This window comes from Nitrosomonas ureae (genome assembly GCF_900108305.1).
Lineage (GTDB): Bacteria > Pseudomonadota > Gammaproteobacteria > Burkholderiales > Nitrosomonadaceae > Nitrosomonas > Nitrosomonas ureae_B.
Genome location: NZ_FNUX01000025.1, coordinates 1 through 44,056, shown reverse-complemented (window position 1 = coordinate 44,056; position 44,056 = coordinate 1). Strand labels below are relative to the sequence as shown.

The 44,056-nt window shown below is 51.6% G+C and carries 33 protein-coding genes and 4 pseudogenes; 21 read left to right on the top strand and 16 right to left on the bottom strand.

Translation table 11 applies throughout. The features are described 5' to 3' along the window. Positions 1-178 precede the first annotated feature (178 nt). The 12 genes from C4S39_RS12250 to C4S39_RS12195 all read right to left on the bottom strand — a co-directional run bounded on the left by C4S39_RS12250 (position 179) and on the right by C4S39_RS12195 (position 22,162). On the bottom strand, positions 179-2,056 hold the full coding sequence (locus C4S39_RS12250; RefSeq protein WP_103967263.1) for a hypothetical protein: 1,878 nt from the start codon (positions 2,054-2,056) through the stop codon (positions 179-181). Positions 2,057-2,059: 3 nt separating this feature from the next. Then, complete coding sequence (locus C4S39_RS12245; RefSeq protein WP_103967262.1) at positions 2,060-7,780, bottom strand: hypothetical protein; 5,721 nt, start codon at positions 7,778-7,780, stop codon at positions 2,060-2,062. Positions 7,781-7,831: 51 nt separating this feature from the next. Then, the gene (locus tag C4S39_RS12240; RefSeq protein WP_103967261.1) at positions 7,832-11,179 is read right to left on the bottom strand and encodes a hypothetical protein; all 3,348 of its coding nucleotides are present in this window, start codon (positions 11,177-11,179) and stop codon (positions 7,832-7,834) included. A 40-nt stretch (positions 11,180-11,219) separates the two neighbouring features. Next, positions 11,220-14,696 carry a DUF6603 domain-containing protein gene (locus C4S39_RS12235; protein ID WP_103967260.1) on the bottom strand — a complete coding sequence of 1,159 codons (3,477 nt, stop codon included), beginning with the start codon at positions 14,694-14,696 and terminating at the stop codon, positions 11,220-11,222. Positions 14,697-14,737: 41 nt separating this feature from the next. After that, positions 14,738-16,033 carry a tyrosinase family protein gene (locus C4S39_RS12230; protein WP_103967259.1) on the bottom strand — a complete coding sequence of 432 codons (1,296 nt, stop codon included), beginning with the start codon at positions 16,031-16,033 and terminating at the stop codon, positions 14,738-14,740. Further along, complete coding sequence (locus tag C4S39_RS12225) at positions 15,999-16,355, bottom strand: hypothetical protein (protein ID WP_103967258.1); 357 nt, start codon at positions 16,353-16,355, stop codon at positions 15,999-16,001. The genes C4S39_RS12230 and C4S39_RS12225 overlap by 35 nt, the downstream gene beginning before the upstream one ends. A gap of 191 nt (positions 16,356-16,546) precedes the next feature. After that, complete coding sequence (locus C4S39_RS12220; protein ID WP_103967257.1) at positions 16,547-16,819, bottom strand: hypothetical protein; 273 nt, start codon at positions 16,817-16,819, stop codon at positions 16,547-16,549. 216 nt (positions 16,820-17,035) lie between these two features. Then, a protein-coding gene (locus C4S39_RS12215) for an IS3 family transposase (protein WP_374953035.1) occupies positions 17,036-18,228 on the bottom strand; the annotation gives its coding sequence in 2 pieces (ribosomal slippage) (positions 17,036-17,958 and positions 17,958-18,228; 1,194 coding nt in all). 297 nt (positions 18,229-18,525) lie between these two features. After that, the gene (locus C4S39_RS12210; RefSeq protein WP_181023821.1) at positions 18,526-19,728 is read right to left on the bottom strand and encodes a hemopexin repeat-containing protein; all 1,203 of its coding nucleotides are present in this window, start codon (positions 19,726-19,728) and stop codon (positions 18,526-18,528) included. A gap of 110 nt (positions 19,729-19,838) precedes the next feature. Next, positions 19,839-20,753 carry a hypothetical protein gene (locus C4S39_RS12205; protein WP_103967254.1) on the bottom strand — a complete coding sequence of 305 codons (915 nt, stop codon included), beginning with the start codon at positions 20,751-20,753 and terminating at the stop codon, positions 19,839-19,841. 727 nt (positions 20,754-21,480) lie between these two features. Then, complete coding sequence (locus C4S39_RS12200) at positions 21,481-21,795, bottom strand: helix-turn-helix domain-containing protein (RefSeq protein ID WP_090541825.1); 315 nt, start codon at positions 21,793-21,795, stop codon at positions 21,481-21,483. Beyond that, positions 21,782-22,162 (bottom strand): type II toxin-antitoxin system RelE/ParE family toxin, encoded by a 381-nt coding sequence (locus C4S39_RS12195; protein ID WP_103967253.1) that lies wholly within the window; start codon positions 22,160-22,162, stop codon positions 21,782-21,784. Before C4S39_RS12195 ends, C4S39_RS12200 begins: the two co-directional genes overlap by 14 nt. Positions 22,163-22,532: 370 nt before the next feature. On the opposite strand from C4S39_RS12195, the gene C4S39_RS12190 reads away from it, so the two are divergent. The 6 genes from C4S39_RS12190 (at position 22,533) to istB (ending at position 25,767) form a co-directional block, all read left to right on the top strand. Then, on the top strand, positions 22,533-22,970 hold the full coding sequence (locus C4S39_RS12190) for an Arm DNA-binding domain-containing protein (RefSeq protein WP_103967252.1): 438 nt from the start codon (positions 22,533-22,535) through the stop codon (positions 22,968-22,970). Next, complete coding sequence (locus tag C4S39_RS12185) at positions 22,916-23,401, top strand: tyrosine-type recombinase/integrase (protein WP_103967251.1); 486 nt, start codon at positions 22,916-22,918, stop codon at positions 23,399-23,401. Before C4S39_RS12190 ends, C4S39_RS12185 begins: the two co-directional genes overlap by 55 nt. 118 nt (positions 23,402-23,519) lie before the next feature. Continuing rightward, the gene (locus tag C4S39_RS15565; protein ID WP_219817960.1) at positions 23,520-23,903 is read left to right on the top strand and encodes a hypothetical protein; all 384 of its coding nucleotides are present in this window, start codon (positions 23,520-23,522) and stop codon (positions 23,901-23,903) included. Then, positions 23,875-24,555: an IS21 family transposase gene (istA, locus tag C4S39_RS15560; protein ID WP_219817959.1), complete on the top strand. Its 681-nt coding sequence runs from the start codon at positions 23,875-23,877 to the stop codon at positions 24,553-24,555. Before C4S39_RS15565 ends, istA begins: the two co-directional genes overlap by 29 nt. Beyond that, positions 24,546-25,031 (top strand): Mu transposase domain-containing protein, encoded by a 486-nt coding sequence (locus C4S39_RS15555; protein ID WP_219817958.1) that lies wholly within the window; start codon positions 24,546-24,548, stop codon positions 25,029-25,031. Before istA ends, C4S39_RS15555 begins: the two co-directional genes overlap by 10 nt. After that, a complete protein-coding gene (gene istB, locus C4S39_RS12175; RefSeq protein ID WP_103967250.1) occupies positions 25,021-25,767 on the top strand; it encodes an IS21-like element helper ATPase IstB in 747 nt (248 codons plus the stop codon). Before C4S39_RS15555 ends, istB begins: the two co-directional genes overlap by 11 nt. Positions 25,768-25,828: 61 nt before the next feature. On the opposite strand, the pseudogene C4S39_RS12170 reads toward istB, so the two are convergent. Next, positions 25,829-25,942, bottom strand: a pseudogene (locus tag C4S39_RS12170) (transposase); the annotation flags it as partial. A 67-nt stretch (positions 25,943-26,009) separates the two neighbouring features. Between C4S39_RS12170 and C4S39_RS15895 the strand changes: the two are divergent. Both C4S39_RS15895 and C4S39_RS12160 read left to right on the top strand, forming a co-directional pair. Then, positions 26,010-26,177: pseudogene (locus C4S39_RS15895) on the top strand (IS110 family transposase); the annotation flags it as partial. A 16-nt stretch (positions 26,178-26,193) separates the two neighbouring features. After that, positions 26,194-26,535: pseudogene (locus C4S39_RS12160) on the top strand (transposase); the annotation flags it as partial. A 153-nt stretch (positions 26,536-26,688) separates the two neighbouring features. On the opposite strand, the gene C4S39_RS12155 reads toward C4S39_RS12160, so the two are convergent. Then, positions 26,689-27,123 (bottom strand): CBS domain-containing protein, encoded by a 435-nt coding sequence (locus C4S39_RS12155; RefSeq protein WP_103967249.1) that lies wholly within the window; start codon positions 27,121-27,123, stop codon positions 26,689-26,691. 566 nt (positions 27,124-27,689) lie between these two features. On the opposite strand from C4S39_RS12155, the gene C4S39_RS12150 reads away from it, so the two are divergent. From C4S39_RS12150 to C4S39_RS12090, 13 genes are all read left to right on the top strand, one after another. After that, positions 27,690-28,076 carry an NADH-quinone oxidoreductase subunit A gene (locus tag C4S39_RS12150; protein ID WP_103967248.1) on the top strand — a complete coding sequence of 129 codons (387 nt, stop codon included), beginning with the start codon at positions 27,690-27,692 and terminating at the stop codon, positions 28,074-28,076. Further along, on the top strand, positions 28,043-28,540 hold the full coding sequence (locus C4S39_RS12145) for an NADH-quinone oxidoreductase subunit B (RefSeq protein WP_103967247.1): 498 nt from the start codon (positions 28,043-28,045) through the stop codon (positions 28,538-28,540). The genes C4S39_RS12150 and C4S39_RS12145 overlap by 34 nt, the downstream gene beginning before the upstream one ends. Positions 28,541-28,543: 3 nt before the next feature. Beyond that, positions 28,544-30,262: an NADH dehydrogenase (quinone) subunit D gene (gene nuoD, locus C4S39_RS12140; RefSeq protein WP_219817957.1), complete on the top strand. Its 1,719-nt coding sequence runs from the start codon at positions 28,544-28,546 to the stop codon at positions 30,260-30,262. Between the two features lie 10 nt (positions 30,263-30,272). Further along, entirely contained in the window at positions 30,273-30,758 is a 486-nt protein-coding gene (locus tag C4S39_RS12135) for an NADH-quinone oxidoreductase subunit NuoE family protein (protein ID WP_219817956.1), read from the top strand. Positions 30,759-30,762: 4 nt separating this feature from the next. Continuing rightward, a complete protein-coding gene (locus C4S39_RS12130; protein WP_103967246.1) occupies positions 30,763-32,043 on the top strand; it encodes a complex I 51 kDa subunit family protein in 1,281 nt (426 codons plus the stop codon). Positions 32,044-32,045: 2 nt separating this feature from the next. Next, on the top strand, positions 32,046-34,355 hold the full coding sequence (nuoG, locus tag C4S39_RS12125; RefSeq protein WP_103967245.1) for an NADH-quinone oxidoreductase subunit NuoG: 2,310 nt from the start codon (positions 32,046-32,048) through the stop codon (positions 34,353-34,355). Continuing rightward, positions 34,352-35,314: an NADH-quinone oxidoreductase subunit NuoH gene (gene nuoH / locus C4S39_RS12120; protein WP_103967244.1), complete on the top strand. Its 963-nt coding sequence runs from the start codon at positions 34,352-34,354 to the stop codon at positions 35,312-35,314. Before nuoG ends, nuoH begins: the two co-directional genes overlap by 4 nt. A 3-nt stretch (positions 35,315-35,317) precedes the next feature. After that, positions 35,318-35,875 (top strand): NADH-quinone oxidoreductase subunit NuoI, encoded by a 558-nt coding sequence (gene nuoI, locus C4S39_RS12115; RefSeq protein ID WP_445641274.1) that lies wholly within the window; start codon positions 35,318-35,320, stop codon positions 35,873-35,875. An 80-nt stretch (positions 35,876-35,955) separates the two neighbouring features. Beyond that, entirely contained in the window at positions 35,956-36,447 is a 492-nt protein-coding gene (locus C4S39_RS12110; RefSeq protein ID WP_103967243.1) for an NADH-quinone oxidoreductase subunit J family protein, read from the top strand. Then, positions 36,444-36,767 carry an NADH-quinone oxidoreductase subunit NuoK gene (gene nuoK / locus C4S39_RS12105; RefSeq protein ID WP_181023820.1) on the top strand — a complete coding sequence of 108 codons (324 nt, stop codon included), beginning with the start codon at positions 36,444-36,446 and terminating at the stop codon, positions 36,765-36,767. Before C4S39_RS12110 ends, nuoK begins: the two co-directional genes overlap by 4 nt. After that, complete coding sequence (gene nuoL, locus C4S39_RS12100) at positions 36,764-38,701, top strand: NADH-quinone oxidoreductase subunit L (protein WP_103967241.1); 1,938 nt, start codon at positions 36,764-36,766, stop codon at positions 38,699-38,701. The genes nuoK and nuoL overlap by 4 nt, the downstream gene beginning before the upstream one ends. A 7-nt stretch (positions 38,702-38,708) precedes the next feature. Next, positions 38,709-40,184 carry a complex I subunit 4 family protein gene (locus C4S39_RS12095; RefSeq protein WP_103967240.1) on the top strand — a complete coding sequence of 492 codons (1,476 nt, stop codon included), beginning with the start codon at positions 38,709-38,711 and terminating at the stop codon, positions 40,182-40,184. A 12-nt stretch (positions 40,185-40,196) separates the two neighbouring features. Next, complete coding sequence (locus C4S39_RS12090; RefSeq protein ID WP_103967239.1) at positions 40,197-41,600, top strand: NADH-quinone oxidoreductase subunit N; 1,404 nt, start codon at positions 40,197-40,199, stop codon at positions 41,598-41,600. An 858-nt stretch (positions 41,601-42,458) separates the two neighbouring features. On the opposite strand, the gene C4S39_RS12080 is transcribed toward C4S39_RS12090, so the two are convergent. After that, positions 42,459-43,559 carry a J domain-containing protein gene (locus tag C4S39_RS12080; protein ID WP_258039432.1) on the bottom strand — a complete coding sequence of 367 codons (1,101 nt, stop codon included), beginning with the start codon at positions 43,557-43,559 and terminating at the stop codon, positions 42,459-42,461. Positions 43,560-43,635: 76 nt separating this feature from the next. Beyond that, a pseudogene (locus C4S39_RS12075) lies at positions 43,636-44,056 on the bottom strand (IS5 family transposase); the annotation flags it as partial.

Here is a 44,056-nt window from a genome sequence, read left to right as displayed (position 1 = left end):
GTCGCTCCCGTGATGTCATCGGCTAACCTCCGTGAAAATATTCGAGGATAGCCAGATCTATTTCTAATTTTTAGATGGTCGGGTTGGACGCTTACTATTAGTCTCTATTCAATCGACATTGATTGACTGAATTCGACCCAAAGCTGTCCTTGGTAATTTTAAAAGCAGACTTTCACAATTATGAGTCTTTCGAACTCGTACTGACAATTTGATCATACGCCAGCCCGCTATGGCCTTCTCCGCGACCGGTGGCTTTTTTGGCGCCAATCCAGATAAAGACTTGGCCATTGTTCCAGCGGGTACGCTGAAAAGTTTGACTGACATGCACACCTGATCGAGGAACTTCTTCTTCGTAAATGAAAAAAGGTTGGTTGGCGTCCAGGCCTTGGCACAATAGCACGGTCCGTGGCCTGACGCGCTCATAATCGGGATTGGGATCGTTTTCCAACAGCCTCGGCATGGCGGCGCGGCGCAGCTGAATCTGCCGCTTATCGTCCGAAATATGCTGCGGCACAAACGGTATCCAGTTTTCCGGTACCGTGGTCATCAGCTCGTAACGGAAAGAAGCTTTCCATTCTATGGGCGCCGGCGTCGGACCGATGACCGCCAGATCGTGCAGCATTTGCAAATGTTGGTGATATTCCGCTGCGGCGATATTGCCGGCGCGAGTCCAACCACTTGCAGTCAGAATCGTGTTTTCGATACCCCAAACCATGTTCGCGATTTCGTCGCGTATTAAAGCAATGCGTTCCAAAGGCGGGCTTTCTTGAATTTTTGGAACAGTCGGCAACACTAACAAGGTTAAATCCGCCGATTCATCGGTCTGACCCTTGATATTTAACGAATACATAGCCCAGCGTTGCCAAGCCTGATCGGAGCCGCTACCGGCCGGTTCGATCCAGAAACGTTCACCAAACGTATTGGTGACTGACAGGCCCTTGATATTTAGTACTGAACCGCTGGGCACGGTATACGGCAAGATAAACCAGTCGTTAGCATACACTAAGCCGAATTCGATCAGCAGTAATTTTGCCAGATCGGTGGTGCCGGGTTTGATGTCACCGAAATTGGTCTTGCCGTCTTCGAACGCCCACCAGCGGGTGTCGGGCATGCCATTGAAGCGCACCGGGGTGGGAATGAAACTTTGGGTGGTGTATTTTTTTTCGACCGGTTTCGGCGGGGTATCCTGATCGCCGGCATCCAAACCGGGCCGGCTTTTATCCCAATCGAAATTGTACCAATCCAGCCGCCCCTGATAGTATTCCTCGGCGCTTAACACCTTCTCGCCGTCGCCGCCGTCCGGCACCGCGCAACTAAATTGATATTCTAGCCGTGGCGATTGCCAGGCATCGCCTTGCCCGGCTTGCGGCTGCAAATACAGTTTTTCGAACCAGGCCACGAACTTCGGCCCTTCAAGATCGACAGCCTGTTGTTCGCTGACGCTCAGTCCGGCGATGCCATCGGAGGCCGAATGACCGGGATCAGCCTTCAAATACAGATACAGCGCAGCGCCATCCATCGCCCGCCCGGCGACGGCCTGGAATTGTTGCCGGACTTCCGCATGCGCACAGATCGCTGCCTGATCCTTATTGCTCGGATCGGGCGACGTTATCGGATATTTAGCCTTGAATTTATCACGAGCGCCAACCGGTATCGTCTTTAACCAGTGTCTGCCCAGCTGTAAGCGCAAATCCAAGGAAACCGGCACACCGCCGATGGTCCAGGGAATGGCACGGCGTTCCACGGTGGCTTCCAGCGGGGTGTCGTGATCGAACTTTTGTACGCTGCCGCCCAAGGGCTGGTATTTGGTGATGCGCTGCCCTTCGACATGAATTTTTGCCGCCACTGGACTGCCGGCGTCATCGCCAAGAAACTCGCCCATCTGCCATTGTTTGCAGAGCATCCACAAAGCATCGCGCACCTCGGCGCGCATCGCCCGCTGGAAGTTGTCGGTGCGCGGCCGGCTTTCCAGGCGATTGTAACGGGTCAGGGTTGGAAACAACAGTTCGCTGTTGAACACGGCGGTGATATTGCGGATGGTGAGTTTATCGCTCATGGCTCAGGGTGCCGCTTTGTTAATAAAGTTATTGACGATAGCCAGATCGGCGCCCATGGTAATCGGCTGCCAGGTGGTAGCCAAAATTGTCGCCGGCAAAAACACCGATAGCTCGGTTTTGTCCAGCTGTTGCGGCTCCACCCCGCGAATCCGCGCCCTATCCAAAGTGCTGTGCAAGGTATTCACCAAATCCTGCCACTGCCAGGCACCGTTGAATTGAGTCGGTGTCGCCAGCAGGATGGTTTGCGGCGGTTCGGCGTTAGGTTTATCAAAGTGAAAGGTAATGCCGGTGGTTTCGGTTTGGGCCGGGATGACTTCGGTCCATTCATCCAAAAGCAGACCGCTTTGCGTATCGGCCTGATTGAAGTCGCCTGCATACAAGGCGGTATACAACAAATTCTCGCGATTGAGTTTGTCGAGTGCCGTTTCGGGAAACTCCAGCGCCAGCCAGGGCGTATCGACATCGAACGGCAGCTGGATCGGCCGCAGCTCCGGCAGGCTGGTCTGGAAAGCCTCAGTCAGGAACAGCAGATTTTCCAAATGGTGCATTTTTTCCCGGACTCGCGCGGTACCATATAACCAGTCGTCAATCGGAAAGGCGTTGCCGATTACGGTTTTCTGGTGATCCAGCAAACCGGCCCGGTCGGCATAGGCGTTCGCCCATTCATCACCTGATTTTGCCGACACCGAGAACCAGGGTACGAGAACAAATTCATCGCCGAACACGGTCTTAGCAGCATCGGTCAACAATTGCAGCCGTTTATCGGCGTCCGCTTCGCCGTCATATTCGGTCAGCTTGCTGTCGACAGTAGCCAGGCGTTTTGGTAAATCGGCGGCCAGCTGTTTCAGGCGGTTATAGATGTCTTCGGCCATCACCACGATGGCTTTCTCGACATCCGCCGCTGACAACGGCTGAATATCAAAATTGGTGTAGGGCGGAGCGGCAACCAGCAAAGTATTGAAATCATTTAAGGCCTGACTGAGCTGGGTTTCGATGGTTTTGCTGAAAGCTTCAAACAATGCTTTTTTGCTATCGAACAGCACTTTTTTAGCCGCTACTTCCGCTTGAATCTGCGCCACGGTTTTTCCGGTCGGATCCAGCAGTGCGATGGCGATCAAGCGCTCGGCTTTGGCGAGCACAGCGATGCGTTCCGGGTCGCCGGGTTGCGCCGGCAGACTGGCGATCAGTGCATCATAATCGTCTGCTTTAGTCTGCCAACGCCGATTTACATCCGCAGCCAGTTGTCGCAAACTGTTAAAGATGGCACCTTTAGTTTCCAGCAAGATGCCAAAGCCGGTTTGCTGCAAGCCATATAACGCCAAGGTTTTGCAGAGTTCAATCATGGCTTGGATATAACTATCGATATTAACCAAAATTGTCGCGGTCAGCGGGCCGACAGTTGGAAACACCGCAGTTAATTGCGCCAATAACGGTTGTAAAGATGCGGTATCGAATGTAGCCAGATCGGTTTTCAAAAACGCTACCCGGCTCTTGTCCAGTTGCATAGCACCGGCACTATCCGAGCTGGCTTCGCTGGGCAACGCGATATCGGTGGCTCGTAACGGTCTGGAACGCAGCAACAATACCCTTAAACTGCGAATCAGCGGCGCCACCTCAAAAAAGCTGAACTGAGTGGTGTCGGCTTGCGCATAACTGATTTCCAGCACCGCGTCGGGCAGCGGCGTCGGCACGGCGCTTTGCATCACATAATGTCTGACCCGGTCTTCCAGTTCCGAACGGACCTCCAGATTATCCGGATTCACCACATACAGCATGTCCAGTGGCTGCAAGACCAGCTGAGCTTGAGTAACAAATAGTGCTTCCGGTAAACCGGTGGTTGGATGGGGATACGTCACTTTGCAGGCTATCCGGTTGGCGGTTGGCAATCGCGCCGCCAGCCAGTGGTTCATCGCTGGCTCGGCTTTGATTCGGGGATTGTCGGTGTCCGCAACGGCAACGTTGCTATCGAAATGTACCGCCACGCGATGGGTCAGGCCGATACCGCTACGCGGCGTCTGCACCACGTCGGGTATCGGCGGGAAGGTAGCCTGGCCATAGGCATCCAGGGTCGCCGCGGCCCTATCGTAATTACCCATCACCACTTGATGAACGCCTTCGGCAATCGCCAGATCGGCTACCGCGTCATACAGATCCAGCAACCGGCCGACTTCTGAGTTAATCACCAGTTGCTGCGCAGCGTCGGCGAAAGGCAATTTATCCAGACCGAAACCGAAAGGATAAACTTTGTCGGCAGCGGCGGCATTTTTGATATGGCGAATGAAAGTCATGGCGTTGATGACGTTGCGAGCTTCCACGGCTTCGATCGACACGCCATCGGGCAAATCTTCCTTGCGGGTAACCAGTGGAAACTGCTTGCGTAACGGGTAAATGAATTGATCGGCTTCCGCAAAGCTATAGCGATCGTGCAAGCCTCTTTCGAATTGGTAGCCCAGCAGAGCGGCAAGATTCTGGGCGTTGCGGATGCCATCGATAATATTCAACGCCAATCTCACCCGTTCCGAGGCCAGGTTCACTTTCAGCAAATCGGCTTGCTCATCGTCGGCGTTGGCGATAAAACCGTTGCGTAACACCGCGGCAGTCACCGCATGATTGATCGACGGTGCGTGTATATAGCCCTGATTGGTGCTATCGCTTACCAGCGGAGTTTTTTGATGGTCGGGAATTTGTTGATTGAAAATTTCATCCAGTTGTGGATCCTTCAAACTGACGAGATCGAGCTCCTTATTCTCCGAACGTACATTTTCCAGCCAGCCGTAAGCGCCCATATACAGGCCTTTCCGGTAGCTGACGCCCTCTTCGACGCCGACATCGTCGCCGCGCCGGGCAAAGCGCATCGAGGACAGCTGAAAATTGATCAAACCCGTCATCCAGGCATCTAGTCGGTAACTGCAACAATCAAGGTGCTCGGCCAGCAACCGTTCCAGCCGCGCGGTGGGTGTCTTTTGCAGATGGTTTAATGCCCGTAATTGCTCATCCAAATAGCGCGTGGCAAACAGTTTGCCCAAATTCGCGGTCAAATAATCGACCAGTGATTTTTGCGGATCGCCGGTGATGCGTTCGGAAGGCGTATACAGCAATTCGTAACGGCTTTTGTCCTGGAGCGACGTGTTTGCGGTGGCCGTTTTAAGCTGGGCAGTTGCAGCTTTGATATGGAAAAAATGCGGCTCGCTGCGTAGGGCAAGTCGGCTCTGATTGTCCAGTAATTGCGCATCGTCCATCGCCCGCACGCCGGCATCGTAATAGCCCAGTTCCAATGCGTGCTTCAGCAAGATGTACAACAGTGCATTAGGGCTTTTGTTGTCTTTGAAACCGTCCTGTACCCTGACGGTGTCGAACGACAGCCGCGCCCATTCGTAAAGCCATTGAATGTAATTACGGTTGTTGTCGGTGGCGATGCGCAAGGGATCGCTCTCGGATAACGGTCCTTCCTGAATCACCGGACCCAGCAGCTTATTGGGCAATACCTTCCAGAACAAATCGAATAACTGCGGCGGGGTTAAACCTTCGTATCCCAATAGCCGCAATCTGTCGAAAGCCTGATTGTGCAGTTCGTTGGCCGGCAAGGTTTGCCAGGAAATGAATTTATGCCAGATTAAGGCGATATTGTGTTCCTGTTTTTTGGTGTTGGCATAGCGCTGATAAAACTCCACCGAGGCAGGATGCAAACCGACGATATCCAGCAAAGTCTGATGCGGATCTTTATCCGGGCTGGGCTGCGCTTCGACACGCGCGACCTGTGCCGACAAACCAGTCCAGGTCGCGGCCAGATTGTCTAGGATGCCCTTGAATTTCCACAACCAGTCCTTGAATTCAGTACCCCGCTGTTCCTGGAAACGACCGACATAATCCAGATAAGATACGGTCTCGTCGCCAAACACCCAACCGATGCGATCGAAGGCCGAAGTCGGCAAAATCCCATAAGGCTGCCGGCCGATACGAATCGCCGGCAACATGCCCCGCCCGCTGACAAAACGGTTGAAGAACCAGCGAGTATAGTAAATTTCGTCATCGTTAAATACCGGCTGTAACAGGGTATCCATGAAATAGCCCAGCGTCGCCGGCCATAGCGCGGCATTCATGACCCGGGCTTCGCACTGATCGCGGCCGCCAGCATTCGGAATTTGTTTCAGCCAATCGGTATCCAACCCTAGACTCTCGGCAAACCACTGGCCGTCGCTTTTATCCAGCCAATCCTCGGTTTCGCTGAATTCGGCTTGGCCCTTAAAGTAAAAGTCAAAACTCTGGTCGGCATCGTCCTGCCGGGTATAGGCCGAGTTGCCGTCTTCGGTATTATTGGTCGGCGAACCCTGCGGCAAGAAAGCAAAGCCGCTTCGGCTGAAATAATGATTTTTGAACAGCGTTTCCAGTTCGGTTTTGCTCTGCTCGGCGTCGGAACCCAAACGCACGCCCAGAACAAACAGGCGATCGAATCCCTGGATTTGTTCTGAACTTAGATTGACGCGAAAGCCCATCCCGCGTTTGACCGCTTCATCGAAATCCATCATCCAGCGCAATTCGTCGCCGATAATCAGATTGCCGTGCTCATCGAACTTGAATTGCGACTCGGTGTCGGCCATCGGGTTGGGGCTAACCGAGAACGGGCCGTCGAGCGGATTGCCGAGCTGATTGAGTATCTCCTGCCACTGCTCGCCGTTTTTACGGTAGCCCAGCAATACCAGCCGCTCCGGCAACAAATTAGCCTGGGCCGGCTTCGTCCACGACTGGGATTTGCTCTGAATCTCGCTCTGGTCGGGCAGATAGGCAAACGCCACGCTGACGTTGGCGGTCGCATACGTGTATCCGGCGGAGGGTTTTTCCGACAGGTTATAAGGCTGGTATTGTTCCACCAGCGTGGCGACCCGATCCGCACCCACCGCGGCTATCAACGCATTGAACGCTGTAGTCTGCAAATCCTGGTCGTTTTGCGCTCGCCAAATGGCTACCCAATATGTTTGCAATTCAGTTTGTTCAGCGAGAGTCAAATTGCTATTGGCAGTAACCACCAGAATCAAATCCCCGGTCGCTTTAGATTGGGGCTTGATCGGCAGCGTCGCATCGCCCTCACTATCGGTGGGCGAGAGCGGATTCGCCGGCCGAAAATGCTTGATGATCCAGCCTGCCCGACCGGCACCATGGCTGGCTACCAAAGTCCGCCAAGCCGCGCGCTCCTCCTTTTCCAAACCCGCCGCACGAAAATATTCCCGCCAGAATATGCCGGCGCTTTTCAGCTCGGTTTGCGACAAGGTTTCTTCAAAGGTATCAACCAGACAATCGTCGGGATAGACGCGTACCCACAGCTGTTGTCCCTGCCCATCGCGGCCGCCGACAGTTTTGAAACGAGTTTCCAAACGCAACGGAAACAGCATCACCGGAAAGTCGTCGTTCATTTTTTCGATATGCTTGCGCGGATCGGTCCATTCCTCCCAGAACTGCGGATAGAGATCGGCTAATTGACTTTGCAGATGATCTACAGCCGCCTGGTTTTCCTGTTTTTGATCTTGCAGGTTTTTTTGCGCCTCCATCAGTCGTGCGCGGGCTTGTAAATGCTCGGGATTGTTGGAGTTAAACCAACGCTCGATCTGCGCCAATTCCTTGGCGTTCTGTTTGAGCTGTTCATCCACGCGAAACAGCACCCCGGCCGCAGTATCGTGCTTGGTTCGGGCGGCAAACAATGCTTTTTGTATCTCGTGAAAATCAGGCATCGCAATTCCTTTTTTGTTGCAAGCTAGTCATTTGTCCACCCTCCCACGCCGTCACTTCAACATTTCGCTGGCATGTACCGCCACCATCACCGGCACTTGATAGAGTATGTAAGCCAAGTCCGCGGCATCGGCATCCTTGCTCCAGGCAATAACGTTGTCTTCTTTGTATTGTTCCAGTTCACCGACGAACTCGGCCTGCAAAGTATCCGTCGGTTCCGTAAGACGGATGGTCGCCGTGGCGTTAGTGATGCTTAGAAAATCGCCATCCGCCAAACCGGGTGCCGCATCTTCCCAGGTTAGATCGCTCCAGGTATGTCTTTCGGTATCCTTGGTCGGTCCGCCGATATCCAAACCGAAACGCGGTTCCCCCGGGCGCTCCTTGATCACGAAATACCAGCCGGGCTTAGTTTCGTCGCCCGGCTGAGTACCATCACTGCCTTTGGCTTCTTCTGACTTCAGATCAAAACCGAAAAAATAAATATCCGGCTCGACTTTGGCGCTGTAGAGCGGAGTTTTCAGAATATCGCGTGGCGGATTGTCTTCCTGCCCAGCCGGTATGTCGACCAGCAGCCGTTCCTTGGTGTTATCGATGCCGCCGCTACCATCCGGTTTTTTAGTTTGCCACTTGGCTTTGTGTGCGTAGATGACAGCGGTGGGGTACTTTTTTAGCAATTCACCACGAATTACCAGTACCACATCTTCCCCCTTCGCGCGCATTTGTTTGCCTAATGCTGAGGTTTCGGAAGTCAGAGGCCAGTGGTGCAATTCCGGGATGTCCTTGAGCTTCTCTTTTAAGGCACTAAGATTCTCGCCCGTTTGCGGCAAATAAGCGCTGACATCCCAGAATTGGCGGAAATAACTGCCGCGCTGGTCAGTCGGATACTCTCGCCACAGGAGTTCGCGCGACATCTCGTGATTGAGGCCAACCATATAGGCTTCGATGAACTTCGAATTGGGTTCCAGTAGAGTAATGCTGTTTTGCTCGATGAGGTTGATGTTAGGCAGAAAATATTCGGTGGATAGATCGGCCAGCGGCTTGTACATAGGGATGTCGAATTCCGGATAATTCATCACCTCGTCGAACAATTCCGGGACAAATTTAATCCGGAAACGCTCCGGCAAAAGGATCCTGTCCAATACCAATCGGGGTATAGTGCGGTAAGGGTGCAAATTGGCTACCAACGTCGCCGTGAGCATCGACATATCCAGAACCTGTTTGGGCGCTTCGAATGCCGCCTGGCGGGCGGCGAGATCCGCGGTATACATGTCCTTCAGTGCCGCTTTGAAGTTTATCGCCGTCTGGCTATCGACATTACCGGCGCGGGGATGAAAGGTATCACCAGGTTCGGCAAGCTGGAAATCCGGACTTTTCGGCGCGACATCCACCGCCGCCGGCGTTTGGCCCTGATCGGTGAAGATTTGCGGCTCGGCCAATTGGCGCAGGATGTCGCGCATGGTCCGGTACAAGTAAAACAACCCGCCAGCCAGTGCAAAAATTAACAGAGACAAACCGATGGCCGGAGCAAATAAAATCGCCAACAATGCCAACGATACGGCTAAGACCAAGGTGACAGTCGCCAACCAGGGATAGCGGCCCAGTAAATCGGCCAGCCATTTCGGCCGCGGCACCGGTTGAACTTGCTCGGCCAGCACTTGCTCGGTTCCGATACCGGCTGGTATAACCTTGGGTGGCGCCGGCATAACTTCTTGCCGGTTCAAGCGACCGAATAATGCACTTGGCTCTATGCCACGAGCTGCGAAAGGCAGTTTGCTGATCAGCCGCGAACGCGGCCGCAGCACTTTGCGCATCTGCGCCGATACCGCGACCGGCGGCACGACACTGGTCTTGATCTGGTGAAATGCTGTGGCGTTTTGCACCATGATCCGCTTCTGCACCGGCGCGCTTAACAACATCAGTTTATCCGGCTGTTTCGAGAGCAGCGGTTGAAACTGCAAGGTATGCCATTGCCAGCTGGTTTCGCTGCTGAGTTGCGCAAAACGGATAAAACGATTGGCCTTGAGCACGTCACCAACCTGTTGCCAGGCGGCATTCATATAATCTTCCTGTTTATTCTGGATGATTTTGGTACCGAAGCCGGCAGGTACTCTAAAGCGCGGATCAAGATTCAGTTCATGGATCCAGTTTCTATTGTTAGGTAAGTCATTACCGGCGGCATTGGTCAACAACCGATCGACCGCGGCATGCCAACGTCCGTATAATGGCGGCGTGATCAGCGGATCGGGGTCGACGGCGTTGCCCGGATCGGGGATGATTTCCGGATTGACACCAGGCTTTTGATAATCGTCCGCTGCATTCAGGAAGCGGGCGATACCTTTTTGAATCGGCTGCGGATAACCGTCTTTCGCCCAATTCTCGTATTTGTTAAATTCAACCGGATCCTTAATCACTTCCAAAGGAACCCGAAGCGCTCCGCCCAGTTTGAGGATGCCGGCCAATTCCCCGTCGGGATCAATACCGGGGATGTTCCAGCCGGGTTGTTGCACATCGATATCCCGTCGTCCGATGTGTTCGTCGGCGGGTTTGGCTTTCAGCAGCCGCACCAGATACTCAAAATCGCCTACGGTGCCGGTGCGAAAATACCAGCGATGATAATAGGGAAACTCTCCTTGATCGGCCTTTTGACCCCAGGCGTACTGACTGGCAAAGTCCGGATTGGCCTCCAATCCCAATCCGGCCTGCCGGCCGCTTTCGTAAGACGGGATCAGAAAAGCATGGTAGGCGGCGTTGGCCTTGAGTTTGCGCGGGCAAACTATTCGGCAATAGGCGTGATCCTGGTTTTCATGCAAAACATTATTCAATTTAGGCAACACGACATTCATGTCGGTGGAGAGGATTTCCGCATCACTGGCGGCCAAATCCTGATTGACGTGAACGTGCGCCCAGGCCCAAAGCTGCTCCGGCGGCGGAAAGCTTGCCGCGGCATTGACAACCTGAATAAACGGCAACGGCCGGTCTTTTATATTGGTGCCGTCGCTAAATTCGCTTTCCTCCAATACCACCAAAGCCAGCCAGGGTCGCAGTCTATGTTTGGCGTCATCGGGCCGATTTGGGGTATAGCGCCAGGCAAAATCCTCGTCGTAGAAATCGATATAGGGCAGATAGTTGGGCTCGAAATTGGTAATCCAATTCAGCGGCTCGGTTTTGAAGGTGGTCCGGCTATCGATGCCGACAATATCACCTGGCCCGTAAAGTTGCACCGCTCTATCGATTTCCTGCGTCAGAACCGCACCGCCGGCGACCGGCGTGCCCTCCACATTCAGCTTCAACTGAAACGACGCGCGCAGTTTTACCGGATCCTGATCGAGCTGTTGGATTTTATTGGCCAGCCCGGTGCGTAGGTAAGGCAGAAAGGAATAGGTACCGATTGGTTTAGCCATACATCAATCCTTCTCCGAACAAAGGTTACAAACCTGCATGTTAGGCCTCGACGGTCATTTCATGTTGCGGAATCACATGCAGGGTTTCATGCAATTCGGGGCGTAGGGACACTTGCTCTTGTATGTATTGTTGAGCCAAGATCTCACTGGAAAAATTCATCGCTTGTGTGCTATAGGCGTGGTTGTTTTCCGCTAATGCCACAGTAAATCCGCCGTCTTTTACTTGCAGTTTTTCCGAAAAAGGATCGAGCTGCGACCGGTAGTTTTTGGACAATGCCGATTTGCTTATCGCCGAACCCTGCAGAAAATGCATGAAAAAGCCGAAGCTAAACAATTTGAAGCGCAGGGGAAAGCGCTTGAAGTTACTGTCGATAATGATCTGTTCGTAACGAACTTTGCGCTTGGCCAATTTGGCCGAACCCAAGGTCTGCGCACCCGACGCCAGCTTCACACCGCCATGCAACGGATCGAAAGCGCGTTGCGACAATTTGTCGGCATCGCTCATATTAATGAACTGAGCCTTGGCAAACTGCTCGTCGGCATCGCTGACCTTGACCAGATCGCCTGTAGGTACCAGTTTGAACTGATTGGCATCCGCCGGTTTTTGACTACCGACCTTGTCGATCCTAATATCCAGCGGCGCCGCGCGCTGGCTGACTCGCAACGTGCCTAGCGGATGCAAGACTTGCGAGCTTTCCGTCTCGGACAGCTTGCGCAACGACACCAGCAGATTATTCCCGGTCGGCAATTCGGCAATCCAGTTTTGTTGTTTCTCCAGTTCGGCCTTGAGTAACGGCATCACCGGAATCGGCGGTAAGGTCGTATCCTGACTGTCTCCCCAGGTGACATCGAAATCTGCGGACACATCGAAAAACAGGAAACTAATTGAGCCAGTACCATGCGCCCGCCAGGGCGTCGGGCCTTCAAGTGCGAATTGCAAGGAAATGCTGAACAACCCCATTCCGAACACTTTTAGTGAAACACCTGCCGATATTTCGATGATGAAATAAAAAGGCGAAAACTGAAACAAAGCATCGAAGGTAATATGCCCATCCACTTGGGCGACACCCACATCAATCATTAGTTCGGTATGTGAACCAAACTGGACAGTATTCGAAGTAACCGCAAAGTAGCCTTCGGCGCGAATGCGATATACTGGGGTATTCAATATATCGATCGCGATACGCCGTGGTGATGGAAACGGTAGCGGCGGCGGGTTGAAGCGGGGATGGAAGCCACCTACCGAAACCACAAAATTAGCATCATCACCCCAAGCCACCAGCAAGCCCATGTCGCCTTCGATGGTCAGAAACAGCACCCGCGATTCGAACATGGTTGCAAAGAAATACAAACGCTGTTTATCGAACTCGATGGCACCGGCAAAATTGACCTGAATGACGATCAACGGCGCTTCTTCGGCCGGCAATGCGACTTTCAGCACACCCAGAATCGCTATGTTGCCGGGGATTTCGATGATCACGCCCAGCGACACGCTGATCAGCGTCGGCGTACCCCAACCCAGTTTCGCCATCGGCCCAATCAAAAACTTGCCGACATAAGGCGGAAAGATCAGCCGCAAATCGCTAATGATGCGCGGCGCGTTGGCCACCGGATTATCCGGAAACATGATGCTGTTGATCGCCCCGGTACGCACGCCTTCCATCAACGGCGGCAAATTCATGGTGCGATTCAGTCCCAACAAACCGCCCAGGCCGATCAGCGTAAAACCGAACCCTAGTTGAATGCCGGTACCGAATTCCGCAGTGATGATGATCAACAGCGAGAAGCCCTTGGAGCCGTCGGGCATTTTGGTGGTAATCAGGCCGATGGCCTTGACGGTGACAATCTCGGCGATGGCCAATTCCAGTACACCGGCATATTCTTCGCGTTCGAAATCGAAGTAAAGATAACCGCCGCCTTTGATTACGCCAGCATCGAGAGAAAGACCGACGCCGTTGGGCGGCTTGAAATCCACGCTGACATCTAGATCACCTAGCTTCCCATCCGCACTGGCGAAATTAAAGATACTCTTGAATCCTAAATTTTCGACTACCGCAGTCAACGGGCCGAGCAAAGCTTTCGCTGTAATACCAGCTTCAAAGCCAATACCATTGCGTGCACTACGCAACGCGATTATCAGGGTATTAAGTTCGCCAATGCCAAAATTGAAATGTAATGGAATCGCATACTCGAAACCACCGGAACCCTCAAGATAGATCTTCCCTGAGCGCGATTCCCATACGAGTACGCCACCAAAATCGATCCGAATAGGTTCCTTGCCTACTATGTTACCCAAAAATCCATCTCCGTCAGACATCTGAATAACCACTGCAAGTTTAGGCGGATTAGCTCCCCTGCCAGTACCGACACTGATGATCACTTCCGGGGAATCCAGTTTACCCCGCAAGCCAACTCCAGCTGTGAAACCACCAATTTCAAAACGCGAAGTGTTTGCATCGCCAAATAAAATCCACGGTTGTTCCGGGTGTGCAGAAATAGCAATTTCGGAATCAATTGTTGCGCGACCGGTTTCCGCAAAAAACTCCAATCCATTCGGGCGAATCTCTACACCAAAAACACCATCTAAATTAAATCCACCCTTAATAGCGAGTGAGAAAATCGAGTCACTGAGACCACTGCTACCGATAACTCCTGACGAGAGTGGTGTAAGCAAAATACCTGAGGGCGGCTGTCCCGGATTGTCTTTCGGGGGAATCGGTAAGATGAGAAGTCCAACCTCTGCGTAATTACTCCAGTCATCGCTTGCAGTTGAAAATAATGGGATGGCAAGTTCCTTAATTTGGGAAAGCGCTGGGTTGGCCTCATCAATATAACGTCTAGCCAGTGCACCAGTACTTTGTACACGCGCTGGAAATCTTACGGCATGAAAAAAATCTTCAAGAACGCTGACTAGTTTTTCATGATCGAACGGTTGCGCACCTCCTTCCCATCGGTAAACATCACGCAACAACGCAGCAGGGTCTCCAATGACTCTTGGCAATCGATCCCAATGAATAGCCAATTTTTTATAGGGGACTCGACCATCACCAGCCGATGCTTCAGAACTGATATCGGCGATTCCTAACAGACGTAATACTCCGTATAGCGGCGCTGCCTGTTTTTGCAGAAACCGAAGTAACAAAAAATCGCCCAGTGAACTAGGCACTTCATTCCAGAATGCAGGCTGGTCAAATGGGAAGGGTAAACCAGCCGGCGGTGCACTACTCAGTCCTTTTACTGCATCGATTACTTTGACCACCGCATCTAATAAAGCTTTTGCTAGCGCCGGGTCTTCTGGTTGCTCATCAATTCTATCGGCAATCGCATTAGCCGCATCAAATATAGCGTCGATTGCAAAACCCGCACGAATACTCGCCATCGCTGCAGGCGACACGTTCACGTCCCAGCCAAAATCCAAAAAGAAATCCCGTAAGGTTACCTCATTGCTGAATGCATTTTGCAGTGGTTCTAAAGCACATCTAAGCCCAGTCGAGACTTCCCCAACAAATGTAGTCATAGCGACAACTCACTGTACATAATTTTATTCATGATTTTCATTTAGGGTGCAACATTAATGCTCAAGCCAACTGGATCAGTATCATAGCTGTATCCCATAGGCCTATGATTGAGAACATTAACAGGGCGCACCTCCTCCGGAGGAGCAATCCAAGGAGGCATTAAGTCATTCAGACCATGCGGGCGATTGCCGGGTGGCGGGGAAGTTCTCGGAACCACGAGTGGATAATTCTGCCCGGGATTGCGATACTGCCACAGCGCCCATAGCCTGTCGATATTGCAATGGTGCAGAAAGAATACAGGATCATTGGGCGAAGTACCGGGTGACATGGAGCCCGCCACCCACATGTGTATGCGATTATGAAGCTCTGGCTGCCCTCGAGTGCTGATCCAACCCTCTAAAAAGTTGCGGTAACTGCCTGTGCTATTCATCGTCGGAAATGCATCACCTGGCACAATATTTGTAATAGACACTGATGTACCAATTAGTGTAGTACCACCATGTTTGGTTTCAGTAAGGCTCGCGCCATTAGCTGCGGTGACATATACGTTATAGCCAGACGCTGATGCTTGTGCTGGGGGGGACGTAATCCGAATAGCGTTGTTCGTATTCGACGGCGTACAGCCGCCCCCCAAACAGATTGTGGACTCTTGAGACGGGCGTGTTTCTCCTAGCACATTAACATAAGTGATAACGACCCGATAAACACCGGTCGCTAAAGTTCCGCCACCTGTTCCCGTAAGAATAGGCGCTGGAGGTGTTGGAAGGGATGGGCCACGTAAAGAATCTGTACTCCACGGTACACAATCGAATCCTTTAATTGTCAGCGCATCATTCACCTCGGCTTCGGTCGGCAGGCTATTGACAGCATTTGCGTCAATCGCGGTGCGCCCTAGCGCACGCACGAGCATTGCTGGCCCCGGCGGAATGGTAGTCCATTCTCCAGTCCGGAAAGGCCCCGTAGTCACTGGGTCACCGTAGCCACCCATAAAGTTGTCTTTCCAGATAGAGCCTCTCTGCCGGTTGGCCTCGTTAGCATTGTCATGAGTCCAATCCCAGTATGGCAGTGTGACATTACCATCCTTACCCAACGCGCGGTCTGCCGCTTCTAGATCGCGCTCGAACTTGCGAAGAAAATAACGATGCCACGGAAAAAATGCTGGCCCCATGTGTGCCGGATTCAGATCCATATTACCTGAAAAAGCGGTATTATGGATAGTGACGTATTTATCGTAGTTGTATGCTGCTGCTGTGTCCGCTTTCATCTTCTTCACAGCATTCACAAACCTAGTCTTTTCGGCATTAGTCAGTTTGTTTTGGTTTTTCCGTATGCCCATGAGACCTCCCTAAAGAACGGAGATTGACAATCGCTTTGGCCGCATCTTCAACCGATTTATGAACCACAAATGGCAATTCGTGAGTATGAAAAGCTCCATTCTCCAAACGGTGAAGCACGAATTTCTCTCCATCAATAAACAATTCAATTTGTGAATGACCATCCTTTTCATGTTTATCGTGACTTTCGTCTCTCTGGGAATGAGCCTGGTGCTGATCGTAATCACAAGGCTCTGATTTCTCATTTTCATGCGACTTGTTTTGAGACTGAGATATCTCCCTGACGTAAATTTTATGATCCCGAAATACGAATTCTCTGTCCACTAGTATTCTCCTATGTAAGAAGACTAGGCTTGGAGTCATCATCTAACAACCATAACCACCTAGGACTTCTTGAAAAGCGCGTAACAGATTTAAATTTCCAATAGTATTGTTCAACTTGCAATTCCCCGTGGTCTTGCCGCGGGGATAGGTGCAGGGCGCGCGGAGCAAATTTATTACCATGAGCGATCTATTCATTGATCCCTCTTCTTATTAGTGTTAGTTTTTGTTTCAATAATTTGAGCCTCCTTCACTACAAAGTACTCCCCCGCCAAATAAAAACAAAGGAGAAAAATGAAAAAAAAGAAAGCACTTAAAAATGCGGCGGCGATAAAGACAGGAACTACAATTAGAAATATTTTCCAGTGACTAGCAGGAAAAATATGCACGGTTTCACTGCTCAAAGCATCTATCTTCCCCTGCTCCAAGGTATACCGGATTTTGATTTCTCCACGACCTTTTGTCATTTCGAACCCATTTAGCACCTGATTTTATACAGGCTTATTTTTAAGTTTGATTGAACCAGTTCTCGGTAGATCGACCAGTTATTAACTAATCTGTTAAATTGTCATAGATAGGAGTTATAACTATGCTCCTGGAATTAAACTAATGTCAATCATTTTTTTCTCGCCAATTCAAGCCATTGACCTTGCCCTGGTAATCCGTACATCTTAACGCGCTTATTATGCGATTTTTCCCAACTGTGCCACAAGCCAGTTTTGCTCAAACTTCATTGGACTGATGTAATTCAGTGTCGAATGCAGTCTTCTGTAGTTGTAGTAGTTAAGCCAATCAATGACTTCATCCATTGCCTGACGGCGTGTTTCAAACCGCATTCCATACAATCTGCCCACTTTCAACGATCCCCACAGGCTTTCAACGGGAGCATTATCCCAGCAATTTCCTTTTCTGCTCATTGAGCAGTGCATGCCGTATTCAGCCAGTATGTTCTGAAATGCGTGACTGCAATACTGACTGCCACGATCCGAGTGGAAGATGAGTCCCGGTTCTGGTCGTCGTCTGAACCAGGCCATCTTGAGCGCATCCGTCACCAGGCTGCTTTGCATATGGGGTTGCATGCTCCAACCCACAATCTGGCGACTATACAGATCAAGAACAACCGCCAGATACAACCAGCCAGTATCGGTTTGAATATAAGTGATGTCGCTTGCCCAAACACGGTTAGGTGCGTCAGGCTGAAAGTTTCGGTTGAGCAAATTCGGCGCAATCGGCAGATTGTGCTTGCTGTCGGTGGTCACGACGAATTTACGCTTTCCGCGCGCTTTGATGCCATGTATCTTCATGAGCCGCCGAACCCGTTCCTTCCAAACTCGCACGTTATTAGCCCGAAGTTCTTGCCAGATCCTCGGCCAGCCATATTCGCCTTTGCTGGCTGCATGCACAGCCTTGATATGAACCAGCAGAGCAGCATCGCTGAGGCGCTTGCCGGGAATCGCCGGATCATCCGCAATTCTTCGCCGCTGATGTCCAAAGTAACCGCTGCTACTGACATTGAGTGCTTCGCATTGTCGGATAACCGGCCAGCAGCTTTTGTGCCGTTCAATCCAGGCGTACTTCACACTGATTCCCGCGCAAAGTACGCCGTTGCTTTTTTTAGAATGTCACGCTCCAGCTTCACCCTTGCAAGCTCTGCCCTTAGTCGCGTCAATTCCATTTGCTCCGCGCTTACCGGCTTGGCTCCTGCATCAGCCAATTGGCCTTTCACCGCCTGTCGAACCCAATTCTCTAATGTCTGACTGGGAATACCCAGCACTTTGGCTGTCGCCGCGCATGATTGACCACCTTGAACCAATCGTACCGCTTCCAATTTGTATTCCAGTGTATACGATGCTCTCCTGACCCTTTCTGCTTTCATTTCTTCGTCTCCTTAACTTGTAGTGTAACCTCAGTTAAGAAATACGTTTTTACAGGGCAAGGTCATTGACCCATCATGCTGTCAAAAAAACCTTGAAGAAAGGCATACGATATCAGAAAAAGAGGAAGCGAAGGCGACACAAGAAGTGAGCTGCCATCGAACCCATCATTGTGTACTTGAAGTCAGATTTAAGATCTGTCACGCAATTTATCTCAATAGCATCATGATCGATGCTCACATCAACCTATTGATGGCCAATTTGCACATGAACTAATGCTCACAATTCATCCATCGGCGTTACTGATCCGGAATTATCCCTGAGCAGAACACGCTCCAGCGCTTCTCGGTGATTACCTCGTCGCCATTGCACGCGTCGATAACGACACCCTTAAAGTCAAGATCAAAGCTCGCAGATTGTCCGGATAGTCCTTGAACAAATGGCCGATCGACCATTTGATAACGGCATCCCGATCGCTGATCAGGTTGATAACGCCCGATCGGGTCCGGCGGCCCGTCACGATGCCCATAGAACTGCACCGTCGCATTGACATCCCCATCCTCGAGGAAATTCTCATCGAGTGCACCCGAGGCTGGAATCGGCAACATCGGGATTGGCTGGCCGCCATTCGGGTCAGGAAGTAGCGCTTGATGCGGTATGGCGTCGAGCATCGTGCTTCCGCGAACGAACTGTCGATATTGGGCACAGCCGCAGAGAACCGGATAGGGCCCGCTCGAGAACTCCGCAACGGCCGTAAACATGCGCCTGATGCTGCCACCACCTAGAAAAGGCCCGGCTATCACCTCGCAGTCGGGCGCAATCGTGATGGCAAGCATTGCCGACCCTGCATGGCTCCATTCGACGCCAGCGTTCACTTCGGTTGGCAGGCCTGGCCAGTTATCGGCGATGGAATAGGGATAAGGCGGGGTGACCTGATCGACTGTTCGTGTGGCGAACGTCAGTCGCACATACGTACCATTTTTGAAGAAGTATATCTTGCCGTTGCACATGTTGACAGCAGCATCAATGCCGGATGCGAAACTACTGGGTAGGTTACGCCATCCGTTTGGGCCGGCAATAGCGCGCGGATAGGGCACTGTACCGGGATCGGGAGTATCGACCGCTCCGTTTGCGATGTTGTAGCGGAGATACTGGCTGTCTTTGAAAAAATAGGCTTTACCTTCGCCGCCGTTGAATGCGGCATCGATACCGAGCTTGAAATCGGCAGGGAAGTCTGTCCAACCATCGGCGATCTTGATAGGTGTCGACGTAGCCGTCCGATTGAGCAGGATATCGTATTTCCAGTATTCATCCCCCTTGAACAGATATGCGAAGCCATCGCCCCAATTCACAACCGCATCAATATCTCTCGTGAAGGGAGGAACGAGCCCGCGCCACTTTTCGCCAATTGTACGAGGTCCTTCGACAACGCGGTCAGTGCCAGGGCGCGGGTCATAGGCCCAAAATAAATCGCCCTTAAAGAAATATATTCGCTTGATCATAATAAAACTCCTGAATATGAACTCTATATTTGACAGCATACCTCAAACTGGCTCTGCTCCAATAAAATAGCTGATTTATAGTGTGGACAAACCTCATATTTTTTCAAGAGTTAATGGATCACATTCAGTGGCCCCGCATTCACATTTACAAACGGCATATTCATCGTTATTATCGAAATAAAAGAGCTGTCAGTTGGTATCTGATTAACTTGCCAACAATATACCCAAACTAGATAACGAAGGTCGGGGCCTGTGTCCAGATAGATCGGCGCGAGGCGAACTGGCCCCAATCCGGAAGGAGATGAAGCATCCTCGATTCGACCCGTGCCTGTTTCGCCTGAGAGTAACGTAGCTCCACTCGTACTCCAGAGCAACGCCTGCCGTGAGAGGATGGGCTGCGGATTTTCATTAACATAGACTGTTATCCCTAATCCTCCTCTGCTTCGCAATGACGGTATGTCTTGAAATGCGGCCCAACTGAAATCGTAGGAACCCATCGGTGTAATCGCCGCCGACAGACGCTCGGGCGAAGACAGATAAAAGCCTACTGCCACTGTATCGGAGCCAGAACATCCAAATAGCGACAATTTTCCATCAAAACGACTTCCAAAGGCTATACCACATCCTGTACCCCATTCTAAGTCATAGGGAGTTCCAATCACCCGACTGCCAGTTTGCACCGTAAAATCGAGGGGCTTCATCGGCTGATTCAACGCAACATACAACTTTTCAAGCAAGTGGTAACGCAGTTGGACTTTAGTTTGAAGACCACCAAAGTCCCGTAAGGTGCTTAGCGGTTGTGATGCGGCAACTAATCCCTCAACCTCAGGGGGCATTTCACCTAACTGCCGCTGCAAGGAAGTCGCTACATGATCTTCAAAAAGCGACGTGTGAAGATCTTTTGCCTCTTCTGTGGGCACTGTGCGATCCAAGACAAAGAACTTTCGCTCCATCATTTTTTCCTTGATCAACGCTTCCATGGTCAGTGCTTCGGTTTCGAGCTTTCCATTTGGTTGGTTCTTCATTGATAGTCTCCTCGTTTTCTGTATTTGCGCAAATTTATTACTGCAAGTAGCCTAATAGCAACTATAAAGTTTTTGCATATTGACTTTAATAATCTGGCCACGCAACATTTTAACCACTAAGTTAAACTTATAGGAATAAACTTGACTCACGAATGAGTAACGTTACATTAGTAGCTGACTTCAAACTAAATTTTGTCGGATCAAAAGTTATTTTTCCCTGAAGAAAATTTAAACCAGCAGCGAGCCCCAATCCCCGTTTAGGACACCTGTCAAATCAGCATTGCCTGAAAATCTGGTGCTCCTGAGCACAGTCATCGTAGTAATCTCCTCATCATTTGTGATTCGATTCTTGACCTTCAAGTCTCAGAGACTGGACAATAGTGTTTGTATTGTCAAATAAAGATATCAAGCAAGAATCTCCGATTCTGGATTATGTATCCATAAAAGTCACGTTGTTCGACATGGTACTGAACCACCTCGGGTTTGCCAGGACTCTCTTTTTAAGAGGATGAAGTGATGAACAAACAACTCGATATTCCCCCGAAGTTCTTGTATGGGCGATTCGCTTGGTCTTTGAGCATCAAGCCGAGTATGACTCACAATGAGCGACTCCGTTATCGATTATGCGGGAAATAAATCTTCTGATCCTGGTATTCAATACCACCACACATAGGTGCCCCTGCTGCGTAAGTACATAGATTCCTGCAAGAGAAGGAAATTAACCCATTCAGACGACAGCTTCCAGACCGCGCTTTTGCACAAGATGTAGCAACTTAAGAGCGGTGCCTGTTGGCCGTTTCTGTCCGATCTCCCATTTCTGTACTGTCGAAACACTTGTATTTAGTATGGCAGCAAACACCGCCTGACTGACTCGTGTGGCTTCGCGAATTTGTTTTATCTGCTCCGGTCCCAACGGTTCAATAGGCGGCAAGCACAATCGATCGAATTCGCGTAGCGTAACTTGATCCAGCACACCAGCCTTGTGTAATCCCTTGGCCGTGTCATGTACAGCCTCAAGAATGGTTGATTTAGTCTTGCGCATCGCAATTAACCTCCATTAATTCTCCCGCATGTTGTGCTTGATCGAACGCCTGTGCTGTCAGTGACAGCAGGTGAGCAGCCAACAGCTTTAGCGCTACCTCTTCATCTTTGTCGATGTTGCTACGCTCGTTCTTTGGGAAACCAAATAAGAATATCCAACGGTTTCCTTTGTTGGTGGCAACCAATGTGCGAAAGCCGCTTCTCTTTCCTTGCCCTGGTCGCGCAATTCGTTTTTTCAGCAGCCCATTGCCGAGGTCGGCATCATACAGTCCCTCAGTCATCTCACGCACAGCGGCGCAAAGACTAGGCGAGGTCAATCCTTGTTTGTTTGCCCAACGATCAAACCATCGTGTCTTGTAAACGATCATTCTGTACCTACCCTAAATAAAATATAGCACTTGGTGATATATCTGACAAGCTGAAACCTATAACATTGTCGTTTTTAATTGGAACAGATAAACCGAAAATCCTCTGTTAATCACAAAAAGATGTTGCCCTAAATGTTGCCCAAACCATGCCAAAACATGCCAACTTATGCTTATTCTTAGGCAACATTACAATTTTAACTGATTGATAAATATTATTTTATTTATTTAAACTGCGGGTTCGAATCCCGCCTTCTCCGCCAGCCAATCATCCAAAGAAATCCAAAGCAGTACAAATAAGCCAACAAATCAATATATTCACTTAGAAATTTGTCCAAAGCAGTCTCATGGAATATAATGCCATCCAACTTCAATGGTAAGACGAGATGGCAAAGGAAGTCAAAAGACTAAAAGCAGTACAAATCAATTCATTCCCCCCCCCGGCACTCACTCGGACGGTGATAATCTGCTTTTGCGGGTAAGAGATTCCGGTTCTCGCAGTTGGGTATTTCGATATAAGCAAAATGGCCGGGCCATCGAGCTTGGATTAGGTTCAACAACTGATAGAACGCTGGTTGAAGCCCGTGAAATCGCTGGTAATATGCGGCGTGCAATCGCACGTGGCCAATCTCCTAAAGAAGTATTGCGAATAGAAAAGCCTAGTAAGACTTTCGCTGACTATGCGCTCGAATACATAGAACATAAAAGATTGGATGGCGGAACAGTAAGCATGAGAGCCAGTGGCGAAACACGCTTATGCAATATGCGTTTCCATTCATTGGCGATAAATCCATCACAGATATTGGCGTAGATGATGTTAAAGCTGTGCTTAATCCAATTTGGAAAGATAAGACGGAAACCGCATCAAGGGTAAGACAGCGGATAGAAGTGGTGCTGGATTACGCTTTTTTTCATGAGAATATCGACAAGAGTAACTCTGCTCGATGGAAAGGTTGTTTAAACCACATATTTCCAGCACCAAAGAAAGTAACTCCTGTCGTTCATTTTAATGCGATTTCCTATGGCAAGTTGATTGAAGTCATGAAAGCATTGCGTGCAAAAGACAAGACCAGCATGAGCGCTTATTACATTCAGTGGATAGCCCTGACCGCTTGCAGAAGCTCAGAAGCGCGTGGCATGACTTGGGATGAAATCGATAAGATCGCAAAAACATGGACAATCCCAGCCAATCGAATGAAATCGGGTCGAATGCACCGTGTGCCGTTAAGCCCCGAGTACTAGATACTGTTAATCAACATGCAAAAATTACCAGGGAAAGGGGTGAAATCAACATTGAAAAGTTTTCACTCTATGGATGAGAAAATCCGACATTTAGTCGGAGAACCCTGGAGTGATAACAATGGAGCATATAGCCGAAATCAGGCGCCGACATTTCATTAGCAAAGAAAGCATCAGTGCGATCGCAAATAGTCTGAGTCTCTCACGTCAAACGGTTCGCAAGGCATTAAGGAGTGAAGCGGAACCGATATACCAACGTAAAATTCAACCGACACCGAAATTAGGTGCTTTTAAATCACAACTAGCTGAATGGCTTGAGATGGATGCGAAATTTCCCAGACGCCAACGCAGGACTGCGCAGCGATTGTTCGAATGTTTGCAGGTTGAAGGTTATCAAGGTTCGTATGGTCCGGTGCAGCGGTTTGTACTGGATTGGAAACAACAAGCACCACATCGGCCATCGACTACACAAGCCTTTGTTCCCCTGGCATTCTCCAGCAGGTGAAACCTGTCAGTTTGACTGGAGCCATGAATATGTCATATTGAATGGCGTACTGCAAACGATCAAGGTAGCTCATTTTCGACTGGCTCACAGTCGGCGAATGTTTTTAGCAGCATACCCGCGTGAAACCCAGGAAATGGTGTTTGATGCGCATATCAGGGCGTTTACTTGCTTTGGCGGCGCACCTAAGCGGATGATTTACGATAATCTCAAGACGGTGGTTGATGTCATATTTGCCGGCAAGGAGCATCAGTTTAACCGACGCTTTCTAACCCTGGCGAATCATTATATGTTTGAACCTGTGGCATGCACACCGGAATCCGGTTGGGAAAAAGGTCAGGTTGAAAATCAGGTCGGCAATGTCAGGGAATGGCTATTTACGCCCACCCCTCGATTCGAGAGTTTCGCTGAACTCAATGCGTGGCTGGCTTTGCGTTGCGAAGAGTTGGCAGGACGTAGACACCCAGAACAAACCGGACGTACCATTGCTGATTGTTTTATCGAAGAAAAGCCGTTACTCATCCCTGTCAAAGCAGTATTTGATGGTTATGTAGAAAAGACCCTGCGGATTTCCAGTACTTGTTTGATTAAGGTTGACCATAACCGTTCAGCGTACCTGCCGAATGGTCGAATCGTGTCATTTCATTGCGGATAACGGCAGACCGATTACGGATAGTCGCTGAAAATCAGATTGTTGCTGAACATGCTCGCTGCTATGGTCGTGATCAGCTTATATGTGATCCTTGGCATTACTTACCTGTATTAGAAAAGAAACCGGGCGCACTCCGCCATGGTGCACCATTCCAGCAATGGGATCTGCCAACCCCCATTCGAATAGTGCGGGATCGCATCTTAAAACAGGATAAAGGTGACAGAGCGTTTGTCGAACTGCTGCTAATGGCCAGAGCATTAGGTGATGTCGGTCTTGAAACGCTGGAGGTTGCATGCGATCTGACCTTGCAAACAGGCATTATTGCCACCGCCATTGTCATGAATGAAATGCGTCGCTTAAACGAAGTGGCGCGGCCCAAAACCCTACGGAGTATCACGCAAGCACCAATCTTGCAAATCGAACCTAAAGCCGATTGCAGCCGCTACGACAGTTTGCGGAGGATGCGCTATGATCATTGATCGTCATGCGCAACTCAAGGCGCTTCATTTGCACGGCATGGCTGCTGCCTGGCAAGAATGGCAGGTTGAAGGAAATACACGACAAAAGCCGGTTATGCCCGAAATTTGGCTGGATCGATTGATCGCTGCTGAACAGGTAGATCGTAAGGCACGTAGTCTGAACTACCAATTACATACCGCCAAGTTTCCACATCATCGCGATTTGATTCATTTTGACTGGACGGAAAATCCTTTGACCAAAGGGCGCATTGAGCAACTGGCCACCGGTGAATTCATGATTCAGGCAAACAATCTTATTTTTGTCGGCGGTACAGGGACTGGAAAAACCCATCTGGCCATTGCTTTGGCGGTTTCAGCGATCCATCAGGGAAAACGCGTGCGTTTTTATAATGCCGTTGATCTGGTCAATCAATTAGAAAAGGAAAAGCAACTGGGTAAATCGGGTTCAATGGCTAAGCGACTCATGCAGATCGATGCTGTTATTCTCGATGAACTGGGCTACCTGCCATTCCCGGAATCCGGTGGCGCTTTGCTGTTTCATCTCATCAGCCAGCTTTATGAGAAAACCTCTCTGATTATTACCACTAACCTTAATTTCGCTGAGTGGATCCAAGTCTTCGGAGATGAAAAAATGACCACTGCTCTACTTGATCGCATTACTCACCACTGCGATATCCTTGAAACCGGCAATGATTCTTACCGATTCAAACATCGCAAAAAAGCACTCGAAATTTAAGTTGTGCCACTTCTTAACTGGAAACTTTTGGATGTTGATAGGTGGTAATTTTTGCATGTTGATTGACACTGATTTCCAGGCTTCGAGATACTTCCGATGTCGTATGGCCCTGATCCAATACCAGACCGACTGCATCTAATTTTAATTCCTTTGTGTATTGCTTTTTTGCTGTCATTTTCTTCCTCCAATTAAGCTATTTTCTCTTAACTGGACTGTCCGGTTTCATTAAACCAGATCAAGAGCGGCTGAGGATAGATGTCAAAACAAAGGAGTACGTTGAAAAACGTTTATCACAGGGCCATACGAAACTTGAAGCACTACACTGTCTTAAACGCTATATCGCAAGAGAGGTATATTTTATTTTGAGAAAACGAAATAATACTATCAATAGCACACAAATTGCCGCATGACATTTAGAAGGGCATCCAGAGCAGTCAATACACCAGCGTTGAGTTCGGCAAGCGATGCAGGGAAATGGGCGTGCATCCCTCGATGGGTAGTGTGGGCGACGCCTATGACAATGCAATGGCTGAAAGTTTTTTTGCTAGTCTGGAATGTGAATTGATCGACAGGCGCTCATGAAAAAATAAAACTGAAGCAAGACTAGCCATCTTCACCTGGATCGAGTCCTGGTACAACCCAACCCGTAGGCATTCCGGGCTGGGATACTTATCACCCAACAATTTTGAAAGAAAACTTAAGGAGGAAAATCAAATCGCGATGGGATACAATCCCCTCTCACAGGTCGAGACTCTCTCGGCCACATGAAAAACTGTCCGTTAAAATGGGACAACTCCACTACCCAGATTCCATGAAATTCGCACACCTCATTTTGTCCTTTCTTGTGTCGTGTCGGCGTTCCCTCGCTGACATATAACCCTGCACATTTGTGAACAATGCTGGAAGTTCTTGCAGATTAGATTAGCGAACTCCATATATGTATCGCTCTAACTGATCAATAACGAATTCCCGGTCGGATATGGCATCCTTGACCAAATCTCCAATGGAAATAATGCCGATTACTCTATCATCCTCCATTACGGGCAGATGGCGTACCCGCATGTTGGTAACCAGTGCCATACAATCCTCAGTGGTATAGTCAGGACTAACATACGCTACCTGACTGGTCATGATTTCTTTTACCAAAGTGTCGCGCGCAGTCTTATCGAGCATATGTATTTTACGAGAAAAATCTCTTTCAGTGATGATACCAATTAATTTACCGGCCTCTAGTACCAATAGCGCACCGATGTTTTTGTCAACCATTAGCTGCATGGCATCGTATAACGTTTTATCAGGCCCAATCGTTGCAACCTCATAACCTTTGCTTTCCAGTAATTGTCTTACAGTTTTCATGATGACTCCTTTAGCTGGGAATGTGAAAATTAACAGAATCTAAATCTCAATGCAAAATTAGAAGAAGAAAAACCGGTTTGCTTAGCCGTTGACTAAATCAACACCTCCCAGTCCACTGGTGTTCATCATTTCTACCAGTCTATCAGTCAAATTTCCCTCTAACTGGAACTTGGAACTGATTCGACCATCATAAATAACATAAGTAGTAAGTTGTGCGATCTGCAAACAAACTCAACTGACATCCCTTGATTCGATTCAGTTTGCCCTCTCATAGGATTGATTAATCAACCAAAGTTTCAAGTAACTGACTACTGCAGCGTTACTTATGAGTCAAATCTATTGCTGCACATTTAATTTTGCAGTTAAAGTATTATATGATGAGTAAATCGTTCCAGTAAAACCATTACCGTTCGCGGTGAAGGTACCGAACCGCTAAGCAACTGACGTCGAGCGCCGGGAGGTCTGGATAAAGCAGCGTTTTTTTATAGGCATTATATTGGAACGATCTACGAGGTGCAGAGTGATTCAATACTAACAATCAGCCTTAAAATCTGAGGAGGAGGTGGATGCAAAACCTGCAATCTTCTACCGTTATAGGTTTGTTCGCACTGCTTGCGCTGATCACGCTAGTCAGTTTGTTATGGCTATCACGCTGGCTTGGAGGCTACCGCCCGCAATGGGATAAGGAACAACCCTTTGAGTGCGGCGTCCCCCCCACTGGCGATGCTCATGTTCAGACCCCGATACGTTTCTATGTGGTTGCTGTCTCTTTCCTGCTGTTTGATATTGAAGCGGCATTCCTGTTTGCCTGGGCGGCAGCCTATTGGGAATTGGGTATGCAGGGAGTGATTGGCGTCATTGTGTTTATCTTGATTCTGCTGCTTGGCTTGGTCTATGAGTGGCGCAAAGGAGGTCTGTCATGGAGTCCGGACAGAACAGCCAGGGACCTCTGACCGCCATTTTCACCAAACTGGAAGAGACCGTATCGTGGGGCCGAAAATACTCACTATGGCCATTTAATTTTGGCCTCTCTTGCTGTTTTGTCGAGATGATGGCCACGTTTACACCACGCCACGACATCGCCCGCTTCGGCGCCGAGGTCATGCGCGGTTCTCCGCGTCAGGCTGACCTTCTGATCGTATCGGGAACCGTCTTCATTAAGATGGCACCGATGATTCTGCGTCTCTATCATCAGATGCTCGAACCCAAGTGGGTCATTTCCATGGGTTCCTGCGCTAATTCTGGCGGCATGTACGATATTTACAGCGTTGTCCAGGGAATAGACCAGATTCTGCCAGTAGATGTTTATGTACCCGGCTGTCCGCCGCGACCTGAGGCGCTGTTACAAGGACTGATCATATTGCAAGAGGCGATCGGCAGCGAGCGCCGGCCCCTTGGCCGGAGGGTGGAGGAATAACAAATGTCAGATATCGATAGCCCGTTCGCGCTCACTGCTCAATTGCAGACACGCTTCAGCGCTGTGCCTGGCGAGCTGCCTCGCGACAAAATCAACACCCTCTTGATCCCTGTCGAACGCCTCACCGAAACACTCGCCTTCCTCAAGCACGAAGCAGAACCCCGCTTCGAGATGCTCTTCGATCTCTCCGCCATCGACGAGACAGAACGGAGCGGCGGACTGACCGTGTTTTATCACTTGTTATCCCTGTCCGGCAATGTCGATCTGCGCCTCAGGGTGAATTTGTCTGCGGAAGCACCGGTATTGCCCAGTGTCTGTACCATATGGTCATCCGCCAACTGGTATGAACGCGAACTTTATGACATGTTCGGCATTCACGTCGAGGGTCATCCCGATCTGAGACGCATCCTGATGCCCGAATACTGGGAAGGTCATCCTTTGCGCAAAACTCATCCCAATCGTGCCACCGACATGCCGCCCTACCAGCTGCCCGAAGCACGCTACCGCAGTATCATGGAGAGCTACCGCGCCGAGGATTACCGTGAACCGGGGGTAAGCGATGAGGAAATGATCCTCAACATCGGCCCCACTCACCCTGGCACCCATGGCCTATTGCGCCTGGTGGTACGGCTGGCAGGCGAAGAGATTCGCGATGTGCGCCCTGATATCGGCTTTCATCATCGCGGTGCGGAGAAGATGGCCGAACGCCACACTTACCACAGCTACATCCCTTACACCGACCGCATCGATTATCTGGCTGGCGTTCAAAACGAGCTGCCCTATGTACTCGCAGTGGAACAGCTCGCCGGAATTACCGTGCCGGAACGTGCTCAGGTGATTCGGGTTATGCTTTGTGAACTTTGCCGTGTAGCCAGTCATCTGGTCTGGGTGTCCAGCTATGCCCATGATACAGGGGCGCTGGCACCTCCTTTCTATGCGTTCCGCGATCGTGAATACCTGTTCGATGTCATGGAACTCATCACCGGCGGGCGCATGCATCCGGCCTTTTTCCGCATCGGCGGTGTAGCGCTCGATCTGCCAGAAGGTTGGTACGAAGCACTGCAAAGTTTTCTGAAACGCATGCCCGCTGCTATCGATGAATACCAGGCGCTGCTCACCAACAATCCTGTGTTGCGCAGCCGCACCCGAGATATCGGGGTATTGTCCACGGCAGACGCCATCGACTGGGGGGTAAGCGGACCTAATCTGCGGGCTTGCGGCTTGGCATGGGATCTGCGCAAAAGACGCCCTTACAGCGGGTACGAACATTATGACTTCGAGATTCCCACCGCCACCGCGGGTGATGCCCTAGCCCGTACCGAGGTGCGCCTGGAAGAGATTCGCCAGAGCCTGCGCATCGTCGAGCAGGCCATGCAGAACATGCCGCCCGGCCCGATTCTCTCCGTGGAGGCGCGCTACGCCTTGCCGCGCAAGGAGGCAACCCTGCAAGACATCGAGACCCTGATCCACCATTTCATCGCCGTCAACCGGGGTATGCGTTTTCCAGCCGGGGAAAGCCTCTTTGTGACTGAAGCACCCAAGGGGATGAACGGCTACTTTGTTGTCAGCGATGGTTCGGAAAAACCTTACCGGCTGCGCATCCGTACGCCGTCCTTTCCCCATATCCAGGCGCTGGCATTGCTTGCGCGCGGCCACCTGTTGGGAGATCTGATTCCCATCCTCGGCTCCATTGACTACGTTCTGGCAGACGTAGACAGGTAGGGAAAAGCAAATGAATGACAAGCTCGACCGGCAAGCCCTGCAAAGACATCTGGACCAACTTCCCCCCATGCACCCGGAACGCCGTGCGGCGGCGGTGCCCATGATGCAAGCCTTACAGATCGAGCATGGTTGCCTCGATGATGCGGCAGTTGAAGAAGTCGCCCATCTCACCGGCCTGTCAGTCACCGAGATCGATGAGCTAGCCACTTTCTATAGCCTGATCTATCGTCGCCCGGCAGGCCGACATGTCCTTCGGATCTGCGACAGTGTTTGTTGCAGTCTACGCGGAGCGGATCGGCTGCTGATAGCCGCCGAAAATTACAGCGGTGTGCCATTGGGAAAGATCTCGCCGGATGGAGCTTTCAGCATCTTGCCCAGCATTTGTCTCGGTCTGTGCGACCAGGCCCCCGCAGCGCTGGTTGGCGACGAAGCAGTGGGACCATTGGATGAAGCGTCCCTGGAAGCACTGCTGCAACGCCTGAGAGAGGAAGATTAAATATATGGAAGCCGTGTTGACGCACCACCTCGATATCAATGCCCCCCTGAATTTGCAGGCCTACCGGGCCGCCGGTGGCTACCGCAGCCTGAATGCCGCTTTCGATCGCAAACCTGAAGAAATCATTGAGACAGTAGAAGCCGCCAATCTGCGCGGACGCGGTGGAGCCGGTTTTTCCTGCGGCTTGAAATGGCGTCTGCGGGGCGCGGATGCGCCGCGACCCCGTTACTTGATTTGTAATATCGATGAATCCGAGCCTGGCACCTTCAAGGATCGCCATCTGCTTTACGGCGGCCCCCACCAGATCATCGAGGCGGTCATCGTCTCCGCCTATGCGCTGCAGGCTGAGCAGGCCGTAATCTTTGTACGGGGCGAATATGCCAAGGGGGGAAATGGCTTGCGTCGCGCCCTCGAGGAGGCCGAGATAGCAGGGCTGGTGGGAACAAATATCGGCGGCAACGGTTTCGATCTTCAAATTGAGGTGCACGTCAGTGGCGGACGCTACATCTGTGGCGAAGAAACAGCCATGCTAAATGCCATCGAAGGCCGGCGTCCCAATCCGCGCCCCAAAATACCCCGGCCAAGCGTCAAGGGTCTATGGGGTTATCCCACCACGACCAATAACGTCGAGACCTTGGTCAATGTGCCGCATATCCTGCTCAATGGCGCGGCCTGGTTTCACGATTTGGGAGTCAATGGCGGTTGCGGAACCAAGCTGTTCTGTGTCAGTGGCATGGTGCAACATCCCGGTCTGTTCGAGCTACCCTGCGGCACATCTGCGCGAGAATTGATTTTCGAACATGCTGGCGGCCTTGCCGAAGGACGCACGCTGCTCGGCTTCCTGCCAGGCGGCGCTTCAACAGCCTTCTTGCTTCCCGAGCACCTTGATGTACCGATGGATTTCGATCCCGTCGCCAAAGCAGGATCGCGGCTTGGCACTGGTAGCATCATCGTTCTTGATGACACCACCTGCCCGGTGCAGGTAACGCTGAACCTGATGCGCTTCTTCGCCCGTGAATCCTGCGGTTTCTGTACTCCCTGCCGGGATGGCCTGCCTTACCTGGCGCAAATCCTGACGGCTATCGCTGCCGGAGAAGGCCAGGCAGAGGATTTAGCCTTGCTGGAGGAACTGAGTGATATCATCGGACCGCAATCCTTTTGCGCCTTCGCTCCCGGTGCAGTGACGCCGCTCATCAGTAGCCTGCAAGGCTTCCGGAAGCATTACGAAAGCCATATCGCCACGGGTCGCTGCCCGTTTGACGCAGCCGACAGGAACGGAGCTTGATCATGGGAACGATCCGTATCGAAAACCATGAGATTCCCTTCAGAGAGGGTGACAACATCCTCAAAACCGCGCTGGCGGCAGGCATGGAAATCCCCTATTTCTGTTACCACACTGCGCTCGGCAGCCTTGGCGCCTGCCGACTGTGCGCCGTGGAAATCACACCGAAGGATCCCGGTAAAGCTCCCCAGGTAGTGATGGCCTGCCTCGAACCCGCCAGAGGCGGGATTGAGGTCTCCATCTCATCCGCAGCGGCTCAGCAGGTTCGCCAAAAGGTGATCGAGTTTTTGATGACCAATCATCCTCATGACTGTCCTGTCTGTGACGAGGGCGGAGAATGCCATCTGCAGGAAATGACCGTCGCCTGCGGCCCACCCTATCGACGTTATCGCGGCCGTAAGCGCACCTTCACCAATCAGTATCTGGGGCCTCTGGTTCACCATGAGATGAACCGCTGCATTACCTGCTATCGCTGTACCCGTTTTTACCAGGACTACGCCCTGGGCGATGATCTCGGCGCCATGCGTCTGCGCAATGAGGTCTATTTCGGCCGCTTTCAGGACGGTCCGCTGGCAAGCCCCTTTGCTGGCAATCTGGTCGAAATCTGCCCTACCGGTGTTTTTACGGATGCCGTTTTCCGGCAACACTTTGCACGGGTCTGGGATCTCAAAACAGCCCCTTCCATCTGTCCTCACTGCAGTATAGGATGCAATACCCTGCCCGGCGCGCGGGACGGTATGCTGCGCCGGGTGCGCAACCGCTTTCATCCTGACCTCAACCGCTGGTTCATCTGCGACCGTGGCCGTTACGGTCATCAATACAGCGAACATCCCGCCCGGCCGCTGACATCCCGAGTAGACGGCGCGAAAGTAAGCTATCGTCAGGCGCTCGCCGCCGCGGCGGAGCAGATCAAAGCCGTCGGGGACAAAACCGGCGGACTTGGCTCAGTACGGGAAGACCTGGAAGGCAATACCTTGTTACGAGCACTGCTGAATGGTTTTAACGGAATATTCACTGCCTTCAGCGATCCCCGGCTCGAGGCAGCAACCATCACCGCTGTCACTGCTCTCCAGAACACTACCGGGGCGCCGTCCCTTGCAGAAATGGAACAGGCCGATGCCGCCCTGATCGTCGGTGACCTCACTGCGCATGCGCCCATGATCGATCTGGCCTTGCGTCAGGCATACCGGAGCGGCGCCAGACTGGCCGTGCTGCATAGCGGACCCACTCCACTGGCCCGGTTTGCGGCTACGGCGCTGGCAATCCCGCCGCATGAGATGAGCGTGTGTCTTTCGCACTTGAGTGAGCGGGCGGCCGCCCCCTCTGCTGCCAACAGCAACCAGAAAGAAATGTTGGCGAATATCGTGGTCAGCCTGACAGCGTCTCATCGGCCGCTGCTGATAGGCGTGACCGAAACCCTGTCTGCCTCGCAGATTGCCGTTCTGGCGCAACTGGCCGCAGCGCTGGGACCCGGTGCAAGACTTGCCTATGCTTTGCCTGGAGCCAATGCCTACGGGGCCGCGCTGCTTAGCCAGACAGGTCGTGCCACTGCAATGCTGGAAGCAATCGAAACAGGTCATATCCAGAATCTAATCGTGGCAGGAAATGATCCCCTCGGCGATACCCGTCTGGGTGCCCGCTGGCGTGCTGCGCGCCAGCGCCTCGACAGTCTTATTGTTCTTGATTGTGTCGCCACTGCCACTGCCGAAGCGGCGGATATTCTGATCCCGGTAGCAGCATGGGCGGAGCGCAGCGGCACCTTCGTCAATTATGAAGGCCGAGCCCAGGGCTTTACTCACACCTTCCGGCGTCCCGAGTTCCTGCCCAGCACGGCGGAGGTCATTGCTGATCTGGCCCGGCACCTTGAACTGGTGCTGCCGGATATCGCAGCAGCGCTGGGTGACACTTTCCCCGGCTACCAGGCACCTGTCCCTGGCGCTCCCGGATCGCCTCTACCCGCACCCGCTATACCCATGCACATTGACACCACCATCCACCAGGGATGCGAGTCTCATCCAGGACGCTGGCAAGCCGCACTGTCGACCTGGTATGGTGATGATCCGCTTGCCAGTTTTGCCCCGGCTTTAACAGAGCTGGTTCCGGCAGTTGCCGCGCTTATCAGTCCGGCGGCCGCGTTGAATGAAGGAATCAAAGCGGGAGAACGGGTCAGACTACAAGGTCCTGCCGGAACAGTGGTGCTGCCGGTACAGCCCGATAACGATGTGGCCGCCGGCACGATTGCCCTCACCCGGGCAGTGCTTGCTCAATTAGGGGCCGGTCATGGCGATCCACTCGAACTGGAGAAGGTATCATGAGCTTCGCTCAGTGGCTGTTCGCGCTCGCAAACTTGGGATTGGTATTGCTCGTACTGCTGCTGATCGGAGCCTTCATGATCTATGGTGAACGCCGGATTCTTGCCCTGTTGCAGGATCGCCTCGGCCCCAACCGCGCCGGCCCCTTCGGCCTGCTGCAGCCTGTTGCCGATATCCTGAAGCTGGTGAGCAAGGAATTCTTTGTTCCTCCTTTTGCTGACCGCACGGTTTATACCATCGCTCCGATCATCGTCCCGCTGACCGCCCTGCTCAGCTTTGCCGTCGTGCCGGTGAGCGACAACTGGTGGCTGGCCGATCTCAACATCGCCTTGCTCTATGTGCTGGCTCTCTCCTCGCTGCGGGTTTACGGCACCATGCTCAGTGGCTGGTCTTCTAACAGCAAATATTCGCTCCTCGGCTGCCTGCGTACTACCGCGCAAATGATCAGTTACGAATTACCAATGGGGCTCGCGCTGGTGGGGGTAGTCATGTTGAGCGGCTCCTTCAGCCTGGTGGAAATCGTCGCTGCCCAGGAGCTGCCTTTTATTGTGCTGCAGCCGCTGGGCTTCATTATTTTTCTGGTGTGCGGCATCGCCGAAACCAACCGCCTGCCCTTTGATCTTCCGGAAGCGGAAAATGAGCTTGTTGCCGGCTACAATACTGAATACGGCGGCATTCAATTCGCTTTCTTCTATCTGGGCGAATACTTGGGAGTGTTGCTTATTGCGGCACTGGCGACCGTGCTGTTTCTGGGTGGCTGGCACGGACCCTGGCTGCCCGGCGTGGTCTGGTTTGCTTTAAAGACGCTGGCACTGATATTCCTGTTCTTTTGGTTACGGACCAGTCTGCCAAGGCTGCGCTATGATCAATTGATGGATTTCGGCTGGAAGCTGATGCTGCCGGCTGCATTGATCAATCTACTGATGACCGCTGTATTGGGATTATTCTGGATGGAGGGTTGACACTTGAAAATAGCCGGGCAGACAAATAAACGCATAGCGTCCCCATTGATCAGGCTGTGGCGTTCGCTGTGGGTAACCCTACGTCACGCGTGGGCAAAACGTGAGACCGTGTCTTATCCGGAGATCAAACGCTCTTTGCCCGGACGCTGGCGCGGCCGCATCGTGCTGACCCGCGATCCTGACGGCGAGGAGCGCTGTGTGGCCTGTTATTTATGCTCGGCGGTATGCCCGGTGGACTGCATCCACCTGCAGGCCAGGCAACAGGACGACGGCCGGCGCTATCCGGAAACGTTTCGTATCGATTTCAGCCGCTGCATCTTCTGTGGTTTTTGTGAGGAAGCCTGTCCGACGCTGGCGATACAGCTTACTCCAGACTTCGAAATGTGCGAGCGCAGCCATGACAGCCTCGTATATGAGAAAGAGCAGCTGCTGATCGATGGTCAGGGCAAGCACGCCGGTTACAATTTTTACCGTCACGCCGGCATTGCAATTTTCGGCAAGGCCATTGGCGAGGGCACCCACGATACACCACCGGTGGATCATGATACCAATCTGCCCTAGCAAGTGAAAAACTGTTTGCAATGTATGAAGATAAGAGAAAGCAGCAATGATAATAACTGACAGCCCGACACGGACCACTCATGCATGAGATCATTTTTTATCTCACTTCCGCCATCGCAGTGATTGCTGCAGGTGCGATCCTGATCGTGCGTCATCCGGTCCATGCCGCCATTTACCTGATCGTCTCGCTGCTGGCGCTGGCCTTGCTCTTCTTCCTGCTCGGCGCGCCACTGCTGGCAGCCCTTCAGGTTATGCTCTACGCCGGGGCGATCATGGTCTTATTCCTGTTTCTGATCATGATGATGAATCTTCGCACCGGACAAAACCGGCCGCTGTCGCTGCCCGCCGGATGGGTACCGGCAGCGCTGCTGGCGTTGTTCCTGTGGCTGGAACTTTTGCTGTTGCTCACCCGGTCGCCATCGGAAAAAGTTGGCGACGTCACGACGATCGGACCCAAAGCTGTGGGAAACGCCCTGTTCGGCCCTTATCTGTTAGTCGTTGAAGCCGTTGCTGTGTTGTTACTGGCGGCATTGGTGGCTGTCCTCTATCTCAGTCGCAGGAGACAGAAGTGATCCCGCTTAATCACAGTCTTGCGATCGCTGCCTTGTTATTCGTGCTGGGTCTCGCAGTGGTACTATTGCGGCGTGAATTACTGTTCATACTGATGGGGCTGGAGGTGATGTTCAACGGTGTCGCTCTGACGGCGATAGCGGCCGGTCAGCACTGGGGCAATGCCGACGGCCAGGTACTGACCATCATGCTGATGGCGGTAACCGCCGCAGAAATCGTGGTAGCGCTGATCCTGATATGGCTGGCCTTCGACCGCTACAAGGCGGTACGGGTAGAGGCTCTTACCCGCCTCAGAGATGATAATAAAGAAGGTGTGCCGTGAGCCAGTGGCTGTGGTTGATTCCCGGAGCACCCTTGCTAGGCGCGCTGGTTATCGCTTTGCTGGGAGGGTTGTTAAGGCGTGAGTACTTTGCCATGGCAGCCAATTGCGCTGCAGCCGCAGCTTTTGCAGCAGTGCTGCTGGCATGGTTTACCGGAGCCGCCAGCCAGCCGTTGCAGCAGACTCTCTACACCTGGATAGCGGTAGGCGACTGGCGACTGGCAATTGGTTTCACCCTTGACCGCCTTGCTTTAGTAATGGTCAGCATCGTCAGCGGCGTGGGCTTGCTGATCCATCTCTACTCGGCAGCCTCCATGGCTGAAGAAACCGATCAGCGCCGCTACTATTTTTTTCTCAATCTGTTTCTGGCTGGCATGTTGATCCTCGTGCTGGCCGACAATCTACTTCTTCTCTATCTGGGCTGGGAACTGGTAGGCTTATGCTCTTATGCCCTGATCGGATTCTGGTACCGTGAACCGCTGCCGAGCAACGCAGGACGCAAAGCCTTTATCGTTACCCGGGTTGGCGATACGGCGCTGGCGCTCGGTATCTTCCTACTTTTCAGCCAATTTCACGAATTGTCATTATCCGCTCTGCTCACTCACGCTACGACCCAATGGGAACCAGGCTCACAACTAGCTACATTGGTCGCAATGTTAATTCTGGGCGGCGCCGTGGGAAAGTCGGCACAGTTGCCGCTACAGGTCTGGCTGCCGGATGCCATGGCTGGTCCCAGTCCGGTTTCTGCACTGATTCATGCCGCTACCATGGTGACGGCCGGTGTTTATTTGATCGCCCGCACTCACCCATTATTCGAACTGGCACCCTCGGTTCAATGGCTCGTGGCGGCCATCGGCGCGCTAACCATCGTCTACGGCGCCAGCTCTGCCCTCGCGCAGACTGACTTCAAGCGCGTACTGGCTTATTCCACCATCAGCCAGATCGGCTACATGTTCCTTGCCTTGGGTTGCGGTGCCTATGCGCTGGCGCTATTCCACCTCACTACCCATGCCTTTTTCAAGGCGTTATTGTTTCTGTCTGCAGGGGCCGTCATTCGCACTGGCGGCGATGAACATGATATGCATAATCTGGGCCGGCTCGGCAACCACCCGCCCTTGGCCCGCTGGACATTCCTGGCTGGCGCAGCATCGTTGGCCGGGCTGCCATTCGTTACCGCCGGCTTTTACAGTAAAGATGCCATTCTTGCCACCGCCTGGACCGCACCGGCGGGCCCGCTGCTGTGGATGTTTGCCGCCGTGGGCGCTCTGTTGACTGCGGTTTATATCTTTCGTGCCTATTTACTCGTCTTTCATGGCCCGGGACCCCGAACTTCGACGATATCGCTTCCCCCTCTCATGGCCTGGCCATTACTCATCCTGGCTCTGCTTAGCCTCGTCAGCGGATTTGTCGAACTGCCGGAAGGCTGGCCCGGTCCCCATCTTTGGAGTACGTGGCTGGAGGATGAGCTTGGCTTGGCAGCCTTCCCTTCACTGACAATTACTTATACTCTCCAGGCCATCGCTGTCCTATTGCCACTGGCAGGCATTGGACTGGCCATGCTGCTGATACATCGCGAACAGACAGGCCAGTCACTGCCCGCAGCTGATTTTTTGCGTACTGGCTGGGGCTTTGATGCCTTTTACCATGCTGCCCTGGTACGCCCTTACCATGCTCTGGCAAGAGGACTGTGGCGCACCGTGGACACGCTTGTGATCGAAGGAGCGCTGACCAGAATAACAACCGGATTCCTGGCTTTTGCCGCCTTCTGTCGCAAAAGTGTGGAACACCGCGTTCTGGAAGTCGGTATCGCCAGTCTTGTAATGGCATTGCAAATCGGATATAGCCGGCTCAGCGCCACCCAGAATGGTTTCCTGAGCCGCTATGCCCTCATGATAAGCGCAGGAGCCACATTTTTATTAGGATATTGGTTATGGTGAAGACAGGATGACATACTGGTTAAGCGTGCTGATATTTCTCCCTCTATTAGGTGGTCTGTGGATCGGCCTGACAGGACATAGCAGAGCCACGTATGTGCGCTGGGCCGCGCTGACCGTCACAGGTGTAGAACTGCTAATCGCCCTGTTCCTGTGGTGGGGCGCGACTCCCGGAGAAGGCGGTTATTTATACATCCTGCGTATTCCGTGGATACCCGCCATGGGAATCCAGTTCTTGCTGGGCATGGATGGCATCAGCCTGCTGCTGATATTGCTGACGGCGCTGCTTGGTCCGGTGGCGGTACTCGCCTCGTGGAATGCGGTACATCATAACTGGTCTGCCTTTGCCGCTACGCTGCTCGCCACCCAGGCAGGCATCATGGGAGTCTTCCTGTCGCTGGACCTGGTATTGTTCTATGTATTCTGGGAACTGATGCTCGTACCCATGTATTTCCTGATCGGATTGTGGGGACACGAACGTCGGCTTTATGCTGCCTACAAGTTTTTCCTTTTCACGGTTACCGGTTCATTGCTGATGCTGATAGCAATCCTGGGGCTGTACTTCCTGCATGGCGAACAGACGGGAATTTACACCTTCGATTACTTCGCGCTACTGCATACCGATTTGCCCGACAAGACTGGAATGTGGCTGATGCTGGGGTTTTTCGTCGCCTTTGCCGTCAAGATTCCGTTGTTCCCGCTGCATAGCTGGCTTCCCGACGCTCATACCGAGGCTCCTACAGCAGGCAGCATCTTTCTCGCCGGCCTGTTGCTAAAAACCGGTACATATGGCTTGCTGCGCTTTTGCCTGCCGCTGTTTCCCGAAGCCTCAGCAGACTTCGCGTCCATTGGTATGGCGCTGGGGGTAATCGGCATTCTTTACGGTGCCTTGCTGGCTTTGGTGCAGGAAGACATGAAACGTCTCATTGCCTATTCTTCTATCAGCCACCTCGGCTTCGTTGTATTTGGCATTTATGCCTGGAATCAGGAAAGCCTGAACGGTGCCATACTCCTGATGCTGGCTCATGGCGTAACGACAGGAGCGATGTTTGCCCTGGTCGGAATGCTGGAAGAACGCTCCGGCACTCGCTTACTGGCTCGCCTTGGGGGGCTGTTATCACCGCTGCCCCGGCTGGCTGTCATGCTGCTGTTTTTCACGCTCTCCGCGATGGGCATGCCAGGTCTGGCCAACTTCATTGGCGAATTCCTGGTGCTTGCCGGTGTGTTCCAGATCTCCCCCGGGCTTGCCATAGCAGGCGCCATGGGTATCATTGCCGGGGTCGTTTATCTGCTGTGGATGTACCAGCGTGCCATGCTGGGAGAAACGAACAACGATCAAACATGGGTCGACCTCAATCGCCGCGAAATACTGGCGCTGGGGCTGCTGGCGATAGTCGTGCTGTGGCTGGGCCTTTATCCTGCACCCTTTCTGGATAGCTTGCGGATACCGGTAACCGCCCTCATCGAATCGAACCCCGGCCAATGACAGGAACAATCAATGCGCCTCGCTGACCTGATCAGTCTGATTCCTTACCTCTTGCTAGCCACGGGCGGCCTGACCCTACTGATGATGGGTATCGGGCCAAAGCGTGTTTCAACCCGCCGATTGACGAACGTTGCACTGGTGTTCCTGTTGCTGGGTGCTGCCACCACCTTGCTCTGGGAAGCACCTCGAGAGGTAGGCGGTCTGCTGGTAGCCGACAGTATCAGCCGTTTGTTTACTCCATTTTTTATGCTGAGTGCCACAGCCATTGTCATGCTCTCGACCAGCTATGAACCTCTCCGCGGTGAAGTACGAGAGGAATATTTAAGCCTGATCCTCTTCGCGACGTTGGGGATGATTTTGCTTGTAAGCTCACATAACCTTGTCAACGCCTTTATCGGCCTGGAAATCCTGGCAATACCTCTGTATGCGCTTATCGCTTGGCGGCCGGAGCGGGATGGCGCAATCGAGGGAGGGGTAAAATACGCGATACTCGCTGGTTTTTCGGTCGCATTTTTTCTTTATGGTGTCGCACTGATCTATGCCGCTACAGGCACTCTGGATCTGGCAGCTCTGGGGGCTGAGCCCACCAGCAAGCATCTGTTGCCGGTCGCCGTAACGCTGATCCTGGTCGGGATAGGATTCAAGCTGGCCCTGGTACCCTTTCATATGTGGGCACCTGACATCTATCAGGCCGCCCCTTCACCGATAACAGCCCTGTTCGCCAGTATCGCCAAGGCTGCTGCGCTGGTGTTTCTGATCCGGCTTTTGTGCCTGCAATTGCCCCACATATGGGAGGTGCTGCTGCCGTTATTGTGGGGGCTGGCGCTGATCAGCATGGTAGCTGGCAATCTGCTGGCGCTGCATCAGCAGAATCTGAAAAGGCTGCTTGCCTATTCTTCCATCGCTCATCTTGGCTATATTCTGGTAGCACTGGCAGCAGGAAATTCTCTAGGCCAGGATGCCGCCTTCTATTATGCCGTTGCCTATACTGCCATGAATCTGGGTGTATTCGCAGTCGTCGCGGCGCTTGCTCTCCCCGATCATGATCGCGAAAATCTGAAAGATTATCAGGGACTGGGACGGCGTTACCCGATAGTAGGGTTCACCATGGGAATCTGCCTGCTAGCCCTTGCCGGTCTTCCGCCAACCGCCGGGTTTATGGCCAAGCTGCTTGCCTTTGGTGCAGCCATCGAAGCAGGCCACATCATGCTGGCGGTTATAGCAGGAATCAACACGGCGTTCGCTTTTTTCTATTACTTGCGGATAATCATGGTATTTTATAGCGATAAAACAACAGACATCAATGCTACACCGCCGGCACAAGGAACTCATGCCGTCCTGATCATCGTCAGCCTTTTTGTTATCGGACTCGGCATTTTCCCGGAATGGTTATTGGAATCGATTAAAATGCCTTGAAAAGCTATCATTCTCAGAAGCTGTCTTGAAATAATTTGATGATTTGTCATATAGTTGAAAAGATGCTCTCAACTATTTTATGAATCCTATGTACCTAAGTGATTTATCTGTAAGCGTGTTGACACCGGTCGAAAATTGACCAGGTGATCCACGTATTCTGCTTATTTTTTTAAGCAGAGATTAAGAAGAGGTGATTACCATGGTTATGTATGCAAAGATACGGCGGATGTTTTACCGTGAACATCTAACGATAAGCGAGATTCAACGCCGCACAAGTTTGTCACGGAATACTGAGGTATGCTGATTTTCATGGAGTCCGAAGTTTCATAAAATGATATGAACAACGCACCATTGCCACATCATTGAAACCGGCAATGAGTCTTTCCGGTACAAACAAAGCGCTGCCTGTGCGAAGATCAGAATACAGCAGCGAGAAAAAGAAAAATACTCACCAGAACAAAATCTGGCTAATTTGCAGTAAATTACAGCTAAACTAAAACATCAACAGGAGGCAAAAACCAACTCAGTCCGGTTCACTTATCCACAGATGCGTAGTATCCTGCGCTCTATTTTCCCCTGGTCAGTTTTCAACCGTAATGGAGTGTCAATTTTAAACCGGTATCAACACAGTGAACGTGCTATTGAGCTAATGCTTTCCCTGCTAACAAAATGACGCCTTCTTACTTCGGCAATAATATCCATTGTTATCACTCCAGAGTTCTCCGACTAAATGTCGGGCATTTAACATTCCGGGGCGGAAACTTTTCAACGCTGTTTCTCCCTAAACTCTGGTAAGTTTTGCACGCTGATTAACATCATACTAATTGAACGATCAGTGCCGATAGTTTCCAGCAGTCTTTAAACCTGCATGGTGATAAAATTACCCTGTTGCTGAGCAAATTTTACCGCAACAAAACGGGCACCTACCGAAATTCCATGACTTTCGTGATATTTATTGGTCACTTCCGCTACCGCTTGGAAATTTGGTGCGTCAATTTTTATAATGTCTTTGAAATCCAGCATTACTTCTGTCAAGAAGCGTATCCCTGCAGGTGATAAATCTTGAAAAACACCCTGCACCGGCCGACCCGGCCAGAATAAATAAAAAACCAACTCCCCTCTCACTGGAATCCGCATGATTGTACGTTGTGTCGATTCCGGATTTTCATGATGCAATACGAATAGCGGGCTTGCACATTCCAAACAATTTTCACTTTGGTATAAGCCTGTTTGCGGTACATAGGGTGTTTTGCAGAAAAAACAATAATGTGTAATTATCCCTCGATAGGGCTTAACAGAGCGCTCCGGCGCATCTGGCACAGAAACCAAGCCGGGTAGGTTAGTCTTCTTATTTGTTGTTTCTTTCGCAACATGAAGTAATTTACTCACCCAAAGTGCGTCATACCGCATGCGCGCCGCCGGATCAGATAGAATTCGATAAGCCTCTTCAAGTAATACTTGATCCTGGAGAGAATTTTTTTTTAATGTCTGATAACTCGCCTTAATTGTTGTAATTGGCGCATCAGGTTGAACTTGAAGAATCCGATAATAATTGCGTTGATTCAAACTATCCACACGCTCACTGGGCTTTCTCTCCGCTCCAAGCTTAGCATTGGAACCCAATGCACCCTGACTGAGAACTTTAATATGATATCGATCTAATAATTCTTGATCATATACATCCCGTTTGAGCGGATCTCTTAACGTACTATAAGCAAGGTTAAGCAAACTCACATTCCAATCCGGATTGGTCAGCTCAGGATGCATTACAAGTTTCTGCATTAATGCCCAATAACTTTCCTTGATCACCTCCATCGGTGCATCAGGCTGAATGTAAAGAATTCGATAGAAATTACGCCGCTCAATCATAATTACTGCGAATTTTAGCACCTTATTAGTTGATTTATCAGTGATGCCGGCCTCGTGGATTTTCAACAGATCATTCACGTCACTAAACATTATTTCTATTGTTCTCGTGACAGATTAACATTTCCAGACACGGTTGGATAAATACTGCAATTATGGCCTGTTAACACTACCTAAGTGCTTCGACGATAAGAGCGAAATGGATGAATGAGAGAAAGATGATATCCAGTTTGTCGAATCTGGAGAATATTCGACGAAAGCCCTTGAGTCTGCGGAATAATCTTTCGATCTCATTGCGTTTTTTGTACATGGCGCGGTCATATTCCCAGGGCTCCAATCGATTAGTTTTGGGTGGGACAACCGGGATATAACCGAGCTCCAATGCAAGCTGTCTGGTTTGATCACCTTCATAAGCACGATCCATCAGCAGATGAGTAGGTGAAGAGACGGGGCCGAGCGCTAACAGGAGTTGTCGCCCTTCCGGTGCATCATCGCATGCCCCGGAGATAAGGCAAAGGAGGTTATGGCTGTTCTGGCATCTGCGGCAACCAGATGAATCCTGGTGGTCCAGCCACCTCGGGATTTACCGA

Bases quoted from the DNA above. Each gene is read 5' to 3' on its own strand.
- C4S39_RS12250 (WP_103967263.1), bottom strand. From the start codon at position 2,056: ATGAGCGATAAACTCACCATCCGCAATATCACCGCCGTGTTCAACAGC.
- C4S39_RS12245 (WP_103967262.1), bottom strand. From the start codon at position 7,780: ATGCCTGATTTTCACGAGATACAAAAAGCATTGTTTGCCGCCCGAACC.
- C4S39_RS12240 (WP_103967261.1), bottom strand. From the start codon at position 11,179: ATGGCTAAACCAATCGGTACCTATTCCTTTCTGCCTTACCTACGCACC.
- C4S39_RS12235 (WP_103967260.1), bottom strand. From the start codon at position 14,696: ATGACTACATTTGTTGGGGAAGTCTCGACTGGGCTTAGATGTGCTTTA.
- C4S39_RS12230 (WP_103967259.1), bottom strand. From the start codon at position 16,033: ATGGGCATACGGAAAAACCAAAACAAACTGACTAATGCCGAAAAGACT.
- C4S39_RS12220 (WP_103967257.1), bottom strand. From the start codon at position 16,819: ATGACAAAAGGTCGTGGAGAAATCAAAATCCGGTATACCTTGGAGCAG.
- C4S39_RS12210 (WP_181023821.1), bottom strand. From the start codon at position 19,728: ATGATCAAGCGAATATATTTCTTTAAGGGCGATTTATTTTGGGCCTAT.
- C4S39_RS12205 (WP_103967254.1), bottom strand. From the start codon at position 20,753: ATGAAGAACCAACCAAATGGAAAGCTCGAAACCGAAGCACTGACCATG.
- C4S39_RS12200 (WP_090541825.1), bottom strand. From the start codon at position 21,795: ATGCGCAAGACTAAATCAACCATTCTTGAGGCTGTACATGACACGGCC.
- C4S39_RS12195 (WP_103967253.1), bottom strand. From the start codon at position 22,162: ATGATCGTTTACAAGACACGATGGTTTGATCGTTGGGCAAACAAACAA.
- C4S39_RS12190 (WP_103967252.1), top strand. From the start codon at position 22,533: ATGGTAAGACGAGATGGCAAAGGAAGTCAAAAGACTAAAAGCAGTACA.
- C4S39_RS12185 (WP_103967251.1), top strand. From the start codon at position 22,916: ATGCAATATGCGTTTCCATTCATTGGCGATAAATCCATCACAGATATT.
- C4S39_RS15565 (WP_219817960.1), top strand. From the start codon at position 23,520: ATGGAGCATATAGCCGAAATCAGGCGCCGACATTTCATTAGCAAAGAA.
- istB (WP_103967250.1), top strand. From the start codon at position 25,021: ATGATCATTGATCGTCATGCGCAACTCAAGGCGCTTCATTTGCACGGC.
- C4S39_RS12155 (WP_103967249.1), bottom strand. From the start codon at position 27,123: ATGAAAACTGTAAGACAATTACTGGAAAGCAAAGGTTATGAGGTTGCA.
- C4S39_RS12150 (WP_103967248.1), top strand. From the start codon at position 27,690: ATGCAAAACCTGCAATCTTCTACCGTTATAGGTTTGTTCGCACTGCTT.
- C4S39_RS12145 (WP_103967247.1), top strand. From the start codon at position 28,043: ATGGAGTCCGGACAGAACAGCCAGGGACCTCTGACCGCCATTTTCACC.
- nuoD (WP_219817957.1), top strand. From the start codon at position 28,544: ATGTCAGATATCGATAGCCCGTTCGCGCTCACTGCTCAATTGCAGACA.
- C4S39_RS12135 (WP_219817956.1), top strand. From the start codon at position 30,273: ATGAATGACAAGCTCGACCGGCAAGCCCTGCAAAGACATCTGGACCAA.
- C4S39_RS12130 (WP_103967246.1), top strand. From the start codon at position 30,763: ATGGAAGCCGTGTTGACGCACCACCTCGATATCAATGCCCCCCTGAAT.
- nuoG (WP_103967245.1), top strand. From the start codon at position 32,046: ATGGGAACGATCCGTATCGAAAACCATGAGATTCCCTTCAGAGAGGGT.
- nuoH (WP_103967244.1), top strand. From the start codon at position 34,352: ATGAGCTTCGCTCAGTGGCTGTTCGCGCTCGCAAACTTGGGATTGGTA.
- C4S39_RS12110 (WP_103967243.1), top strand. From the start codon at position 35,956: ATGCATGAGATCATTTTTTATCTCACTTCCGCCATCGCAGTGATTGCT.
- C4S39_RS12095 (WP_103967240.1), top strand. From the start codon at position 38,709: ATGACATACTGGTTAAGCGTGCTGATATTTCTCCCTCTATTAGGTGGT.
- C4S39_RS12090 (WP_103967239.1), top strand. From the start codon at position 40,197: ATGCGCCTCGCTGACCTGATCAGTCTGATTCCTTACCTCTTGCTAGCC.
- C4S39_RS12080 (WP_258039432.1), bottom strand. From the start codon at position 43,559: ATGTTTAGTGACGTGAATGATCTGTTGAAAATCCACGAGGCCGGCATC.